At 65.5% G+C, this 57,671-nt stretch carries 44 protein-coding genes and 1 riboswitch (1 of these 45 running past the window's edge); of the genes, 19 read left to right on the forward strand and 25 right to left on the reverse strand.

Going from position 1 to position 57,671, the window contains the following annotated elements; translation table 11 throughout:
• Positions 1-129: 129 nt before the first annotated feature.
• Positions 130-759: a lipocalin family protein gene (locus AB0O58_RS19945; RefSeq protein WP_080729391.1), complete on the reverse strand. Its 630-nt coding sequence runs from the start codon at positions 757-759 to the stop codon at positions 130-132.
• Entirely contained in the window at positions 756-2,810 is a 2,055-nt protein-coding gene (locus tag AB0O58_RS19950; RefSeq protein WP_230073745.1) for an MMPL family transporter, read from the reverse strand. The genes AB0O58_RS19945 and AB0O58_RS19950 overlap by 4 nt, the downstream gene beginning before the upstream one ends.
• Before the next feature lie 147 nt (positions 2,811-2,957).
• Between AB0O58_RS19950 and AB0O58_RS19955 the strand changes: the two genes are divergently transcribed.
• Positions 2,958-3,437 (forward strand): MarR family winged helix-turn-helix transcriptional regulator, encoded by a 480-nt coding sequence (locus AB0O58_RS19955; protein ID WP_032371734.1) that lies wholly within the window; start codon positions 2,958-2,960, stop codon positions 3,435-3,437.
• A gap of 217 nt (positions 3,438-3,654) precedes the next feature.
• Positions 3,655-4,056 carry an STAS domain-containing protein gene (locus AB0O58_RS19960; RefSeq protein ID WP_051365044.1) on the forward strand — a complete coding sequence of 134 codons (402 nt, stop codon included), beginning with the start codon at positions 3,655-3,657 and terminating at the stop codon, positions 4,054-4,056.
• 143 nt (positions 4,057-4,199) lie between these two features.
• Here the strand turns inward: AB0O58_RS19960 and AB0O58_RS19965 are convergent, their stop codons facing one another.
• The 4 genes from AB0O58_RS19965 to pruA form a co-directional block, all read right to left on the reverse strand.
• Entirely contained in the window at positions 4,200-4,388 is a 189-nt protein-coding gene (locus AB0O58_RS19965) for a hypothetical protein (RefSeq protein ID WP_027495777.1), read from the reverse strand.
• Between the two features lie 232 nt (positions 4,389-4,620).
• Complete coding sequence (locus AB0O58_RS19970; protein WP_366238671.1) at positions 4,621-6,516, reverse strand: DUF222 domain-containing protein; 1,896 nt, start codon at positions 6,514-6,516, stop codon at positions 4,621-4,623.
• Between the two features lie 63 nt (positions 6,517-6,579).
• Positions 6,580-7,524 carry a proline dehydrogenase family protein gene (locus AB0O58_RS19975; RefSeq protein ID WP_032374212.1) on the reverse strand — a complete coding sequence of 315 codons (945 nt, stop codon included), beginning with the start codon at positions 7,522-7,524 and terminating at the stop codon, positions 6,580-6,582.
• Positions 7,521-9,170, reverse strand: coding sequence for an L-glutamate gamma-semialdehyde dehydrogenase (gene pruA, locus AB0O58_RS19980; RefSeq protein WP_283348582.1), 1,650 nt, complete (start codon positions 9,168-9,170; stop codon positions 7,521-7,523). The genes AB0O58_RS19975 and pruA overlap by 4 nt, the downstream gene beginning before the upstream one ends.
• 100 nt (positions 9,171-9,270) lie before the next feature.
• Between pruA and AB0O58_RS19985 the strand changes: the two genes are divergently transcribed.
• Positions 9,271-10,842 (forward strand): CdaR family transcriptional regulator, encoded by a 1,572-nt coding sequence (locus tag AB0O58_RS19985; protein ID WP_283348581.1) that lies wholly within the window; start codon positions 9,271-9,273, stop codon positions 10,840-10,842.
• Here AB0O58_RS19985 and AB0O58_RS19990 read toward each other — a convergent pair.
• The 8 genes from AB0O58_RS19990 to AB0O58_RS20025 all read right to left on the reverse strand — a co-directional run bounded on the left by AB0O58_RS19990 (position 10,827) and on the right by AB0O58_RS20025 (position 19,087).
• Positions 10,827-11,852 carry a LacI family DNA-binding transcriptional regulator gene (locus AB0O58_RS19990; RefSeq protein ID WP_222067280.1) on the reverse strand — a complete coding sequence of 342 codons (1,026 nt, stop codon included), beginning with the start codon at positions 11,850-11,852 and terminating at the stop codon, positions 10,827-10,829. The genes AB0O58_RS19985 and AB0O58_RS19990 overlap by 16 nt on opposite strands.
• A gap of 73 nt (positions 11,853-11,925) precedes the next feature.
• Complete coding sequence (mmsB, locus tag AB0O58_RS19995; RefSeq protein WP_027495782.1) at positions 11,926-13,254, reverse strand: multiple monosaccharide ABC transporter permease; 1,329 nt, start codon at positions 13,252-13,254, stop codon at positions 11,926-11,928.
• Entirely contained in the window at positions 13,251-14,789 is a 1,539-nt protein-coding gene (gene mmsA, locus AB0O58_RS20000; protein WP_057473943.1) for a multiple monosaccharide ABC transporter ATP-binding protein, read from the reverse strand. The genes mmsB and mmsA overlap by 4 nt, the downstream gene beginning before the upstream one ends.
• Positions 14,790-14,797: 8 nt before the next feature.
• The gene (chvE, locus tag AB0O58_RS20005) at positions 14,798-15,934 is read right to left on the reverse strand and encodes a multiple monosaccharide ABC transporter substrate-binding protein (RefSeq protein WP_032374214.1); all 1,137 of its coding nucleotides are present in this window, start codon (positions 15,932-15,934) and stop codon (positions 14,798-14,800) included.
• 198 nt (positions 15,935-16,132) lie between these two features.
• Positions 16,133-16,936: a hypothetical protein gene (locus tag AB0O58_RS20010; protein WP_027495785.1), complete on the reverse strand. Its 804-nt coding sequence runs from the start codon at positions 16,934-16,936 to the stop codon at positions 16,133-16,135.
• A 32-nt stretch (positions 16,937-16,968) separates the two neighbouring features.
• Positions 16,969-17,283 (reverse strand): multidrug efflux SMR transporter, encoded by a 315-nt coding sequence (locus AB0O58_RS20015; protein WP_027495786.1) that lies wholly within the window; start codon positions 17,281-17,283, stop codon positions 16,969-16,971.
• 13 nt (positions 17,284-17,296) lie between these two features.
• Positions 17,297-17,360: riboswitch (guanidine-III (ykkC-III) riboswitch) on the reverse strand.
• Between the two features lie 45 nt (positions 17,361-17,405).
• Complete coding sequence (locus AB0O58_RS20020) at positions 17,406-18,140, reverse strand: TIGR03943 family protein (RefSeq protein WP_032367519.1); 735 nt, start codon at positions 18,138-18,140, stop codon at positions 17,406-17,408.
• Positions 18,137-19,087, reverse strand: coding sequence for a permease (locus AB0O58_RS20025; RefSeq protein WP_230598169.1), 951 nt, complete (start codon positions 19,085-19,087; stop codon positions 18,137-18,139). Before AB0O58_RS20025 ends, AB0O58_RS20020 begins: the two co-directional genes overlap by 4 nt.
• 151 nt (positions 19,088-19,238) lie before the next feature.
• Here AB0O58_RS20025 and AB0O58_RS20030 point away from each other — a divergent pair, with 151 nt between their 5' ends.
• Complete coding sequence (locus AB0O58_RS20030; RefSeq protein WP_027495789.1) at positions 19,239-19,946, forward strand: response regulator transcription factor; 708 nt, start codon at positions 19,239-19,241, stop codon at positions 19,944-19,946.
• Positions 19,947-19,972: 26 nt separating this feature from the next.
• Positions 19,973-21,355, forward strand: coding sequence for a HAMP domain-containing sensor histidine kinase (locus tag AB0O58_RS20035; protein WP_082519284.1), 1,383 nt, complete (start codon positions 19,973-19,975; stop codon positions 21,353-21,355).
• Positions 21,356-21,360: 5 nt separating this feature from the next.
• Here the strand turns inward: AB0O58_RS20035 and AB0O58_RS20040 are convergent, their stop codons facing one another.
• From AB0O58_RS20040 to AB0O58_RS20050, 3 genes are read right to left on the reverse strand one after another with little or no spacing between them, the layout of a single operon-like run.
• Positions 21,361-22,464, reverse strand: a complete 1,104-nt coding sequence (locus AB0O58_RS20040; RefSeq protein WP_053068879.1) for an AbrB family transcriptional regulator — start codon at positions 22,462-22,464, stop codon at positions 21,361-21,363.
• Positions 22,461-22,871: a universal stress protein gene (locus AB0O58_RS20045; RefSeq protein ID WP_027495792.1), complete on the reverse strand. Its 411-nt coding sequence runs from the start codon at positions 22,869-22,871 to the stop codon at positions 22,461-22,463. The genes AB0O58_RS20040 and AB0O58_RS20045 overlap by 4 nt, the downstream gene beginning before the upstream one ends.
• Before the next feature lie 35 nt (positions 22,872-22,906).
• Complete coding sequence (locus AB0O58_RS20050) at positions 22,907-24,292, reverse strand: citrate:proton symporter (protein ID WP_057473649.1); 1,386 nt, start codon at positions 24,290-24,292, stop codon at positions 22,907-22,909.
• Positions 24,293-24,461: 169 nt separating this feature from the next.
• Here AB0O58_RS20050 and AB0O58_RS20055 point away from each other — a divergent pair, with 169 nt between their 5' ends.
• Together AB0O58_RS20055 and AB0O58_RS20060 are read left to right on the forward strand one after the other, a co-directional pair.
• Positions 24,462-26,126, forward strand: a complete 1,665-nt coding sequence (locus tag AB0O58_RS20055; protein WP_057473650.1) for a sensor histidine kinase — start codon at positions 24,462-24,464, stop codon at positions 26,124-26,126.
• Positions 26,123-26,779 (forward strand): response regulator, encoded by a 657-nt coding sequence (locus AB0O58_RS20060; protein WP_057473651.1) that lies wholly within the window; start codon positions 26,123-26,125, stop codon positions 26,777-26,779. Before AB0O58_RS20055 ends, AB0O58_RS20060 begins: the two co-directional genes overlap by 4 nt.
• Here AB0O58_RS20060 and AB0O58_RS20065 read toward each other — a convergent pair.
• Positions 26,762-28,144 (reverse strand): MFS transporter, encoded by a 1,383-nt coding sequence (locus AB0O58_RS20065; protein WP_057473652.1) that lies wholly within the window; start codon positions 28,142-28,144, stop codon positions 26,762-26,764. The two genes, AB0O58_RS20060 and AB0O58_RS20065, sit on opposite strands and share 18 nt — an antisense overlap.
• A 74-nt stretch (positions 28,145-28,218) precedes the next feature.
• Here AB0O58_RS20065 and AB0O58_RS20070 point away from each other — a divergent pair, with 74 nt between their 5' ends.
• Positions 28,219-28,743, forward strand: a complete 525-nt coding sequence (locus AB0O58_RS20070) for a helix-turn-helix domain-containing protein (protein ID WP_032386391.1) — start codon at positions 28,219-28,221, stop codon at positions 28,741-28,743.
• Positions 28,744-28,753: 10 nt separating this feature from the next.
• Here AB0O58_RS20070 and AB0O58_RS20075 read toward each other — a convergent pair whose 3' ends face one another.
• A complete protein-coding gene (locus tag AB0O58_RS20075) occupies positions 28,754-29,179 on the reverse strand; it encodes an HIT family protein (RefSeq protein ID WP_027495798.1) in 426 nt (141 codons plus the stop codon).
• 121 nt (positions 29,180-29,300) lie between these two features.
• Here AB0O58_RS20075 and AB0O58_RS20080 point away from each other — a divergent pair, with 121 nt between their 5' ends.
• The 3 genes from AB0O58_RS20080 to purD all read left to right on the forward strand — a co-directional run bounded on the left by AB0O58_RS20080 (position 29,301) and on the right by purD (position 33,893).
• Positions 29,301-30,572 carry a bifunctional glycosyltransferase family 2/GtrA family protein gene (locus AB0O58_RS20080; protein ID WP_057473653.1) on the forward strand — a complete coding sequence of 424 codons (1,272 nt, stop codon included), beginning with the start codon at positions 29,301-29,303 and terminating at the stop codon, positions 30,570-30,572.
• Entirely contained in the window at positions 30,569-32,566 is a 1,998-nt protein-coding gene (locus tag AB0O58_RS20085) for a glycosyltransferase family 39 protein (protein ID WP_366238672.1), read from the forward strand. The genes AB0O58_RS20080 and AB0O58_RS20085 overlap by 4 nt, the downstream gene beginning before the upstream one ends.
• Positions 32,567-32,642: 76 nt before the next feature.
• Positions 32,643-33,893, forward strand: coding sequence for a phosphoribosylamine--glycine ligase (purD, locus tag AB0O58_RS20090; RefSeq protein WP_094644419.1), 1,251 nt, complete (start codon positions 32,643-32,645; stop codon positions 33,891-33,893).
• A gap of 67 nt (positions 33,894-33,960) precedes the next feature.
• Here purD and AB0O58_RS20095 read toward each other — a convergent pair whose 3' ends face one another.
• Positions 33,961-34,797 (reverse strand): DUF559 domain-containing protein, encoded by an 837-nt coding sequence (locus tag AB0O58_RS20095; RefSeq protein ID WP_287454847.1) that lies wholly within the window; start codon positions 34,795-34,797, stop codon positions 33,961-33,963.
• A gap of 167 nt (positions 34,798-34,964) precedes the next feature.
• On the opposite strand from AB0O58_RS20095, the gene AB0O58_RS20100 reads away from it, so the two are divergent.
• Complete coding sequence (locus AB0O58_RS20100) at positions 34,965-36,113, forward strand: pyridoxal phosphate-dependent aminotransferase (RefSeq protein ID WP_206497850.1); 1,149 nt, start codon at positions 34,965-34,967, stop codon at positions 36,111-36,113.
• Between the two features lie 65 nt (positions 36,114-36,178).
• On the opposite strand, the gene AB0O58_RS20105 is transcribed toward AB0O58_RS20100, so the two are convergent.
• Complete coding sequence (locus AB0O58_RS20105) at positions 36,179-37,210, reverse strand: GntG family PLP-dependent aldolase (protein WP_206497849.1); 1,032 nt, start codon at positions 37,208-37,210, stop codon at positions 36,179-36,181.
• 40 nt (positions 37,211-37,250) lie between these two features.
• On the opposite strand from AB0O58_RS20105, the gene AB0O58_RS20110 reads away from it, so the two are divergent.
• Positions 37,251-37,898, forward strand: a complete 648-nt coding sequence (locus tag AB0O58_RS20110) for a TetR family transcriptional regulator C-terminal domain-containing protein (RefSeq protein WP_032367536.1) — start codon at positions 37,251-37,253, stop codon at positions 37,896-37,898.
• An 11-nt stretch (positions 37,899-37,909) separates the two neighbouring features.
• Here AB0O58_RS20110 and AB0O58_RS20115 read toward each other — a convergent pair whose 3' ends face one another.
• Together AB0O58_RS20115 and AB0O58_RS20120 are read right to left on the reverse strand one after the other, a co-directional pair.
• Positions 37,910-38,038: a hypothetical protein gene (locus tag AB0O58_RS20115; protein WP_366238673.1), complete on the reverse strand. Its 129-nt coding sequence runs from the start codon at positions 38,036-38,038 to the stop codon at positions 37,910-37,912.
• Entirely contained in the window at positions 38,035-38,685 is a 651-nt protein-coding gene (locus AB0O58_RS20120; protein ID WP_366238674.1) for a DsbA family oxidoreductase, read from the reverse strand. The genes AB0O58_RS20115 and AB0O58_RS20120 overlap by 4 nt, the downstream gene beginning before the upstream one ends.
• 116 nt (positions 38,686-38,801) lie before the next feature.
• Here AB0O58_RS20120 and purB point away from each other — a divergent pair, with 116 nt between their 5' ends.
• The gene (purB, locus tag AB0O58_RS20125) at positions 38,802-40,226 is read left to right on the forward strand and encodes an adenylosuccinate lyase (protein WP_032374311.1); all 1,425 of its coding nucleotides are present in this window, start codon (positions 38,802-38,804) and stop codon (positions 40,224-40,226) included.
• Positions 40,227-40,272: 46 nt separating this feature from the next.
• Here purB and AB0O58_RS20130 read toward each other — a convergent pair whose 3' ends face one another.
• Entirely contained in the window at positions 40,273-41,064 is a 792-nt protein-coding gene (locus tag AB0O58_RS20130; protein ID WP_135042887.1) for an HAD-IIA family hydrolase, read from the reverse strand.
• Positions 41,065-41,155: 91 nt separating this feature from the next.
• Here AB0O58_RS20130 and AB0O58_RS20135 point away from each other — a divergent pair, with 91 nt between their 5' ends.
• A complete protein-coding gene (locus tag AB0O58_RS20135) occupies positions 41,156-41,581 on the forward strand; it encodes an HIT domain-containing protein (protein ID WP_027495809.1) in 426 nt (141 codons plus the stop codon).
• Here the strand turns inward: AB0O58_RS20135 and AB0O58_RS20140 are convergent.
• Positions 41,568-42,779, reverse strand: coding sequence for an ABC transporter substrate-binding protein (locus tag AB0O58_RS20140; protein ID WP_206497848.1), 1,212 nt, complete (start codon positions 42,777-42,779; stop codon positions 41,568-41,570). The two genes, AB0O58_RS20135 and AB0O58_RS20140, sit on opposite strands and share 14 nt — an antisense overlap.
• Before the next feature lie 116 nt (positions 42,780-42,895).
• On the opposite strand from AB0O58_RS20140, the gene AB0O58_RS20145 reads away from it, so the two are divergent.
• The 4 genes in view from AB0O58_RS20145 to AB0O58_RS20160 are tightly spaced (at most 43 nt apart) and all read left to right on the forward strand, a layout consistent with a single transcriptional unit that may run on beyond the window.
• Complete coding sequence (locus AB0O58_RS20145; protein ID WP_366238675.1) at positions 42,896-46,387, forward strand: amino acid adenylation domain-containing protein; 3,492 nt, start codon at positions 42,896-42,898, stop codon at positions 46,385-46,387.
• A gap of 43 nt (positions 46,388-46,430) precedes the next feature.
• Complete coding sequence (locus AB0O58_RS20150) at positions 46,431-48,086, forward strand: AMP-binding protein (protein ID WP_366238676.1); 1,656 nt, start codon at positions 46,431-46,433, stop codon at positions 48,084-48,086.
• Complete coding sequence (locus AB0O58_RS20155; protein ID WP_366238677.1) at positions 48,083-51,472, forward strand: amino acid adenylation domain-containing protein; 3,390 nt, start codon at positions 48,083-48,085, stop codon at positions 51,470-51,472. The genes AB0O58_RS20150 and AB0O58_RS20155 overlap by 4 nt, the downstream gene beginning before the upstream one ends.
• A gap of 6 nt (positions 51,473-51,478) precedes the next feature.
• Positions 51,479-57,671 carry the 5' portion of an amino acid adenylation domain-containing protein gene (locus AB0O58_RS20160; protein ID WP_366238678.1) on the forward strand. The gene runs 1,445 nt beyond the window's last position, so 6,193 of the gene's 7,638 nt are visible here — the first part of the coding sequence; it begins with the start codon at positions 51,479-51,481; its stop codon lies off the right edge, out of view.

Genomic DNA, 57,671 nt, shown 5'->3' on the forward strand with positions numbered 1-57,671 from the left:
TAACCCTTCGCCACCAACACATTGTCCCGCACCACCGACAATGGGGTGCCTCGACACTCGAGACACCCCACCATCAAAATGCAACAGCCCCTCTGCGGCACATAACCACGCCACTGCGGCTCCGCCGCACTACACGGTCGAGAGCTGCTGAATCGTCGTCGCGCCGCCCGGGGTGGGCGTCGTGGTGATGAAGTTGGAGTCGTAACCCAGCGATTCGACGACGCTGCGGATCTCGCGGAACTGCTCGACGCTGACGTCGGGCGTGCGCTTGAGCACGAATCCGGACGTGCGGTTGGGGCTTCCGACGAAAGCCCATGAGTAGTCGTCTGCGATGTAGGCCACGATGTAGTTGGTCGGCCCCTCCTGGCTCTCCTGCGTGGGGACGCCCGGGAAGCTCACGTGCAGTTGGGCTTTGGTGACGGTGTCGTTGACCCGAGCATTGCCGACGATGCGGTTCTCGCCGCCGGTCCAGGTGGTGCAGGTGTTCTCGACGCGAATGTTGAATTCGTCGATCATCTGGTAGTTCGCCTGCGTGTCACGGGCGCAGATCAGGTTGAACGGCTGCGGCACCGCGGCAACCTGGTTCCAGGTGCCCAGGTACCGTTCGACATCGAGTGACGGGATCGGAGCCAGTGGATCGAGACCGACCGACCCCAAAGGGCCGACCGGTTGCGCTTGCGCCGGGGCCGCGCCGAGCAGGGCGCCTGCTGCGACTGCTCCTGCAATTGCGGTGCGGCTCAACATCGTACGTACCTTCATGAATTTCGCTCCTTGGTTGCGGTCGTCTCGTTGTCGATCGTGCTCGGCCACCAAATCCCCGGGCCGATGAGGGTGAACAGGGCGGGAATCACGACGGTGCGTACCACGAAGGTGTCGAGCAGAATGCCCAGGCCGACGATGATTCCCAACTGGGTGAGGGTGATCAGCGGGAGGACGCCGAGGACGCAGAACACTGCTGCCAGAACGATTCCCGCGCTGGTGATGACGCCGCCGGTGGCCGAGACCGCCCGCACGATCGCAGATCTGGTGCCGTGCCGAACCGTCTCCTCCCGGGTCCGGGTGACCAGAAAGATGGTGTAGTCGACACCGAGGGCGACGAGAAACAGGAACGCGAACAGGGGAGTGTTGTCGTCGAGCGCGGGAAAGCCGAAGACGTGCAGGCTCACCCAGCTACCGATACCGATGGCGGCCACGGCACTCAGGACCGTGGTGGCGACGAGAATCAGCGGTGCGACGACGGCGCGAAGCAGTATCAACAGCACGAGTAGAACGACCGCCAGGATCGCCGGGATCACCACGAGCCGATCGCGGGCGGCAGCGTCGGTGGTGTCGAGTGCTTTGGCGTCGCTGCCGCCGACTCGTGCGTCGTCGACACCCGCAAGGGTGGACCGAAGGTTCTCGACGACGGTGAACGATTCGTCGGAGGCGGGGGCAGCGTCGGTGACCACCGACAGCCGGGTCAGTCCGGTACCGGAATCAGCGACCCGATCCACCGAGACGACGCCGTCGACGTCCCGGACGGTGGCGACGACGCCGTCGATATCCGAGGTGGGTGCGAGAACCGTGATCGGGTCTGCGGATCCGGCCGGAAAGTGTTGCGAGAGAGTGTCGAATCCTTCGACGGATTCGGCGGTCACCCGGAATTGCTCGGTCTGCGACAGCCCGATCTGTGTGCCGACCAAGGCCGCGCAGCAGGCGAGCAATACGGCGATGGTGATGGAGGCGGTCGCCACCGGACGACGAGCGACACCGGCGGCCACCGAATGCCAGACGCCCTCGGTGGTGGTATCGCGATCGGACGGCTTGGGGACGAAGGGCCAGAACAACTTCGGGCCGCACAGTGCCAACAACGGAGGCAGTACGAACAGCACGAACACCGATGCGACGACGAGGCCGGCCGCGGCCAGCGCTCCCAAGCTGCGAGTGCTGGGGAGGATGGCCAGCAACAGAGTCAGCAGTGCGAGGACAACGGTGGCATTGCTGGCGAGGATGGCCGGTCCCGCGTTCCGGACGGCGTGGCGCAACGCGAGCCGGTGATCGGACTCGCGGCGGAGTTCCTCGCGGTAACGAGAGATCAGCAGCAGGGCGTAATTGGTGCCTGCGCCGAACACGAGCACGCTGGTGATCCCCGAGGTCGAGCCGTCGAACGACAGCCCGGTCGCCTCGGCGAGGGCCGTGCCGACGGTGGAGGCGAACCGATCGGCGAAACCGATGACGGCAAGCGGAACCAACCACAGAATGGGCGATCGATAAGTGGCGATGAGGAGCACTGCCACCACGAGTGCGGTGACGGCGAGCAACGTGAAATTGGCCCCGGAGAACGAGTTGGCGATGTCCGCTCCGAATGCCGGCCCGCCGGTGACCTGGGCGTTGAGATCGGACGGTAGGCCGACCGTCGCCGCGGATCGGAGGCTTGTGATCAGGTCGTTCAGGGTGAAGCCGGACAGTTCCGAGTTCACCTGAACGAACGCGATTGCGGCCTTCCCGTCCGGTGCGACGATCGGAGGGGGTCCAGGTTCGTCGGTCACCGACCGGTCGACGGTGAGCAGCCTGGCCTGCGCAGCAGCGGCTGCCTCGATATCGGCCGGGGTCAGGTCACCGCCATCGACGCGGCTCAGAACGAGGATCACCGGTGCGGTGTCGGAGTCCGGGAACTGGGAGAGCAGCTCGTCCACCTGGTACGACTCGGCGGATGTCGGCAAGGAGTTCGGCGACTGACCGGCAGAATCGTTGCTACCGACGAGCCCGATCACGGCAATCGAGAGAATAAGAATGGCGAGGGCGAGCGCCCACGATCGACGATGCGTCACGGCCGCGGCGATGCGGTCCCAGGCTGCGGTGGTCTCGGTACTGGTGCTGTCCACGAAGAAACAATCTCATTTACTTAGATATTAAGCAACTGAATCTCTTGCGGGCAGTAGTCTGACCATGACCGCAGCGAAGGAGTTACCACCGCCATGACCGACCGAAACCACCTCGAATCCGCGATATCGGCGGACCTTCGGGCGCTGTCATCGGTGTCGGAACAGATCGGTCAGGTATTCGGTGCGTTGCACAGCTTGCGGCCCAACGACTTTCGCGCTCTGCTGCATGTGATGGTCGCCGACGTCGAGGGCGCGCCCCTCACCGCGGGTGAGCTCGGCACGATGCTCGGACTGTCGTCCGCGGCGATGACGTATCTGGTGGAGCGGATGATCGCGTCCGGTCATATTCGACGCGAATCCGACGCGTCGGACCGACGTAAAGTCATACTTCGCTACGACGAGCACGGTATGGAGGTTGCTCGCGGGTTCTTCGGACCACTGGGAGCGCGCACCAGCGCTGCGCTCGAGGACCTACCGGATTCGGATCTCGACGCTGCCCACCGAGTGTTCGAAGCGCTCATCGGAGCCATGCGCGAGCATCACGCCGACCTGGGAAACAGCACCCGCACGTAGCCCGCGTTCGCATCGGGATGTTCGAACCGCTGGTGGGGGCCCGCATTGTGCCAATGCTGGACTCCGAGCGTGCCGGTGCCGTAGGGTTGGCCGTGGTTGAGCTAACAGCCGGTCACGGGGAAACGCAGCGAAGTGTGCGCCCGGGTCAGGCGAAGAATTCTGCTCCCGTTGCGTAGATCGGTTTCCCCTTCAGTTCGACCGATCGATGGGATCTGCCATGAGTGTTGAATCACGAGGCAACAAAGTTCGAACCACTTCGGTGAGCGTCGCGGAGAAGTCCGTGTCCGTTGCAGCAACCGGAGCCATCTTCACCGCGCACGACGGCACCGACGGTTCACTCGTCGTCGCCGTCCACGGCGACATCGACATGCTCAGCGCGCCGATGTTCTCCGATTTCGTCTGCAGTCGCGTGTCCAGCAAACGGCATCTGACTCTCGACCTGTCCAATGTCGAGTTCTTCGGCATCGCCGGACTCTCCGTCTTCGATGCAGTTCGTGAATACACGGCTGGCATCGGTGCTTCGTGGTCGATCGTGGCAAGCCGATCGGTGACCCGCCTGCTGCAGGTTGCCGACCTCGAGTCGACGATTCCGACCTCCCGACCGACGACCGACCAATAGAACTGGCGGCGACATCGCCGCGACAAGAGGTGGGCAGCTCCTGCACAGGGTCTGCCCACTGTCGTTTGCCGTCCCCCCGCACAACGATCGGGCGGTCCCGCGAATCACTGGGACCGCCCGATTGTCGTGTGAAAGCACAAGGTCTAGTCCTTGGTGCCTTCCGAGTCGCTGAAAAATGCCCAGTCGCCGTCGTGCTCGACTTCGAGGCGCCAGCCCAGCTCCTCGTTGTCGGCGCGGCTGTCCTTGAACCAGGCGTGCGCGTCCTCGGAACTGGTGATGTCCTTGGTGGCGACGACGGTTCCGTGCGGGTCGATAACTCTGTAATTTGCCATGCGGTGAGGGTGCCCCGATGTTGCGCAACCTAACCCAGCCGCATCACCGGCACCGGCCGCTAAGAGAAGCGGAAGCCAATGCCGCGCACTCCGGATAGAGCTGGGCAGAAGCCGGGGCTGGGTAGTAAGGCCGGGTTGTGTGGGAGGGCCGGGTTGTGTGGGGACGGCCGGGCTGTGTGGGAGGCGAGGCTGTGTTGAAGGCAGAGCTGTGCCGTGGTGGTGGTGTGGGTCGTCAGGCGGGTTGTCGTGGTTCTTCGTCGCCGGTGTCGCGGGTGTTGTCGTTGTGCTGGTCGGGTGGGTAGAGGACTTCTTCTGGGTGGTGTGCGTGGTTGATCAGCCCACGGCGTGTGGGGTCCATTCCGGTCGGTGGGTGCCACAGGGTTCTGCCCGGATAGCGATGTCCTGCTGTGGTTTTGGTGGTGGCCCACTTTCCGGGTCCGGTGCCGACGTGTGCGTGGTGCATGTCGCATCCGAAGGTGACGGAGTCGATGTCGGTGGGTCCGCCCTCGACCCAGTCGTCGAGGTGGTGGGCTTGGCACCAGGTCGCGGGGCGGGTGCAGGAGGGGAAGCTGCAGCCGCGGTCGCGGGCGATGAGGACGATGCGTTGGTCGGCGGAGGCGATGCGTTTGGATCGGCCGAGGTAGAGGGCTCTGCCGTTGTCGTCGAAGATGGTGAGGTAGTGGTGGGCGTGCGAGGCCATGCGGATGGCGTCGCGGATCGAGACGCGGGATCCGGTGGCGGTCATGGCGTAGCCGCAACCTGATTCGAGGTCTTTCGAACTCATGGTGACGATGGCGGTGACGGGCAGCCCGCGGTGGGTGCCGAGGGTGCCGGAGGCGAGGGTGTGCCGGAGCGCCATCTTCAGTGCATCATGACGGCGTTCGTTCTGGGTGCGTCGATCCCGCGCGGCGGCAGCGTCGCGAGCAGCGGTGTCCGATGCGTCGGCGTCGGTTTGGCCGCCGGGTTCAGCAGTGCTGTCGGAGCCGGCATCGTCGTTGGTGTCGTTGGTGTCGTTGGTGTCGGGCGTGCTGTGTGGCGTTGTGCCGCAACCACAATCGCTGCTGTCGGTGTATTCACCCTCACCGCGGTCTTCGCCACTGCGGTCGTCGCCACTGCGGTCGTCGTGACCGTAGAAGTTGGCACCGTTGTCGTCGGTCCCATCCCACAGGTATTCGTCATGCGATCGAGCATCGCTCGATCCTGCCTCGTCGGGCATCGGCCCGGGCTTTGGCGTAGCCGTACTGCCGTCCTCGCCGTCGTCCCTGTCCCCGCCGCCGTCCTCGTCGCCGGTGGTCTCATCCTCGTGGACGATCGATGTCGGGTCTGCAGGATTGTTCACTCCCGGTTTCGCGGCTTTCGAGAACAGGGCTTCGAGGTAGGCGCGTAGTTCGGAGTCGACGCAGAACGTCCCCTCGGACATCCCGTCGGAACCCTGCTCACCGAGGTAGAAGAACGCATCCCGTTTCCGTGGCCTCGGCTTCGCGTTCTTGTCCTCGTCTTCGTCTTCGTCCTCGTCGAAGTCGCCGTCGGGGTCGAGGATCGAGTCCAGGTGCGCCACCAGTGGCGCGAAGTCGTCGGGCCGCCTCGTCGAGGCGAGACCCACCAACTGCTGTTCGGCGCGATCGCGGGTCTGCGGATCGACACTCGACGGCAGATGCTTGAAGAATTCGCGGATCATCTGCACGTGCTGGGCACCGAGCAATCCTGCCCGCACCGCAGCAGCGGTGTGCGGCAACAAAGGCGGTAGCGGTTCGCCGGACAGTGCGGTGCGGTCACCCAACTCCGCGGCCAGACGTACTCGCGCCCCGGCCGCGCGTGGGGTGATCCGCAGCATCCATGCCACCGAACACGGCACCGACCCCGGATAGACATCGAGGCCGTGCTGCGCGATCAGCTCGTTGAGCCAGGTGTGCGAATACGCCGTCACAGACCGCGACACAGTGTCCATGCGTTGGATCACCGCACGCCGGTCGGCATTCGACCACGACACCGACGCCTGCCCCACCAACTCCGCGACCGCCGACTCCACCGCCTCGACCAACCCAGCCAAGACAGGGTCGGACACGACGGGGGCAGGCGGCACCGTCTCGATGCCGTCCACCCCTGATCCGCCGTCCCCCGAAAGCATGAACAGAATCTACCGCGACCCACCGACACACTTTCGAACACACGTTCATCGATCCGAGGGAAGTCAGTTGCGTGAGATCAGCGACCGCGCGAAGAACATCAGGTTGGCCGGCCGCTCTGCAAGTCTGCGCATGAAGTAGCCGTACCACTGCTCGCCGTAGGGCACGTAGACACGCAAGTGCTTTCCGGCGTCGACCAGTCGTCGTTGTTCCTGGTCGCGGATTCCGAACAGCATCTGAAACTCGAAGTCGGCTGCGGACCGTCCGGCGTTCGAGGCGAGTCGCTCCGCCGCCTCGATCATCTCGGGATCGTGGGAGGCGACCATGGGGTAGCCGCTGCCGTTCATCAGCACTTCCAGGCACCGTAGGTAGGAGTCCGACACATCCCGTGCACCCTGGAACGCCACCGACGCCGGCTCGTTGTACGCGCCCTTGCACAGGCGGATGCGAGATCTCGGTCCGGACAGCTCCCTGCAGTCGGCCTCGGTTCGTTTCAGGTACGCCTGCAGCACCGTGCCGAGATCGGGAAAGTCGTGCCGCAGTTCGCGCACGATGGACAGGGTCGAGTCGGTGGTGGTGTGGTCTTCGGCGTCGACGGTCACCCACACTCCCGCCGCTGCTGCGGCGGTACAGATCTCGCGCGCGTTCTCGAGCGCGAGCGTCCGGTCGATTCCCTGACCGAGGGCCGAGAGTTTGAGCGATACCTCGAGCGCGGTCTCGGCGGTACTACGCGTCGAAAAGCGTTGTATCAGTGACAGGTACGACTGCACGGTGGCCGTCGCCTGTGCGCGGTCGGTGGTGTCCTCGCCCAGATAGTCCACCGAGACGAATCGTCCCGACGCCAGCAGGGCATCGACGGCGGTGACCACGGCGGGCTCCGATTCACCAGCGACGAAGCGGTCGACGAGCGATCGGGTGGCACGCAGCCGCGTCACGGTGGCCTGCAATTTCGGTGAGCGTGCGGCCGCCAGCAGAGCCGGCCGCAGTGGGTTGCTCAGCACTGTGGTCATCGTGTGCCCTCGCCTTCCTGATGGGGGTAGCCGTGTGCGGTCGGCGGGACGAACGTTTCCTTGACCGTGCGTGCCGATGCCCAGCGCAACAGGTTCTGCGGTGAGCCGGCCTTGTCGTTGGTACCCGACGCACGCGCTCCGCCGAACGGTTGCTGACCCACGACCGCGCCGGTGGGCTTGTCGTTGACGTAGAAGTTTCCGGCGGCGAATCGCAGTGCCGAATGGGCCTGCTCGACGGCCGTGCGATCGGTGGCGATGACGGCACCGGTCAGTGCGTACTTCGATCCGGTGTCGACGGTGCGGAGTACGTCGGCATAGGCGTCGGGCCGGTTGTCGTCGTAGACGTGCACGGCCAGAATGGGGCCGAAGTACTCGGTGGTGAAGGCTTCGTCGGTGGGGTCGTCGCCGAGAAGAACTGTGGGAGAAACGAAGTATCCTTCCGTGTCGTCGCACGTTCCACCGGCGGCGATGGTCAGACCGGTCACGGATTTCGCGCGGTCGAGCGCAGCTGCGTTGCGGTCGAACGCTTTTCGGTCGATGACGGCACCGCCGTAGTTCGACAGGTCGGTGACGTCGCCGTACTTCAGGGCCGACACCTGCTCGATGAACCTCTCACCCATGCGAGCCCACAGCGACTTCGGTACGAATGCTCGCGAAGCGGCCGAACACTTCTGCCCCTGGAAGTCGAAGGCACCGCGAATCATGGCTGTGGTCAACACGTCCGGATCGGCCGAGCTGTGCGCGACGACGAAATCCTTGCCGCCGGTCTCGCCGACGAGCCGCGGGTAGGAGTGGTAGTTCGAGATGTTGTTGCCGACCTCGCGCCACAGCGTCTGGAAGGTCGCAGTGGATCCGGTGAAGTGGATGCCCGCCAGGCGTGGATCGGCCAGGGCTACTTCGGAGACCATCGGACCGTCGCCGAGGACGAGGTTGATCACTCCCGGCGGCAGACCTGCCGCCTCGAGCAACTGCAGCGTCAGGTACGCGGCGACTGCTTGGGTGGGCGACGGCTTCCACAACACCGTGTTGCCCATCAGTGCGGGCGCTGTGGGGAGGTTACCGGCGATGGCGGTGAAGTTGAACGGTGTGATCGCGTAGACGAAACCCTCGAGCGGGCGGTACTCGACGCGATTCCACACGCCCGGGGCCGACACCGGCTGATCGGCGAGGATCTGTCGTGCGAACGCGACATTGAACCGCCAGAAATCGATCAGCTCGCACGGTGCGTCGATCTCGGCCTGGTAGGCCGACTTGGACTGCCCGAGCATCGTTGCGGCAGCAATCCTTTCGCGCCACGGACCCGACAGCAGATCGGCCGCGCGCAGGAACACTGCAGCTCGCTCGTCGAACGGAAGATCGCGCCAGGCCGGTGCAGCTGCGGTCGCTGCGGAGATCGCGTCCTGCACGTCCCGGTGCGTTGCCTCGGCGAAGCTACCGATGACCGAGGCGTGCTTATGGGGTTCGACCACATCGGTATCGGTGCCGGCGGCGTCGCGGTGGACACCGCCGATCACCTGATGGATGCGGACGGGGTTCGCACGCAGTTCGTCCAAGCGGATGCGCAGCCTGGCGCGCTCGGCGCTTCCGGGGGCATAGGTGTTGACCGGCTCGTTGACCGGGGTGGGAACTGATGTGACCGCGTCCATGGTGGCTCCTCGCACTCGGGTGTGTGCTGCTCATTGAAGTCGCATCGACAGCCCGTTCAATCAGCTCATCGGCCAAAGAATTCGTGGTGTACTTGTCCGCATGGCCAACACCGTGACGCTGCGTTCTCTCCTGACGTCGCTGCACAGCGCAGTGGTCGAGCTCGTGGTCGCTCCGGTGGGAACCGAGATCACCGTCGAGTCCGTGGCCCTGCTCGACGGCGACGACCTTCGTCGACCACCGGGAACGGCTGCCGATCTGACCCTGCTGGTCGGCGTCACCGAGACCGATGCGCTGCGTTGGTTCGACGATCTGGCGTTGCGTCCGGTGGTCGACAGGCCCCTTGCGGTGCTGACCAAGGTGGCCGACTCGACCGCGTTGGCCCACGCTGCCCGAGAGACCGGAATCGCCTTGGTCGCGGTACACCACCAGACCCGCTGGGAACTGCTGCTGTCGACGATGCGCGGGGTCCTCGATCAGTCACGCTCACCGGCCTCGGACGACGGGCTGTTCGGAGCGGACACCGATCTGTACGAGCTGGCGCAGACGGTTGCGTCCTTGACCAAGGGCATGGTGAGCATCGAGGACGAGCGCTCGCACGTATTGGCGTACTCGGCATCGGACGACTCGGCCGACGAGTTGCGGACCCTGTCGATCCTGGGGCGAGAAGGACCGGCCGACTACCTTCGCCGTCTGCACGAGCGCGGGGTGTTCGACCGACTCCGCCGTACCGACGACGTCATCGACGTACCGGCCGATGCCGAACTCGGTATTCGTCGACGCCTTGCCGTCGGGATACGTCGAATACGCGGCGCAGCAACAACACTGGGAACGATCTGGGTTCAGGAAGGCGCGCGTCCGCTGTCGGTGGACGCCGATGCGGTGTTGCGCGGAGCGTCGGCGGTCGCCGCCCGGCTGATCACCCGCATCGCGAACGCCCCGACCAACGAGGCGCTGCAGATTCAGCGACTGCTCGGCGCGCGGGGTGGCGGCGTGGACATTCCGTCGCTGGCCGCGGCGCTGTCGATTCCGACCACGGGGACGGCCGCGGTCGTCGGATTCGCCGCCTGTGGTGAATTCGACATCACCGGTCTGGCTCCGTCGATCCGGTTGCACGCCAGCGCATTCAGGCGAGACTCGCTGGTGACCGTCATCGGCGAGAGAATCTACGTACTGTTCTCCGGAGCTGCGTCGGGGACGGCGATTCCGGTGTGGACCGCAGATGCCGTGTCGCGCATCGAGACTCGAACCGGACTGTGCTTGCGCGCTGCGGTGGCCGCGCCGATCGCCGATCTCGACGGGGTGGCCGCAGCCCGGTTCGAGGTCGACCGAGTATTGGACGCGACCACCGGCGACGTTCGCGTCACCACGCTCGCAGAGTCGAGAACGTCTGTGCTGCTGGGTGAGATCGTCGACATCATCTCGAATCACGAGCAGTTGCGGGACCCGCGCATCGCAGCGCTGGATCGGTACGACGCCACCCACGACGGCGCGATGCGCGAGAGCCTCGAGACGTATCTGGCGTGCTTCGGTGACGTGCGTGCGGCAGCGGAGAGGCTGCACATTCACCCGAACACGGTGCGCTACCGCATCCGGCGCGTCGAGCAGATTCTGGAGTTGGATCTGTCGGATCCGGACGCGCGATTGTTGGTGGAGATTCAGCTGCGGATGTGAGCGTCACGGGCCTCGGCAGTGCTGGACCGGATCACCAGGCTCGGCTCGATGCGCGAGCGACGGGTGCTGCGGTTGCCGGAATCGATTTGGGCCAACAGTATTTCGACACTGCGGATGCCGACCTCGCTGAATTCCTGACGGATCGTCGTCAGGGGAGGGGAAAAGAACTCCGCGTCGGGAACGTCGTCGAAACCGACCACGCTGACGTCCGTCGGAACTTTTCGGCCGTGCACTTCGAGGGCGCGCAACACCCCGAGCGCCATCGCGTCGTTTCCGGCGAACACCGCTGTGACATCCGGGTTCTCGGCCAATCGGCAGCCGGCCTCGAAGCCGGACTTCGCGGTCCAGTCGCCGGCGAGAACGAGTGGCGGTTCGACACCGGCCTGCTCGTGGGCCGAGCGCCACCCGATGACGCGGTCGGCCGCCTCGTACCAACCCGAGGGGCCTGCGACGTGCCAGACGGCGCGGTGACCGAGTGAGAGCAGATGTGTGGTGGCGGACTGCGCGCCGGCGACCTGATCGACCGAGACGACCGCCAGATCGCCGGCAGGCGATCCTTCGACGGCCACCAGTGGCAGTTCGGCGGCCAACTCGGCGATGTCGCCGCCGTCGGTGCTCAACGGCGCGATGACGACGACGCCGTCGACGCCCTGTTTCTGCAACCTGCGCACGCAGGTGCTGATCGCCACCTCGTCGAACGAGGTGGGGACGCCGACGACGACGGAGTATCCGGCCTGTCGTGCGGCCTGTTCGACGCTGTAGAGCGTCGACACCGGCCCGTACAGAGCGTTGCCGGTGCCGACGATCCCGATGGTGCTGCTGCGGCCGGTGACCAGAGCGCGAGCTGCGGTGTTCGGCCGGTAGCCGAGCTCAGCGATCGCCTGCTCGACCCTCGTTCTGGTCGCCTCGGTGACGTTGGGATGGCCGTTGATGACCCGAGAGACGGTCTGGTGGGACACGCCCGCGAGCCGAGCGACGTCGGTCATGGCCGGTCCGCGGGTCGGCGTCATCGCACGCATCCTCCTTCGGTGGTCGAACACCATCTCAGCATGCCCGGACCGGATCGGCGCGTCACCGCCCGGATCACGTCGTTTTCGTCATCGATGCAGAGGTCGGCGGTGCGGGCTTTCCGGGCTCGCCGGGGGAGAACATCTCGGCGGGTACCGGTACGCCCAGGTAACTGGTGGGGGACGCGGCTTTGTCTCCCTTGCCGCCCTTACCGCTCGCCGCACGACGCTTGGTCCAGATGTCGAACGCCACGGCGGCGAGCAGCACCAGACCCTTCACCAATTGCACTCTCTCGCTGGGTGATCCGATCAGCGACATGCCGCTGTTGATCACGGCGATGATGAGTCCACCGGTCAACGCGCCGACGATGCGGCCGACGCCGCCCTGTACGGCTGCGCCACCGATGAACGCCGCCGCGATGGCGTCGAGCTCGAAGCCGTTGCCCGCAGTAGGACCGGCCTGGTTGAGGCGTCCGGCGAAGATGATTCCGGCCAGAGCCGAGAGGACACCCATGTTGACGAAGATCCAGAACGTGACCGGCTTGACCTTGATACCGGACAGGGACGCGGCGTGAATGTTGCCGCCGATGGCGTACACGTGCCGACCGAATACGGTCTTGCCGGCCAACGTCGAGTAACCCATGACCAACACGGCGAGCAGGATCAGCACGTACGGCAGGTTCTTGAAGCGAGCCAACTGGACGGCGATCGCAAGCACGAGAGCGGCGGCGAACGCCATCTTGATCAGGAACAGCGGCATCGCGTCCACGGTCTGGCCGTACTTCTGCCGGCCCGTTCGAGAACGCCACTGGCTGAACACGATTCCGGCGACCGCGAGAATCGCGACGAGCAACGTGAAGATATCCGCCCCACCCAACGGCCCGAGTCCCACATTGCCCATGAAGCCGGGTAGGAAGCCGTTGGACAGTGTGCGTACCGGTCCGGGGAACGGCCCGATGCCCTGGTTGCCGAGGACGATGAGAGTCACTGCGCGGAAGACGAGCATTCCTGCGAGGGTGACGATGAACGCGGGAATGCCGAAGTACGCGACCCAATAACCCTGCCAGGCACCGATCAGGCCGCCGACGATCAACGTGATCAGCACCGCCAGTGGCCACGGTACGTTCTGTTGGACCATGAGGACACCGGCGATGGCTCCGGTGGCCGCCACCACCGATCCGACGGACAGGTCGATATGGCCGGCGATGATGATGACGACCATGCCGATGGCCAGAATGAGAATGTACGAGTTCTGCACCACCATGTTGCTGATGTTCTGCGGCACCAACAGCTGACCTCCGGTCAGCACGGTGAAGAGCACGATGATCAGCGCGAACGCGATGAAGATTCCGCTCTGTCGGAGGTTTCGCGTGAGCAGCCCCCGAACGGTCGACAGCTGGTTCATCGAAGTACTCCTGTTCCACGGGTCATGAGATGCATGAGAGATTCCTGGGTTGCGTCCTCGCGGTCGACCTCACCGGTGATCCGGCCGGCGGACAGCGCGTAGATCCGGTCGCACAGACCGAGAAGTTCCGGAAGTTCGGACGAGATCACCAGCACTGCCTTTCCGGCGTCGGCGAGTTGGTTGATGATCGAATAGATTTCGAATTTCGCGCCGACGTCGATTCCTCGCGTCGGTTCGTCGAGGATGAGCACGTCGGGATCGCTGAAGATCCATTTGCTCAGCACGACTTTCTGCTGATTGCCGCCGGAGAGTTTGCCGACCACGGCGGAGACGTTCGGTGCCTTGATGTTCATGCTCTTGCGGAAGCCCTCGGCGACCTTGTATTCCTGGTTGGCGTCGACGAAGCCTCCCGTCACCAACTTGTCCAGCGCCGCGGTGGAAATGTTGCGCTTGATGTCGTCGATCAGGTTCAGCCCGTACCGTTTCCGGTCCTCGGTGGCGTACGCGATGCCGTGATGGATGGCATCGTTGACGGATTTGACGTGAATTTCCTTGCCGTACTTGTAGAGCCGTCCCGAGATGTCGATCCCGTAGCTTCGGCCGAAGACGCTCATGGCCAACTCGGTACGGCCGGCACCCATCAACCCGGCGAGGCCGACGATCTCACCGCGCCGCAGCGTGAGGTTCGCCTTGTCGACGACGGTTCGGCCCTGCTGGGTCGGACTGTGCACGGTCCAGTCCTCGATGCGCAGAACTTCCTCTCCCACAGTCGATTCGTGGGGCGGAAACCGGTGCTCGAGATCGCGGCCGACCATCAGTGAGATGATGCGATCCTCGGTGACGTCCGGGTCTCGCATGTCCAGCGTCTTGATGGTCTTGCCGTCCCGAATGATCGTGGTCCGGTCGGCAATGGCCGCGATCTCGTTGAGCTTGTGCGAGATGATCACGCACGTGATGCCCTCGTCCCGTAGACCGCGCAACAGATCCAGCAGATGTGCGGAGTCGGAATCGTTGAGTGCCGCAGTGGGTTCGTCGAGAATCAGCAGGGTCACGTCCTTGGACAGTGCCTTGGCGATCTCGACGAGTTGCTGCTTGCCGACGCCGAGATCGCTCACGACGTTGACGGGATTCTCCCGCAGCCCTACCCGGTTCAGTAGGGCTGCGGCCTCGGAATTCGTTCGGTTCCAGTCGATGAACCCGCGCTTGGACCGCTCGTTGCCGAGAAAGATGTTCTCGGCAATGGAGAGATGCGGACTCAGTGCGAGTTCCTGATGGATGATGACGATGCCCTCGGCCTCGCTACTCCGGATGTCGGAGAACGAGCGCTCTCGACCGTCGAACACGATGTCGCCGTCGAATGTGTCGTGAGCGTACACACCCGACAACACCTTCATGAGCGTCGACTTGCCTGCTCCGTTCTCGCCGCAGATCGCGTGGATCTCGCCGCGATTCACCGAGAGAGTGACATCCTGTAGCGCCTTGACGCCGGGAAATGTTTTGGTGATGCCGCGCATCTCCAGAATCGGGCTCGTCATCGCCGAACTCACTTCAACTGATCCTCGGTGTAGTAGCCACCCTCGACGAGCAGCTTCTCGTAGTTGTCCTTGTAGACGATCTCGGGCTGCAGCAGGTACGCCGGAACGACCTTCTCGCCGTTGTCGTAATCGGTGGTGTTGTTGGTCTCGGGAGTTTGACCGTTGAGCATGGCCTGAGCCATCTGGATCGTGACCTCGGCCAGCTGGCGCGTGTCCTTGTAGATCGTGGAGTACTGCTCACCGGCGATGATCGACTTGACCGACGGCACCTCGGCGTCCTGTCCGGTGACGACCGGGTAGGGCTGACCGGCGGTTCCGTAGCCGTTGCTCTTGAGCGCGGACAGAATTCCGATCGACAGACCGTCGTACGGGGAGAGCACGCCCTGAACCTTCTGGCCCGAGGAGTACGTCTTGGTCAGCAGGTCTTCCATGCGCTTCTGTGCCGTCGCCGGATCCCAGCGCAGGGTGGCAGCGGTTCCGAAGTCGGACTCGCCACTACCGATCTTCAGAGTTCCCTTGTCCAGGTACGGCTTCAGGGTCTCCATGGCACCGTCGAAGAAGAAGGTGGCGTTGTTGTCGTCGGGCGAACCGGCGAAAACCTCGATGTTGAGCGGGCCGGCGGGCGCGTCGGCCTTGTCGGTGCCGTCCTCGTTCTTCAGCCCGAGGCCGACCAACAGTGAGGTGGCCTGGTCGACGCCGACCTTGTAGTTGTCGAACGTCGCGTAGTAGTCGACGTCCGGGGAGTTGCGGATGAGCCGGTCGTAGGCGATGACACCGATGCCGTTGTCCTTGGCTTCCTGCAGCTGGGTGGTGATGGCGGTGCCGTCCACCGAGGCCACGATCAGCAGCTTCGCGCCCTGGGTGATCTGGTTCTCGATCTGGTTGACCTGGGTGGGAATGTCGTTCTCCGCGTACTGCAGGTCGACCTTGTATCCCTGGCCCTCCAACGCGCTCTTGAGGTTGTCGCCGTCGGCGATCCAACGGGCGGAGGACTTCGTCGGCATGGTGACGCCGATCAACGCACCTGCGGTGCTGCCGCCCTCGGCCGGAGCCTCGTCTGCGGTCTTGGTACTCGATCCGCACGCACCGAGCGTGAGGGTGAGGGCCACCGCGGCCGTAGCCACGGATAGCTTTCGAAACTTCATCGTTTCTCCCTGTGTTGTGAGGTAGACCGTGAAGCGGAGGCCGTCGGGTGGTCCCGTGTGGTTCGCATCACATCAAAACGAAAGTGTGAGCGATAACATCGGCATTGTCAAAGTTTTCTTTTTGCACCCCACGTGAGCAGTGTGAGCGCTAACATTTGTCGCCTACGACTCTCGGCGAAGCGCCGAAGTTGCGGCCCGTCAGTGCAGCTCGTGCACCGACTGCTTACCGCTCTTGAGCCAGCGGCTCGGCAGCCGGCCGACCAGCTCGCCGAGTGGATGCACCGCCGCCGAGAGGATCTCCACGGAATCCTGCAGGATGTCGATCGAGATACTCATACGCTCGATGTTCGGAGCCACGGACGTCAGCGTCTCGGAAAGTTTGACCAACTGGTCCAGCGGCCCGCCCTTGGCCGTCAGACGCTCGACGGCACCGTCCTCGGCCAGCATCGTCTCGAGGATGCCGTTCTCCGCGATGGCCCGTTCGATCAGACCGTCCTGACGCGTCAACACCTCGAGCGGACCGTCCTTCGCCGTCAGGCGCTCGAGGGGGCCGTTGGTGGCGGTGATCCTGTCCAGTAGACCGCCCTCGGCGAGCAACCGTTCGAGCGGTCCGTCCTCGGCGAGCAGTCGGTCCAAGGGTCCGCCGGGAGCGAGAATGCGTTCGACCGGCCCACCCGGAGACAGCAGGCGCTCGAGCGTGCCGTCCTCGGACGTGAGTCGATCGACGACGCCGCCCTGGGCGAGCAGGCGGTCGAGTGGCCCGCCCTCCTTCAGGGCGTTGCCCAGCGCGCGATCGTCGGAGGTGAGCTGGCCGAGCTGGGTGAGCAGCTGCATCGTGCCGCCGCGCGGATTGGCGAGCGACGCCACTCCGGCCGTGCCGGACGCGCCGGTGGCCAACGCCATCCTGGTGGTCGCCAATGCGACCTCTGCGACGCCGATCGCCTGCTCGGCGATGGCCAAGCCGGCCCGTGCGGGCAGTGTGATCGCTGACACCCAGTTCATCGTTTTACTGTAACTGCTTGTAGCCGGGAAAATCAGTGAAGAACCTTCAGGCCCACAACGCAGCCGACGATGCCGACCAGAAGTACGACTTTGAGGAACGACGCTGCTTCGGCACCGGTGATCATCGCGTACGCCACGGTCAAGGTGGCACCGATTCCCACCCACACCGCATACGCGGTTCCGGTGGGCAACGACCGCATCGCGACCGCGAGACCGATCATGCTGAGCACCACCGCGACACCGAAAACTACCGATGGTCCGAGCTTGGAGAAGCCCTCGGACTTTCCGAGCGCAGTCGCCCAGATCGCTTCGAGAACGCCGGAAACGACGAGAATCAGCCATGCCATGAGAAATCACCTCTCGGCACCGTCTTGTCGCTGTTCGGGTACGGCGCGCCTCGTCCGATTGTCGGAAGTGACCTGTACGACGGTACCAATTTTTCTTCGGCGGGGACGCGAATTTTCCGGTGTCAGTACGCGTACGTGTTCGTCGGCGGGTCGATGCGCCGGGCCGTCGAGACCGTCATCGTGGGGGTGAAGGCGGTGGCTTCGGTCGCGGTCGATGCGTCGACGGTGCCGGTGAGCTGCAGCCAGGATCCGTCCGGAACATCCTCGAGGACAGTCGAATTGGAGTCCAGATGAATTCGGATGGATCGTGCGTCGGCCGCGCAGCAGATGATCAGGACACGGGCGAGGTCGAGGCCGTCGGTTGTGCCGTCGACGCGCGGCGACCCACCGTTCGCGGTCGCCACGGCGAATCCGGTGACACTGATCTCCCGGCCGTCGAGGCTGTCCTCCGAATCTCGGACGGCCCGCTGCACGACGTCGAGCAACGGGACGTCCGGTGCCTGCCCGTCGGGTAACGGCGGGAAGGGTGTCTTCTCGTGGGTCGAGACGGCGTCCACGGATCGGTCGCCGACCGCCGAGACACCGAGCGCGGGTGGGGCGACGAGGAGGATCACCGCAATCGGCACGAGCAACAGCCAGTATGGGCGCGCGTCGTGATCGTGACCGTCCGTCGGCCCACCGCGCCGGATGTCGGCGACGATCGAGGCTGCCGCGAGGACGACGATCAGCACGCCCGCGATCAGCAGATACGGATGCAGTGACGGTTTGACGTACCGGACGAAGCTGCCGTCGAGCGAGATCTTCACGATCGCTCCGCCGAAGAGGAACAGCAGGACGTTCTGCACCTCGCGTTTCATCGCGCGCCGATCAGGAATCCGCCGACGACCGAGGCGCACACGATCGCCACGACGAAGGTCAGTGGTGCGAAGCGGACGACGAAACCGCGCCCGAAGCTGCCTGCCTGCATCGCCATCAACTTCAGATCGACGGCCGGGCCGACCACCAGGAAGACCAGGCGCGGGAGCAGCGGCAGCATCGACATACTGGCCGCGACGAACGCGTCGGCCTCCGAACACAGCGCCAACAGAACCGCCAGTACGGCCATCACCACGATGGCCAGCAGCAGCTGACCGGCCAGGTGCTCGTACACCCGATCGGGAATCACCAGGTGCAGGGCCGCGGCCGCCGCGGCACCGAACACCAGAAACGCCCCGGCCTGCAGCAGGTCTGCACGAGCCGACTCGCGGAACGTCTCCCACTTCGAGCCGTCGTGATCGTGACCCCGATCCGCCAGCCGCGCGGTGATCCACTCGGCCTTACCGAATCGCGTCCACAGCCAGCCCATCACTACGGCGGTGGCGAGCGAGGCGAGGAACCGGGCGAGAACCATTGCCGGCTCACCAGGAAAGGCCACCGCAGTCGACACGAGAACGACGGGGTTGATCGCCGGTGCCGACAGCAGAAATGCCAGAGCCGCCGACGTCGGCATTCCCTGGTCCATCAACCGCCGGGAGACGGGAACAGCACCGCACTCGCACCCGGGCAATGCCATCCCGGCGAGTCCGCTCACACCGACGGCCGCGGGCTCGTTCTTCGGGACCACACGTCGAAGCACGGCCGGGGAGACGAACGCGGCGATGCCGCCGCTGACGAGCACACCCAGCACCAGGAACGGCGTCGCCTGCACGAAGATCCCGGTGAAGACGGTGGCTCCGGTTCGCAGGGCAGGGGAGGCGGCGACCCACTCGGCGAGGTACGGACCTGTCGCGATGCCCAACACGAGCAGAGTTGCGAATACGTGCATGGAAGTGACCGTCGGCCTGCGCCTCGGGCGGCGATCGGTGTTCGCAGGGAGCATCGCGCTCCATCATGCCCTCTCTTGGGGCCCCTCTCTGTCGGGGCTCACAGCAACCTCACAGCGAGAGTCCAGCGGACGAGCAGCAACGCGCGCGATGATGGACACCGTGAGCGAAACCCCCGAAGCGCGTGTACTGATCGTCGACGACGAACCGACCATCGTCGAGCTGTTGGCGGTCAGTCTCAAGTTCCAGGGATTCGAGGTCGCGACGGCGTCCTCCGGCCCCGAGGCCCTGGACAAGTCGCGTACCTTTCGGCCCGAGGCACTGATCCTCGACGTCATGATGCCGGGCATGGACGGCTTCGGTCTGCTGCGCAGGCTGCGTGCAGACGGAGTGGATGCTCCGGCGCTGTTCCTGACAGCGCGAGATTCCGTGGAAGACAAGGTGACCGGTCTGACGCTCGGCGCGGACGACTACGTCACCAAGCCGTTCAGCCTCGAGGAAGTGGTGGCTCGGCTCCGGGTGATTCTGCGCCGGTCCGGTCGGACCGAGGAGACCGAATCGTCCCGAGTCGCGTTCGCGGACATCGAACTCGACGACGACACCCACGAGGTGTGGAAGGCAGGCGAGCCGGTCTCGCTCTCGCCGACCGAGTTCACGCTGCTGCGGTACTTCATGGTCAATGCCGGAACGGTGCTGAGCAAGCCGCGCATTCTGGATCACGTGTGGCACTACGACTTCGGCGGTGAGGTGGGAGTGGTGGAGTCGTACGTGTCGTATCTGCGTCGTAAGGTCGACACGGGCGATACCCGATTGATCCACACGTTGCGGGGCGTCGGCTACGTCATGCGGCAGCCGCGGTGACCGGCCTCCGCTCACGGCTGGGGGACATCCCGCTGCGCTTCACTCTGGTTGCGGCCCTGCTGCTGTTGGTCGGGCTCGGACTGCTGGCATCGGGTGTCGCGGTGACGTCCTCGTTGGAGACGTCGTTGATGCGTCGCCTCGATCAGCAGTTGGTCGAGGCATCTCGGGGGTGGGCGCAACCGGACTCCCGCCCACTTCCACCTATAGGCGAGCCCAATCCTGGTCGCCCGCCGTCGAATTTCTACGTCCGGTCCGTGGCGAACGACGGCACCGTACGGGGACCCATCAACGATGTGGCAGAAAGTGTTCCGGATCTATCCGGTGTCACCGCCGATCGCCCGACGACGGTCGGCTCCGAGAGCGACCCAGGGAAACAGTGGCGCGTGTTGACGGTGACCAACAGTGACGGATCCACCACTGTGGGAATTCCGCTGGGTCCCAATCAGCAGACCGTCAGCCGACTGATGGTGCTCCAGTTGTACATCGGAGCAGCGGTATTGGTGGTGTTGGGTGTGGTGGCGTACTTCGTGGTGCGGCGCAGTCTGCGGCCGTTGCGTGAGGTGGAGACGACGGCAGCTGCGATTGCCGCAGGCGATCTGCACCGGCGGGTGCCCCACCGCAGCGAGAGAACGGAAGTCGGTCGACTGTCGGCGGCATTGAACGGAATGCTCTCGCAGATACAGCGGGCGTTCGCAGCGACCGCCGCCTCGGAAGAAGCGGCGCGGGCGTCCGAGGATCGGATGCGCCGGTTCGTCGCCGACGCCAGCCACGAACTGCGGACTCCGCTGACGACCATCCGGGGATTCGCCGAGCTGTACCGGCAGGGGGCGATGAGCGACATCGCATTGTTGATGACGCGGATCGAGGGCGAATCGGCGCGCATGGGACTGCTCGTCGAGGATCTGCTCATGCTCGCGCGACTCGATGCCCAGCGTCCCCTCGAGGTACGTCAGGTCGACGTGCTCACCATCGCCGCCGATGCCGTGCACGATGCGAAAGCCGTCTCGCCCGCACGCGACATCTCGTTGAAGGTATCGGCAGGACCGGGTATTCCGGAGGTCGCCGGCGACGATGCCCGGCTGCGTCAGGTGTTGGCCAACCTCGTGGGGAACGCAGTGCGGCACACGCCCGAGTCCGCGTCGATCACGGTGTGCGTGGGCACCACCGAGGAGTCGGTGGTGCTCGAGGTGCAGGACACCGGCCCCGGGCTGGGCGAGGAGGAGGCAGCTCACGTCTTCGAGCGGTTCTATCGCACCGACTCGTCCCGGACCCGTGAGAGCGGGGGCAGTGGGCTCGGCCTGTCCATAGTCGCAGCCCTGGTCGCCGCCCATAACGGGACCGTGGACGTGCGAAGTACTCCCGGCGCGGGTGCCACGTTCCGGGTCGAACTACCCAGGGCTGCAGACTGATCCGCTCACCCGGCCATGGACCGATCCTTCTTGCGTTCGGCGATCTTGGTGTACGCGGCAGCAGCGAGGGGCGCGGCCACGAGCATCGACACCAGCCGGATCACCTGAACGCAGGCGACGAACGTGACGTCCGATCCCGTCGTCGCGGACACGGCGAGCACTGCGGCCAGTCCGCCGGGCGTCGTCGCGAGATAACCGGTCAACATACTGACTCCGGTGACGGCGGACAGCGCCCAGCCCAGGAGTGCGCAGATCAGACCGATCGTGAGTACGAGCAGCGCGGCCCACGGGAAGATGCGTCCGATGGCCCGCAGGCTGGCGACGGTGAAGGCAAGTCCCGCTTGCCATCCGATGACGATGAACGCCAGCGGCAGCAGTACTTCCGGGACGGAGATGTCGACGGGCCAGCCGAGTAGCTCGCAGGCTCCGGCGACGATCAGCGGTCCGAGCGTGGCGGGGGCGGGGAGTCGGATCGTCTTCGCGAGCAGGATTCCGACGACGACGGCACCGATCAGAAAGGCCGTGCCGATGTACCACGGTGTCGTCGACGCCTCATCGGTACCGGACGTGCCACCGGTGTCGGTGTGAAAAGCGAAGGTGACGATCAACGGCATCGTGACGACCACCAACGCCACGCGGAGATACTGGACCACGGCGACGATGCGCTCGTCGCCGCCGAGCTCGCGGGCGACCGACACCAGACCTGTTGCGCCACCGGCAATCAGAGACAATGCTCCGGTCACCGGATCGACGTCGCGGTGCAGTGCCAGCAGAGCGCCGCAGCCGGCACTGACGATCAGGGTTGCCAACCCGACGGTGACCGCGGGAAGCCAGTTCTCTCCCAGCGCAGCGAGGGTGTCGGTGTCGAGCATGAGTCCGATCGTCACCGCCAGCGTGCCCTGCGCTGCCATGGACGCGGGACGGGGGACCGCGGCCGGACCCAACCCGGTCAATGCGAACACCACGGCGACGACGAGTGCGGCGAACAGCGACGGCGCGGTGAGGCCCAGACTCGCGAAAAGGGCCCAGCCCCCGACGGATACGGCCGCGAGGCCGATCCATCGGAGGCTGTGCCGCACTACGGTCGTCACCTTGTCGGCAACATTCACGCTCCGGACTTGACCAGTAGAACCGGAACCGGAATTTCGAGCAGCAGGCGCTGAATCGTCTGTCCCATCAGGAACTTGCCGACTGCCGAGCGGTGCCGGGAGCCGACGACGAGGATCTCGGACTTCTGCTCCTCCACCAGAGTCAGCAGAGTGTTCACGGCGTCGGGATCGGGGCGACCCACCGCCACGGTCCAGGCCACGGCCTCGGCGTTGTCGATGTCGGCCAAGGCGGTCTCTACTGAGGTGGAGACCGCAGCGGTTTCTCCTGCCTCGGCGGACGGCTCGGCCGATCCCGACAGTGCGTGCAGGACGACCAGATCGGTCTCTCTGATCCGAGCTTCTCGAACGGCGGCCGCGAGCGCTGCGCGGCCCTCGGGTGAATTGTTGTGCAGTACGCCAACAGTCATGACGGTGTCTCTTTCAGGAAGGTGGGGGTGAGGGATCAGCCGAACGGAATCTGACCGAGGACGATGCCGACCGCCAGCATTGCGAGGGAGACGACCACCGCTCGCCACAACACCTTCTTGTGGTGATCGGCCAGCGAGACTCCGGCCAGGGTCACCAGGAGCAGGATGGCCGGAACCAGCGGGCTCTGCAGGTGGACGGGCTGACCGGTGATCGAGGCACGGGCCATCTCGACCGGGTCGATGCCGTACTTGCTCGCGGTCTCGGTGAGCACCGGCAGGATGCCGAAGTAGAAGGCGTCGTTGGTCATGAAGAACGTCAGCGGGATGCTCAGGATGCCGGTGATGACGGCCAGGTACGGGCCCATTCCCGACGGGATGACGTTGAGCAGCCACTCGGCCATGGCTTCGACCATGCCGGTGCCCTGGAAGACGCCCGTCAGGATTGCTGCGGCGAGCACCATGGCGACGACGGAGACGATGGAGGACGAGTGCCGAGCTATCGCGTCGCCCTGCTCCTTGACCTTCGGGAAGTTGACCGTCAGCGCGATCGAGGCAGCGATCATGAACAGCACCGGAATGGGAAGAATGTCCATGACCAGGATGACGAGTAGAACGACCGTCAGAGCAGCGTTGAACCAGAGCAACTTCGGGCGCAGCGTGTCGCGATTGGGGTCGAGACCGTCGAAGAACTGACCCGATTCGCCGGAGCCGTCCGATCCGCCGGTTCCTGCTCCGCCGGTTCCCTTGCCGCCCTTGCGGATGCTTCCGCCACCGCCGGAGGCAACCAGCTCGGGTTCGTAGATCAGCTTGCCGATGCGTCGACGCTCCATGATGCCGAGGTGAACGGCGAAGAGCAGCACGATGATCAGGCCGACGATCATCGACGGAACCATCGGAACGAACACGTCGGACGGGGAGATTCCCAGAGCGGATGCAGCGCGAACCGTCGGGCCGCCCCACGGAATGATGTTCATCGTGCCGTTGGCGAGTCCGGCGACGACCGTCAGAATGACCGGGCTGACACCGAGTTTCAGGTAGAGCGGCAGCAGTGCGGACGTGACGATGATGAAGGTGGTCGAGCCGTCGCCGTCGAGCGAGACGACCATGGCCAGAATGGCCGTTCCGACAACAAGTTTCATCGGGTCGTTGCGTACGACACGAAGGATGCCGCGCACCAGTGGGTCGAACAGGCCTACGTCGATCATGATTCCGAAGAAGATGATGGCGAAGAACAGCAGGGCCGCGGTGGGGGCCAGGGACTTGATGCCGTCGGTGATCATGTCACCGATGCCGAGTCCCGCGCCGGCCAGCAGACCGAAGATGACGGGGACGAGGGTGAGTGCGACGACGGGCGTGGCTCTCTTGGTCAAGATCAAGAACATGAAGGCGGCTACCATGAGGAAGCCGAGTATCACCAACATCGTGCACTCCTTCTCGAAATGTGTGAGGTGGGTCCGGTTGGACTACGTGTTGTGACTGAAGTTACGTAACCGGCATCACATGTTCGCCGTTGTGCGCACTACCCGCGCAAGCAACGTAAAGCGCCTTTTGCGCATTGTGCTCGAGCAGCTCTCGCTCTAGCCTTGGCTGGTGCGATTGAGGACTCAAGTGCTGCTGCTGCAGGCCGCGTTGGTTGCGGTGGCGCTCGCAGTGGCGTTCGGAGTATTCGCGATCAGCAGTGGCGAACAGGCCAACGAGGAGTACGGCGAGCGGGCACTCGCGGTTGCGCGGACCGTGGCCACCGACCCCGAGGTGCGTTCGCTCGTGGGGCAGTTCTCGGCCGCGGACACCGCCGGAACCGATGCTGCGCCGGCGGGAGTGCTGGCAGGCGGTGCGCTGCAACGGACGGGCGAAAGCACCCGGGAGCGCACCGATGCACTGTTCGTCGTCATCACCGACGACCGGGGACTGCGCCTGGCACATCCGGATCCGACCGTCCTGGGGCAACGGGTGAGTACCGATCCGTCCGGCGCATTGGCGGGCAACGAGGTCGTCGAATCCCAACGCGGCACGCTGGGCGACTCCGTCCGTGCCAAAGTGCCCATCCTGGCTCCGGGCTCGGCAGACGTCGTGATCGGCGAAGTGAGCGTCGGAATCTCCACGACGGCAGTGCGAACCGAGCTGGTGAAGGATCTGATCAACGGCGCACTGGTCACCGGCGCAGTGCTGCTGTTGGGTGTGCTGGGCTCGATCCTGCTGGCGCGCAGGTGGAAGCGGCTGACCCTGGGCCTCGAACCCGAGGAACTCGCCGAGCTCGTGCGCGAGCAGGAGGCGGTGCTGCACGGCATCGGCGAAGGCGTGGTGGCCATCGATCCGGACGGCATCGTCACCGTCGTCAACGACGAGGCGCGCACCTTGCTCTCGATCGAGGGGAAGCCGGGAATGCGCGTGGAGGACATCGGTCTGACACCCAGATTGCTCGAGGTCATCGAGATCCCTACGGGCGAGCCGGTACTCGCGGCCGTCGACGAGGTCGTCGTCATCGCGGCGGCGCGAAAGGTGCTGCGTGACAATCGAGATCTGGGGACGGTACTCACCGTGCGAGATCGAACGGACGTGGAGGCACTGACGCGTCAACTCGACGCGGTGCAGTCGATGTCCGCGGTGCTGCGCGCCCAGCGACACGAGTTCGCCAACCGGATGCATCTGGTCAGTGGGCTGCTGCACGAGGGCCACCCCGATCGGGCGTCGGAGTACATCGACGAGATTCTCGGTGTCGGACCGAGATCGGAGGCGGTCGAGGGCATCGATGCGGTCTCCGACGCCTACCTACGTTCCTTTCTCACGGCCAAGGCGGCACACGCGCGCGAGAGTGGCGTGCGACTGGTGTTGGGGGAGAACACCTGGGTCGGTGGCGAACTGGTCGGACCGGTGGACGTCACCACCGTGCTGGGCAACCTGATCGACAACGCCATCGACGCAGCACGGCTCGGTGCACGTCGACCTGCCGAAGTGGAAGTCGAGCTGGTGCAGGAGGATTCGACCCTGCATATCGTCGTCGTCGATTCGGGTGACGGCGTTGCGTTGGCGCCCGAGCAGGTGTTCGTCGAGGGAGTCTCGACCAAGTCGACGGCGGATACGCCGGGTGGCCGAGGTGTGGGATTGGCACTGAGCCGACAGATCGCGCGAACCCGAGGCGGCGAAGTGACGTTGGCCGATGCCGGCGGGCAGATCACGGCCGACAACGACCGCGGGGGCGCAGTGTTCATCGCCTCGATTCCCGATGCCCTACTGATCGAAGAGGTGACGCAATGAGAGTTCTCGTCGTCGACGACGACTTCCGGGTCGCGGATCTGCATGCGGCACTGGTGAATTCACTCGACCAGTACGAGGTGGCCGCAGTGGCGACGAGTATCGCCCAGGCGCGAGAAATGCTGGCCACCCAGTCCTTCGACCTGGCTCTCGTGGACGTGTATCTGCCGGACGGGTCCGGTATCGATCTGGTGCGAGAGCTGCCGTGTGACGCGGTGGTGCTCTCCGCAGCTGCGGATCAGCACACGGTGCGCTCGGCGATGACCGCGGGCGCATGGACATACCTGATCAAGCCGTTTCCGCGCTCGGCGCTGGTCGATCGCCTCACCGGGTATCTCGCATACCGCGGCGCGCTCGACCGCACGGACGAACTGACTCAGGCGGACATCGACGGTGGGCTCGACGCCCTCCGCCCGCGCGCTGCGGCTCCGTTACCGGCCTCGCAGTCGGTCACCCGAGACCTGGTGCTCGACGCGGTGCGCGGAACGGCGGAGCCGATGTCGGCCGGAGAAGTTGCTGCGGCCATCGGCATTTCGCGAGCGACGGCCCAGCGGTATCTGGCCACCCTGGTGTCCAAGGGTCGGCTGCGGATGCAGCTGCGGTACGGATCGACCGGGCGTCCCGAGCAGGAGTACTCGCTACCGCCGGGTGCGTGACATCGCCACGACCGCAGCTCCGACGAGCGAAATGGCCGCGGTGAGCAGAGCCGCGGTGTTCCAGTTCGTGACCAGAGCGGCCGCGGCATGATCGCCGGCCGGCACGGCGACCACAGCGACGACGGTGACGCCGACAGCGGATCCGACGTAGCGCGCGGTGTTGTTGGCCCCGCTGCCCATTCCGCCGCGTCCGACCGGGACGCTGGCCACGGCCTCGCGTCCCAGCGCGGCGTTGAGGACGCCACTGGCGACGCCCGCCACGAGCAGTCCCGGCAGCAGCCGAGGCCAACCGGCGTCCGCGGCGAGGCCCGTCAGCATCACCATGCCGAGTGCCACACCGATCAGTCCGGCGGCGAGCTGGGTCCGGCCGCTGATGGCGGCCGGGATGCGCCGAGCCAGCAGGGCGGTGACGACCGAGGTCGCAGACCACGCGAACAGCAGAATCGCTGCCCCGAGGGCATCGATGCCGAGCGCGGTGCCCACGAACCCGGCCATGTACGACATCAGTGCGATGATCCCGCCGCCCGTGGCCAGGGCGGCGACCGTGGCGGCGAGAAACGGTGGATGCCGAAACAACATGAGATCGAGCATCGGGCTCGCACTGCGCAATTCGAGCGCGACGAAGGCCAGCAGCAGTAGCGCGGCGAGAACGAACAACACGATGGGAGTCACGGCGGTCCACCCCTGCCGACCCTCGACCAGCGCGGCCAGTAGTGCGCCGATGCCCGTGGCCAACAGCACCGCGCCGACCGGATCGAGGCCGCGCGGGGCGTCGGACATGGATTCTTCGACGCGCAGCTGCGCGACGACGGCGAGCACGAGAGTGGCGATCGCGAGGACCACGTACGCCTCACGCCAGCTGGCCCACCGGTCGAGAAGCGCGGCGAGCAGCGGGCCGAGCGCGATACCGGCCCCCACGCTGGCACCCCAGACTCCGCTGGCCTTGGCGCGCACCGGCCCGGCCGGGTGCGTGTGCGCGATGATGCCGAGGCTCGATGCGACGACCGCGGCACCGCCGAGGCCTTGCAGGATGCGGGCCAGCACGAAGATGAGGGTGTTGGGAGAGACGGCACAAACGATTGCGCCGACGGCCAGAACGACTGCTCCGAGTACGAAGGTGCGGCGACGGCCGAAGTCGTCTGCGACGGTGCCGGTGGTGAGCAACGCGGCGGCGAGGCCGATGCTCATCGAGCTCAGAATCCAGGTCCGTCCCGCCGCGTCCGACATCAGGTCCAGCGCGGTGCTGTTGATCGTGGCGAGCGGAGCGGTGAACGCCATCAGCGTCAACAAGGTGCCCGATGCGGCGACGGCCAGTGCGCGGGTGCCGTTCGTGGTGCCGGCGGGCGTGGGTGCAGTGTCGGTCATCGTCGTCTCTCTGGTCTGGTGATCGAACTGTAAACGGCCAACTTGGTTCGGTCAACAGACTGTACGATCGGCGCATGGCACTCGGAACCGACTACGCCCGCCAGGACTGCCCCTTGGCCCGCGCGCTCGAACTCGTCGGCGAGCGCTGGACCATGCTCATCGTGCGCGACAGCTTCTTCGGGGTCCGACGCTTCGGCGACTTCCAGGTCCACCTCGACATTTCCAAGGCAGTCCTGGCTCAACGGCTCGGCACCCTGGTCGATGCCGGATTGCTCGACCGGCAAGCCCGAGCCCACGGCGGCGGCCACGACGACTACGTCCCGACGCACGCCCTCGAAGGACTGTGGCCGGCCGTCTACGCTCTGAGCTACTGGGGCGAGAAACAGAACCCGAAGCCCACGGGCACACGTCGCCGGTTTCTGCATGCGACCTGCGGGACAGATCTGGGACCGCTCGGACTGTGCCCCGAGTGTGGCGTCGCGCCCGGCCCACGCGACATCGATACCGACATCGGACCGGGTTACGACCCGGACAACCGATCCGACGCGGTATCGACGCAGCTTCGAACGCGCCGACGGCTACTGGCACCTCTGCGCTGAGCGAGGCGCATCAGTTAGGGACGTGAGCCTCGTGCCCGAGGTGGCGTAGCGCTGCTCGAAGCTTGTCGGCAGCCTCGTCCTGTGACTCCGCGGACGGGTTCGGATCCGCACCGGAGATATCGAAATTGCCCATGTCGTACGCCGGAAACACGTGCAGATGCAGGTGCGGCACCTCGAGACCGGCGATCAACAGCCCGGCCCTGGGCGCGTCGAACGCCGTCCTGACAGCCTGACCGATGATCTGCGCGACGGCAGTGATCTTGGCGAACACGGCACCGTCGACGTCCTGCCACTGATCGATCTCCGCACGCGGAACCACCAACGTGTGTCCCTGAGTGACGGGGGCAATCGTCAGAAACGCCACGACGTCGTCGTCTTGCCAGACGAACCGTCCGGGAATCTCACCTGCGATGATCTTGCTGAAAATAGAAGCCATGGGGACAGAATGCCTTATGAGCTGTGCCTCTTGGTCACTCCGCAGGCTGCGCTCCTGTCCTCCCAGGTGATTGCCAGGTTCGTCGCAGCGTGGGTCCAGCTGCACACACGAGTGTTGCCTCATGACAACGAACTACCTCGCCCGAGCAGCAGGCCACCGGCCCGGCTCGAACGCAACGGCCACGCTCGAGGTGGTCATCCCGGTGTACAACGAAGAGGCGGATCTCGAGCAGTGCATTCGTCGACTGCACGAGCATCTCCAGGAAAGGATCCCGTTTCGGTCGCGGATCACCATCGCCGACAACGCAAGTACGGACTGCACCCTCGCGGTGGCGCATCGGCTAGCCGACGAGATCGACGGAGTTCGGGTTCATCACCTCGATGAGAAGGGACGCGGGCGGGCGCTCAAAGCGGTGTGGCTCGCGTCCGACGCCGACGTCGTTGCCTACATGGATGTCGATCTGTCCACCGACCTCAACGCCCTCATGCCGCTCGTCGCCCCACTGCTGTCGGGTCACTCGGACCTCGCCATCGGCTCTCGGCTGAACCGGTCGTCCCGGGTCGTTCGCGGAGTGAAACGTGAATTGATCTCGCGCAGTTACAATCTCATCCTGCGCACCTCGCTGCGCGCCCGCTTCTCCGACGCTCAGTGCGGGTTCAAGGCGATGCGCACCGATGTTGCTCGCCAGTTGCTTCCACTCGTCGAAGACACCGGATGGTTCTTCGACACCGAACTGCTGGTCATCGCCGAGAAGGTCGGCCTACGGATTCACGAGGTGCCGGTCGATTGGGTCGACGACCCCGACAGCAGCGTCCACCTCCTCGATACCGCCGTCAAGGATCTGCAGGGATGCTGGCGCGTCGGTCGGGCTCTTGCGACCGGAATGCTCCCCGTCGCCGAACTGCGTCGAAGCCTGGGACGGGAGCCGCTCGTGGCCGGTGTACCGCACGGAATGATCGGCCAGCTGGTGCGATTCGGCATCATCGGTGTCGCGAGCACCGTGGCCTACGCACTGCTGTATCTGGTGCTGCATCCCATGATCGGGGCACAGGCCGCGAACTTCGCCGGACTGCTCATCACCGCGGTACTGAACACAGCGGCCAACCGTGCCTTCACTTTCGGCGTCCGAGGGCCCGCGAGCGCGGGTAAGCACCAGCTGCAGGGTCTGGCGATCTTCGGTGTCGCGCTGCTGATGACCAGCGGCTCGCTCGCGGTACTGCACGCCTGGTCCCCGGACGTGTCGCGGCACGTCGAACTCGCCGTTCTCGTCGTCGCCAATCTCGTTGCCACCGTGTGCCGATTCGTCGCACTGCGGTGGGTCTTCCGTAGTCCGGAGTCCGATCTTTCGGTGTCCGATCTTTCGGTGTCCGATCCTTCGGGGGAGAACCGATGACCACGACGATCGAACGGCCGTCCGCGGCCGCGCCGACCGAGCCGGCGACCTCCCGGCGGTGGGAACTCCTGGGGTTGACCGCTCTGCTGATCGGCACGGGCGTGGCATACATCTGGGGACTCGGTGCCTCGGGTTGGGCCAACTCCTTCTATTCCGCAGCGATACAAGCAGGTTCGGTGTCGTGGAAGGCGTTCTTCTTCGGGTCCTCCGACGCGGCCAACTCCATCACCGTCGACAAGCCGCCGATGTCACTGTGGCTGATGTCGTTGTCGGTGCGGGTGTTCGGGCTGAACACCTGGGCGATGCTGGTGCCTCAGGCGCTCCTCGGAGTCGCCTCCGTTGCGCTGCTGCGAGCCGTCGTCGTGCGCCGATTCGGTGCGGCCGCCGGGCTGCTCGCGGGACTGGTGCTGGCGCTGACTCCCGTTGCCGCACTGATGTTTCGGTTCAACAATCCCGACGCGTTGCTGGTGCTGCTGATGATCGCCGCCGTCTGGGCCATGCTGCGAGGCGTCGAATCGGGAAAGACCAAGTGGCTGTTGATCACCGGTATGTTCGTCGGATTCGGCTTTCTCACCAAGCAGCTTCAGGTGATGCTCGTCGTACCGCCGCTGGCCTTGACGTATTTGATCGCTGGGCCGCCCAAACTCGGCACTCGAGTGCTGCAACTGTTCGCCGCGCTCGGAGCCATGATCGTCTCGGCCGGTTGGTGGTTGCTGATCGTCGAATTCTGGCCGGCATCCTCGCGGCCGTGGGTCGGTGGCTCGCAGAACAATTCGATTCTGGAACTGACTCTCGGCTACAACGGGTTGGGCCGACTCAGTGGCAACGAGACCGGCAGCGTCACCCCGGGCGGTGTCGGTGGCGGCGGCGGGTCGATGTGGGGCGAGACCGGCATCCTCCGCATGTTCGACGCCTCCCAGGGCGGCCAGATCGCCTGGCTCATCCCCGCCGCATTGTTGCTGCTGGTAACGGGACTTGTGTTGCGAGGCAGAGCCCCTCGCACCGATGCGCCACGCGCGTCGTTGATCGTGTGGGGCGCATGGCTGCTCGTCACCGGTCTGACGTTCAGCTTCATGGCCGGCATCTTCCACTCGTATTACACGGTCGCACTCTCGCCTGCCGCCGCTGCGCTCGTCGGTATCGGCAGTGTGATGCTGTGGCGCGAACGACAGCGGTTGTGGGTCCGGATCGCGATGGCGCTCGCGGCGGCGTCGACCGTCGCCCTGGCGTGGGTGCTGCTCGGCCGTAGCGCGAGCTTCGTGCCGTGGCTGAAGTGGGCGATCCTGGTCGTCGGTGTGGTGGCGGTGGTGGCTCTGCTGATTCCGGCCCTCACTCGCGGCAGGCTCGCCGCGGTCGCGATTCTCGCGGTGATGTTCGCCGGACTGGCCGGGCCGACGGCGTACGCGGTGGACACGATCGGCACCCCGCACACCGGATCGATCGTGTCCGCCGGGCCGAGCACCGGTATGCGCGGATTCGGCGGCATGGGTGAGGGCCAGCGCGGGCAGGGTGGTCTGCCGGGTGGAATGCAGCTGCCTCCCGGTGCACAGATGCCGGCCGGAATGCAGCCACCGGCGGGACTCCCGGGTCAGGCCGGCCAGCTGCCGGGCGGAGCCGAGATGGGCATGGGCGGCGGTATGGGTGGACTGCTCGAAGGCAGCACCCCGACCGCCGAGGTCACCGCAATGCTCGAACAGGACGCAGGTTCGTACACCTGGGTGGCGGCGGCCATCGGTGCCAACACCGCGGCGGGTTATCAACTGGCCACCGAGGATCCCGTCATGCCCGTGGGCGGCTTCAACGGAACCGACCCGTCGCCGACGCTGGCCGAGTTCCAGCAGTACGTGGCCGACGGCCGAATCCACTACTTCATCGGAGGCGGCGGTATGGGTGGCAGGGAGTCGGGTTCCTCGGCCGAAATCTCGGCATGGGTGACCGAGAACTTCACCGCGACCACCGTCGACAACGTCACGCTGTACGACCTGACACAGTAATCTCGCCATCCCCGACGGGCCCCGCATCACGACAGGTGCGGGGCCCGTCGGCGTCGAGCAGATAGTCTGATGCACTGTGCGCGTACTCGTCATAGGTTCCGGTGCTCGTGAGCACGCCCTTCTACTTGCGTTGAAGGCCGACCCGTCGGTCGACAAACTGTTCGTCGCTCCCGGCAATGCAGGCACAGCCACACTCGCCGAACAGCACGCCGTCGACGTGGCATCCGGTGAGGCGGTGACAGCACTGGCCACGAAGCTCGAGGTGGATCTCGTCGTCATCGGGCCCGAAGTGCCCCTGGTTCTCGGAGTGGCCGATTCTCTGCGCGAGGCCGGCATCGCCACGTTCGGCCCGTCGGCCGACGCCGCACGCATCGAAGGATCCAAGGCCTTCGCCAAAGACGTCATGGCACAGGCAGGCGTGCGAACCGCACACAGCGAAATAGTCGACTCGCCCGCACTGCTCGATGCCGCCCTCGACCGATTCGGCCCCAACTGGGTCGTCAAGGACGACGGACTCGCCGCAGGCAAAGGCGTCGTCGTCACCACCGACCGCCTCGTCGCCCGCGACCACGCCGCCGAACTCCTCGAAAACGGTCACCCGGTACTGCTCGAGTCGTTCCTCGACGGCCCCGAGGTGTCCCTGTTCTGCCTCGTCGACGGCGAGACCGTGGTTCCGCTGCTGCCCGCGCAGGACCACAAACGCGTCGGCGACGGAGATACCGGCCCCAACACCGGGGGCATGGGCGCGTACACCCCACTCCCATGGTTGCCCGAGGGCGCGGTCGACGAGATCGTCCGTGATGTGGTGAAACCCGTTGCGGCCGAGATGGTGAAGCGTGGTGTGCCGTTCTCGGGTCTGCTGTACGCCGGCCTCGCGATGGGTGCCGACGGGCCGGCCGTCGTCGAATTCAACTGTCGCTTCGGCGATCCCGAGACTCAGGCGGTGCTGGCCTTGCTGGAGTCACCGCTCGGCGAGGCGCTGAACGCGACGGCCACCGGCACGCTGGCGTCACTGCCGCCTCTGCGCTGGAAGGACGGCGCGGCGGTCACCGTCGTCATCGCCGCCGAGAACTACCCCGGTCGCCCCCGCACCGGTGACGAGATCCTCGGCTCCGAGGGCGAAGGCGTCCTGCATGCCGGCACCGCTGTGAAGGACGGCGCGGTCGTCTCCGCGGGTGGACGCGTGCTGAGCGTCGTCGGCACAGGATTCGACCTCACCGCCGCCCGAGATGACGCCTACTCCCGGATCGCCGGAATCCGATTGCCGGGCAGCCACTTCCGCACCGACATCGGCCTCGCTGCCGTGGAGGGTCGCATCTCGCTGTAGGTGACCTCAGCGCCCACTATTCGTGCTGAAACACCTTTTCCCGATTTTGGGAGCGAATTGTGGGCGCTCAGGTCAGTGCCTTCCGGCGTCGACGCACCGTATCGATGATCTGGTCCACCACGTAAGCGAGGTTGCTCATCACCATCGCTGCCGAATAACGCAGAACCAACCAACCGTCGAGTTGCAGAGAGTTCTGCCGAACTCGATCGCTGGTGAACACCTTGGACTCTACGTGGAACTCACGGCCGTCTATCTCCACGATCACCCGTGACCTCCGGTCCATCAGGTCGGCAAAGTACCGGCCCACCTCGGCGTTGATTTCCAAGTGGTAGCCCCGCGCCGTGAGTGCGCGCGCCACTATTCGCTCCGGCTCGGACAAGGTGCGTGGACAACACACGCGTAGTTGTTTTCTCACCGCTGCAATCCCGGCCATCCCCGCAGACTCCTCACACTGCAGCGCAACCGCCCGCCAGCTGACCTTGTGCGTGAGTGCGGCGTCGAAGAATTGCTCCAGTGCAGTCGTGGGCAACATGGCTGCAACGTCGATGATGCACTGTTCGATCGTGACAACGGGAAGCAGATCGACGTAGCTGGACTCGATCAGGGTTCGGCGGTATTGGCGAACCCACGGCGGGCCTGCCCGTTTTGTAGAGCGAGCGATCGTGAGGTGAACCTGCTCCGGTTCGTGGTCGAGCAGGGTCCACCACCACGCAGCCGTCAGGTGACTGAGCACGGCTTTCGGTTGCCACAACGTGACCGCGGCGCACCGGTCGCGGAAATCGGGCTCGCCGGTGCAGTAGATGCCAGGCAGTATCCGCGTCAACTTTCCGGTCTTGGTGCGGTAGGTGATAGCTCCTCTGGTCATTCCCGAATCGAGTAGTTGTTGTTGCGTGTACACCGTCATTCGCACAGCCTTGCGTCGAAATAGTCGTCGCGGGAGAGAGATTCGCGAATTGTGGATAGCCTTGATTCCTGTGGATAACTGACCTCAGGTCACACTTTGCGAGGGCTCCGACGGTATGCCGTGTGGTAGTGCGAATAGTGGGCGATGAGGTCAGTAGTGTCGATGGAATGCACAGTGAATCGCAGCGATCGAAGGTCGAGCCGTTCCACGTGATGGATGTGTTCGCCGCGGCGGCCGAGCGGGCGCGTACTCACGGTGATGTGCTGTCGCTTGCCGCAGGTCAGCCGTCGACCAGGGCACCCGAGCCGGTGTTGCGCGCCACCCGAGACGCTCTGGATTCGCATCTGCTCGGGTACACCGAGACGCTGGGCATTCTGCCGCTACGGCAAGCGATCGCGGAGTATCACAGCACGCGGTACGGCATCACCGTCGAGGCCGACGACGTGGTGATCACCACCGGGTCGTCGGGCGCATTCACGTTGCTGTTCCTCGCTGCGTTCGACGCGGGGGATACCGTCGTCATGGCCAGGCCCGGGTACCCGGCATATCGAAACACGTTGGCGGCGTTGGGCTGTCGCGTCGTCGAACTGGATTGTGTGGAGGAGACACGGTTCCAGCCCACCGTCGCGATGCTCGACGAACTACCGGAGCCGCCTGCCGGGCTCATCGTCGCCAGTCCGGCCAATCCCACCGGCACGATCATCGACCCCGACGAGCTGGCCGCCATCGCACGCTGGTGCGACGAGCACGGAACCTTGTTGGTCTCCGACGAGATCTATCACGGCATCTCCTACGGCGACGCGCACACGTCGAGCGCCTGGGAGGCGTCGAAGGAATCCGTGGCCATCGGGTCGGTGTCCAAGTACTTCTCGATGACGGGGTGGCGCATGGGCTGGATGCTGCTGCCGGCTCGATTGCGCAGGGCCGTCGAAAGATTGGCGTCGAACATGACGGTCTGCCCGCCGGCGATCTCGCAGGTGGCGGCTATTGCGGCGTTCACCGAAGAGTCGCGCCGCGAGCTGGATTCGCATGTCGAGCGGTACGCCGTCAACCGCAGGATCCTGCTCGACGGTTTGCCCGCGTTGGGTATCACCGATCTGGCTCCGGCCGACGGTGCCTTCTACGTCTACGCGGATATCGCGCATCTCACCGACGACTCGCGGAGTTGGTGCGCCCGAGTGCTGGCCGAGACCGGGGTCGCGTTGGCACCCGGCGTCGACTTCGACACCGTCCGTGGGAACCACACGGTGCGATTCTCGTTCGCGGGCACGACCGCCGATGTCGAAGAAGCCTTGGAGCGACTACGTCGCATGTGAGTGTTTCCTCGTAGCAGGCTACGAGGCAGGAGTGGAGCCTGCGGAACGACAGGAAAGCGCTGCGCTCACATGGGGCGCAGCCGCTCCAGCACCTCGGAGATATCGGCTGCATCGACGTCACGGTGGGTGACGAAGCGCACCTTGCCCGCGACGGTGACGGCAGCGATGCCCAGATCGGCCAGCTCGGTCACTGTCCGTACAGGATCGGCGACGGCGGCGAGCACGATGTTCGTCTGGGGTTCTGCGACCTCCCAGCCCCGTTCACGAAGGCCGCGTGCCAGCGTCGAGGCATTTGCGTGATCCTTGGCGAGATCGCCGATTCGATCCAGGGCGACGAGCCCCGCCGCAGCGAGCACGCCACCCTGACGCACGCCGCCGCCCAACATCTTTCGCACACGCCGGGCCTCATGGATTCGCGCCGCATCGGAGACGAGCATCGAGCCGACGGGTGCGCCGAGCCCCTTGCTCAGGCATACCTGCACCGTGTCTGCGCCGGTGGTCAACGACGCGATCGGAACATCGAGTGCCACAGCGGCATTCCACAGCCGAGCCCCGTCGAGGTGAATTCTCAATCCCGAGTCACGTCCGGCCGCAACGAGTTCCGCCCACTCGTCCGGTCTCAACACGGCACCGCCGGCGAAATTGTGTGTGTTCTCGAGCGAGAGCAATGTGGTCCGCAGGGCGAAGTACGGCCCGACGCCGCCGGCTGCCGCACGCACCGTCGACGCAAGGGGGCGTCCGGGGCCACCGTCGTGGGGAAGTGCCTCGGGCATTCCGCCCGCCAACCATGCTGCGGTGCCGAGCTCGGAGCCCAGGACGTGCGCGTGCTCGGGGGCCAGGAATCGATCGCCGCGCTGCAGATGGAGCATCAGCGCGATGATGTTGCCCATCGAACCGGACGGCACCCACAGCGCCGCCTCGAAGCCGAGCAGATCCGCCACTCTTTCCTCGAGCGCCGCCATCGTCGGATCGTGATCGAGGACGTCGTCGCCCACTTCGGCGTCGGCCATTGCTTGTCGCATGATCGAATCTGGTCGGGTGATGGTGTCGGAGCGAAGGTCGATAGGTCGATGAGCCACGAACACTGACAATTCCATAGCGCGAAAGCAGTCCGACGAACGGCTGCGAGCTGGCACGATGACTGGAATGTCCGCAGGTCCGACCGAGTCGCAGCACAAGGTGTCGGGTGCGACTCCGAAGGGAGTGCGCCGCCGCCACGCTCTGGCGTCGGCGGCTGCAGACCTGCTGGTCGAGGGTGGATTCGACGCGGTTCGGCACCGGTCGGTTGCCGCTCGCGCCGGACTGCCGTTGGCGTCGACCACCTACTATTTCGAGTCGCTCGGCGACTTGGTGGCCGCGGCGGTCGACGTCGTCGGGACCCGCGAGATCGATGTCATGCGCGGACGTATCGACGACGAGGGCAAGTGCTCGCAGAAGATGGAGTCGACCGTCGACCTCATCGTCGATCTGCTGATCGGGCCGCAGGGTGGCCATGAGCAACTGGTCGCGAGATACGAGCGGTTCATCGCGTCGGCTCGGCATCCCGAACTGCGCGAGGTGCAGCTGAGGCTGCGTGCCCAGATCGACGACCTGCTGACCGATGTGCTGCGTCGATCGGGGCGGACGGTGCAGGAAGAGCAGCTACGACGACTCGTGGCAGTGGTCGACGGTGCAGTGGTGGGCGCGCTCAGCGAGGTGGATCCTGATCCGCGCGAAATGGCGCGCAGCATGCTCTTGGCCGTCATCGACATCGTGGCACCGGCGGAACAGGTGTCGGCCGATTGACTCAGGCCCCCTCAGGCCGGCGTGTTCAGCCCGAAGTCGTTCTCGCCCCGGTCTGCGTCTCGGATCGGCGGCACCTCGCACACACCGTCCTCGCAGACGGGGCCGCGGTCGTCGCCGACCATTTCCAAAGGGCCGCTCATGCGCCGGCCGCGGCCTTCTGCAGGACGTCGGCGAACACCGACGGTTCCTGCGCGCCCGACACACCGAGGCGACCGTCGATCACGAAGAACGGCACACCACTGATTCCATAGGCGATGGCCTGCTCCTTGTCCGCGCGCACGGCGGGCAGGAACTCCCCGGACTTCAGCGCCTCGACCACCTCGTCACGATCGAGACCGATCTCCGCGGCCAGGTCGGCGAGGTCGTCGACGCGTCCGACGTGGCCGCCCTCCTCGAAGTAGGCCGCCAGCAGCCGTTCCTTCATCTCGACCTGCTTGCCCTTCGACTTGGCGAAGTGCAGGAGCTCGTGCGCCTTGACGGTGTTGGTGTGCTGCACGGCGTCGAAGTCGTACGCGAGCCCCTCGCCTGCGGCCAGCTCGGTCATCTGCCCCAACATCTGCGTGACCTGGGCGGCCGGCATGCCTTTGTGGGAGACGAGGAAGTCGACCTCGCTGCCGTCGAAGTCGACCGGCGTGTCGGGTGCCAGCTCGAACGAGTGGAACTCCACCTCGAGCGTCCCACCATCGGCGATGAACTCCGCAGCACCTGCCTCGAAACGGCGCTTACCGACGAAGCACCACGGGCACGCGATGTCGGACCAGATGTCGACCTTCACTGTTCGGCTCACGGCGGCTGCAACATCGGAATGCGGTGCGGTTATTCCACGCTGCGGCGATGCTCGGTCCGACGGCCGAATTCGAGTCCGACCTCATCCGAGACCGACAACTGGGCCACGTAAGCTGGATGCTCGTGAGCATCCCGAATGTCCTGGCCACCCGTTACGCAAGCCCCGAACTGGTGGAGCTGTGGTCTCCGGAATACAAGATCACGCTCGAACGGCAATTGTGGATTGCCGTGCTGCGCGCACAGTCCTCGCTCGGAGTCGACGTGCCCAACGCGGCCATCGCCGATTACGAAGCTGTCGCCGACCAGGTCGACCTGGCGTCGATCGCCGAGCGGGAACGCGTCACCAGGCACGACGTGAAGGCCCGCATCGAGGAGTTCAACGCCCTCGCCGGTCACGAGCACATCCACAAGGGACTCACCAGCCGCGACCTGACCGAGAACGTCGAGCAGCTGCAGATTCTGCGTTCGCTCGAACACGTCCACACGCACGGTGTCGCCGTGGCGAAGCGGTTGGCCGAACGCGCCGCCGAATACTCCTCCCTCGTCATGGCCGGCCGTAGCCACAACGTCGCCGCTCAGGCCACCACGCTGGGCAAACGCTTCGCGTCGGCCGCCGACGAGCTGCTGCTCGCGCTGTCCCGGCTGCAGGAACTGATCGCGCGTTACCCACTGCGCGGCATCAAGGGCCCGATGGGCACCTCGCAGGACATGCTCGACCTGTTCGGCGGAGACTCCGCGAAGCTCGTCGCACTCGAACGCATCGTCGCCGATCATCTCGGCTTCCGGCACACGCTCACCAGCGTCGGCCAGGTGTATCCCCGCTCGCTCGATCACGAGGTCGTGTCCGCGTTGGTCCAGGTGGGTGCCGGGCCGTCGTCGTTCGCGCACACTGTCCGCCTGATGGCGGGCCACGAGCTGGTCACCGAGGGCTTCCAGCCCGGCCAGGTCGGTTCTTCGGCGATGCCGCACAAGATGAACACCCGCTCGTGCGAACGCGTCAACGGCTTGCAGGTGGTGCTTCGCGGCTACGGATCGATGGCCGCCGAGCTCGCCGGAGCGCAGTGGAACGAGGGCGACGTCTTCTGTTCCGTCGTGCGTCGCGTCGCGCTGCCCGACGCGTTCTTCGCCATCGACGGTCTCATCGAGACCTTCCTGACCGTGCTCGACGAGTTCGGTGCGTACCCCGCCGTCATCGCCAAGGAACTGGACCGCTACCTGCCGTTCCTCGCGACGACGAAGGTGCTGATGGCGGCCGTGCGCGCAGGCGTCGGCCGCGAGACCGCGCACGAGGCGATCAAGGAACACGCCGTCGCCGTCGCGTTGGCCATGCGCGAGCAGGGACTCGAGCCCGACATGCTGGATCGGCTGGCTGCCGACGGCCGACTGCCGCTCGACCGCGCTGCACTCGATGCGGCGCTGGCCGACAAGACGGCCTTCGTCGGTGCAGCGGACGCACAGGTCAGTGCGGTCGTCTCGGCCGTGGAGCGGCTGATCGCGAAGTTCCCGGCCGGTGCGGCCTACATCCCGTCGCCGATTCTCTGAGTTCTCTGTTGTGAGTGGAAACTCGTAGTGGGCTACGAGTTTCCACTCACATCAGGACGTCCGGCAGGTCTGCGACGGAGTCGATCACGTGATCGGGTTCCATCGCGAATTCGTCGGTGATGCGTCGATCGAGCACGTCCTGACGGAACTTTCCGGTGCGCACCAGAACACCGGTCATGCCGACGACCTGGGCGGCGAGGACGTCGTTGTCGAGGTCGTCGCCGACCATGACGACGTCGTCCGGATCGACGCCCATCCGCTCGGACGCCGTGCGGAAGCCCAGGGGAGCGGGCTTGCCGATGGCTTTCGCGGCGTGTCCGGACGCTTGCTCCATCCCGGCGAGGTACATGCCGGTGTCGATGCGCAACCCGCCACCGGTACTCCACATCAACGATCGATGCATCGCGACGACGGGAATGCCGCGACACAGCCAGTCGTAGACGCGACTGAGACGCTCGTGCGTGAACTCCGGGCCGGCACCGCCGACGACCACGACATCCGGATCCCCGGAAGACTCCTCGACGAATTCGATGCCCGGCATATCGGCCGCGATCTCGCCGTTGTTGATCATGACCACCCGAGCATCCGGGTAGTTCTCGCGTAGATGATCCGCGGTGAGCGACGCGGCGGTGACGATCTCGTCGGAATGGACGTCGAGTCCGACGTCGCGCAATGCCGCCGCTATCTGCTCGCGCGTCTTCGAGGTCGTGTTGGTCAGGAACGCGCGTGCAATGTCGTTGTTGTCCAGGTACTTCAGCGTCGCGGCTGCCCCGGGTACCGCCTGCCACGACGTGACGAGTACGCCGTCGATGTCGAAGAGAACCCCGCCGATGCTCATCGGCAAACAGTAGTCGGGTCGAGTCAGTCGTGCAGTTTCAGCAGTCGCGGTGTCGTTCGTGCGGTCTGCGCTCACGCCTAGGCTCGATGCCGTGAACCCCTACACGATTTTCTCCGAGATCATTGCCGGGACCGCCGAGGCGTCGCGCGTCCACGAGGACGACACCGCGATCGCGTTCATGGACATCAGGCCTCTCACCACCGGGCACGTGCTCGTGGTGCCCAAGCAGCAGTATCGGACGCTGGCCGAGTTGCCGCCCGAGATCGGTGCGCATCTGTTCGTCGTCGGGCAGAAGGTGGCTGCCGCTGTGCGAGCGAGCAATCCGCGCGTCGCCGGGGTGAACCTGTTCCTCGCCGACGGCACGGTGGCAGGTCAGGAAATCTTCCACGTGCATCTGCACGTCATCCCGCGCATGATCGGCGACGGATTCGGTCTGCGGGCTCGGCCGTCGTCGCCGCATCGATCCGAACTCGACCGACTGGCGGCGGAGATCGCGGCCGCGCTTACTCGGCAGTGACCTTCTGCGCCTTGGACAGTGCATCGGCGTAGACGTCGATGGTGTTGGTGTAGCGGCTGTAGCTCTTGTTGGCGCCGTAGTCCCACAGCACCATCTGTTGCTTCTCGACGGCGGAGATGGTGTCGAAGCCGGGGTAACGGCTCGGGATGTCGGCAAGCTTCACGTCGGATGCGTTGGCAACGTCGTGGTAGACGAACGCGACATCGGCATCGACGCTCGACACATTCTCCCAGGACACCTTCTTCCAGTAACCGTCGTCGGTGCCGTCGGGGGTGTACATCTTCAGGCCCCAGCTTTCGTAGTCGCTGAAGTCGGGATCCGCCGACGGATCGAGTACGTAGGCGACGTCGAGGGGCCAGACTCCCACTCCGGTGAGGTCCTGACGTTCGGACGCAACCTTCTTGAAGTTGGTGACAGCAGCGTCGTAGTCGGACTTGATGTCTGCCAGTTGTGGGGTGTCGAGGTCGACGCCGAGCGACGACGCCAACCCGGCGTAGTTCTCGATGGTCTTCGCGGTCGACGTCGTGTCCAAGGTGACCCCCAGGGTGGGAGCGATCCGATCGATCGTGTCGGCCTTGGACGAATCGGCCGTCGTGGTCAACTTGCCGAACTGGCCGAATCTCGGGTTGAACTCACCGATGACGAGATCCGGGTCCAGGCTGGCGGCTTTCTCGAAATCGAAGGTGCCCCAGGTCTCGCCGACCGATTCGATGCCCGTCAGATCGGAGCAACTCAGAATCGGGCTGGTCCCCATCGGCGTCGTCGACCAGATGGCGATCGGCTTGATTCCGTACGACATCAGCGCAGCGGCGGATTCCTCGTCGGCGATGATTCTGGTCGGTTGTGCATCGAGGGAAACGGTCCGTCCGCGGCCGTCGGTGTACGTGAACGGTCCGGACGCTCGGTCGACCGAATCGACGCGGTCGTTCGCACTGCACGCGGCGGGGTTCGCGTTCAGGTCGACGGTCTGGGTGCCGGCGTCGTCGCTGCCGGTGGTGCCACTGCTGCACGCGGCAGCAGCGAGAAGCACGAGAACCGCTATGCCTCCGGTGAGGGCGCGGGGTGCGGAGCCGAATCTGCTCGAAGTCGGTGTCACGTGTCTGCTTTCGTCGAGGCCGAGATGGCCGATGTCGAGTGGAGCGCCGTACTTCCTGGTGTCGAGGTAGGGGCCGAGGGCACCCTCCTCGCGGTGGCCCACAGATGCTAGCCTCCTCAGGGTCGGCTAAGCGAGGGTAGCCTTTCCTTATGGACGGGCTCTGGATATCGCCTGGTCGCGCGCATACGCAACACAGTCGATCGAAGGGGACTCACCGGATGGATCAGCGGGGAATCGGACGGGACGAACTGCGGGCGGTGGTTGCAGAACTGATCGGTGCGGAACCCGGGGCTGTGGCGATGGACGCGGATCTGTTCGAGCTGGGTCTCGAATCGATCGTTCTGATGCGGTTGGTCGGGAGATTCCGCAAGCAGGGGTCGACGGTGACGTTTGCCGAGCTCGCTGCGCAGCCGAACATTTCTGCCTGGTCCGAACTGATCGGTGGTTCGGCCGAATCGAGTTCCCGAAACTCCGAGCGGCAATCGACGCTGGTCGAACCGGACACGTCGGAGTTCGATCTCGCACTGTTGCAGCACGCCTACTGGATCGGGCGCAGTGCCGAGCAGCGGTTCGGCGGGGTCGCACCGCATCTCTACACCGAATTCGACGGCGAGGCAGTGGATCCCGATCGACTACGTGCGGCGCTCGATGCCGTCGCGCAACGGCACGAGATGTTGCGGGCCCGGATTTCGGACAACGGACAGCAGCGCATCGAACCGACCTCGGGGTGGCGCGGGTTGACGGTCCACGACCTACGATCCGAGTCCGACCCGACCGACCGCCTCGAAGAAACGCGGCTCCGTCTGACCCACCAGATGCTCGATATCGAAGCGGGCGAGATGTTCTCGGCCGATCTGTCGCTCCTGCCGAACGGTCGCACGCGTCTGCACCTGGACATCGACATGATCGCCGGCGACGCAGTGAGTTTTCGTATTCTGGTTGCAGACCTGGCGCGGGCCTACGACGGCGATCCCCTCCGGGCAATCGAGTACAGCTATTCGCGGTACCTCGCCGATCGGCCGCTCGATCGACGCAGCGCCCGTGCTCAGGCCGAACGCTACTGGTCCGAGCGCCTCGACTCACTGCCCGGAGCGCCGACTCTTCCGTTGCTGGAACATGATTCGGGTGCCCCGGTAGCATTGCGTCGGGCATTTCATCTCGACTCCGCGGCATACGGTGATCTCCAGACGCACGCCAGAGCCCACGGAGTCACCCCGGCGGTGGCAGTGGCCACGGCGTTCGCCGAGGTGATCGGTGCCTGGTCTCGTGAACAACGGTTTCTGCTCAACGTGCCCATGTTCGATCGCGCTCCGACGCATCCCGACGTCGAGAATCTCATCGGTGACTTCTCGTCGTCGGTCATGCTGGAAGTCGATCTGAGCGAGCCGCTCTCGTTCGTCGAACGTTCCCGTCGGATCCGGTCCCGACTGCACGAAGACGCCTCGCACGCCGACTATTCCGGGGTCGAGGTGCTGCGCGACCTCGGTCGCCGTCGAGGAGAGCCGGTGCTGGCTCCCGTCGTCTTCACGAGCGCGCTCGGTTTGGGCGAGTTGTTCGACGCTCGCGCGCGGCAGGTCTTCGGTGATCCGGTGTGGATCATGTCGCAGGGGCCGCAGGTGGTTCTCGACGCGCAGATCACCGAACTCGACGGTGGCGTGTTGGTCAACTGGGACATACGCGAGAACGAGTTCCTCCCAGGAGTTCCCGACGCGATGTTCGACGCGTTCGAGACGCTGGTTCGCGCACTCGTGGTCGACGGTGACTCCGTGTGGGCGGAGCCTGTGGGTCAGCTGGTTCCACCGCGTCAGCTGATGTCGCGAACTCCGTCAGCCGATGTACCCCGAACGGACGCGTCGCAGTCGGCCGGGAACGAGACTCTGCACCGCGCCTTCTTCGATCGCGCGTCGCAGCATCCCGACGCGGTGGCGCTCGAGTGGGGCGAGAACGAGTCGATGACGTACGGCGATCTGTGTGACCGGGCACTGAGAGTTGCTGGGGCACTGAGGGACCGAGATATGACAGTGGGCGACACGGTGGGGGTGACGCTGCCGAAGGGTCCCGATCAAGTGGTCGCAGTTCTCGGTGTGCTCGCCGCGGGCGGGGTGTACGTACCGATCGGCGTCGACCAACCGTCGAGCCGTGCTGCGCTGATCGCCCGAAAAGCGGGGTTCACGGTGACGATCGGCGGATCGGGCGACGACGGTCTCGCGGTGTCCCACGCGATCCTGAGTGAGCCTCGGCCCGCCCCGCACCTCGGCCCCGACACCGCGCCCGCGTACATGATCTTCACCTCCGGCTCCACGGGTGAACCGAAAGGTGTTGTGGTCTCGCATCGCGCCGCGATGAACACGATCATGGATCTGGTCGAACGTTTCGACCTGAACGAGGGCTACCGTCCATTGTGCCTGTCCGAGTTGGACTTCGACCTGTGCACGTTCGACCTGTTCTCGGTGTTCGCGGCCGGCGGTACGGCCGTGCTAATCCAGGAACACGAGCGCAAGGATCCGCAGCGCTGGGCCGCTCTGATTCGTGCGCACCGCGTCACGGTGATCAGCTGCGTGCCCCCGCTGCTGGACATGATCCTGTCCACCGGTGACGATGTGGGCGGTTCGCTCGAGGTCGTCATGCTCGGCGGCGACAAGGTGAGTATCGACCTTTACCGGCGGCTGACGGCGGCGGTTCCCGGATGTCGGTTCGCCGGACTCGGTGGCGCTACGGAAACCGCGATCCACAACAGCATCTGTGAGGTCGTGGACGTCGATCCGAACTGGCGCACGGTCCCGTTCGGGGTGCCGCTCGCGTCGATGGCGCTTCGGGTGGTCGATGCGCGTGGGAACCAGGTGCCGGACTGGGTGCCCGGTGAGTTGTGGGTCGCGGGCGTCGGTCTCGCCGACGGCTATCTGGGCGATCCCGAGCGTACGAACGAGCGCTTCGTCGAGGCCGACCGCTACCGCTGGTACCGCACCGGAGACCTGGTTCGGTACTGCCCCGGCTCGATGGCCGAGACCGGCTCCATGGTCGAATTCGTGGGCCGTGTGGACAACCAGATCAAGATCAACGGATTTCGGATCGAACTCGGAGAGATCGAAGCGGCACTCACCGCGGATCACGAGGTGGCCAGTGCCGCAGCCGTTGTCGACCGCACCGCAGCTCCGATCCTGCTGTCCGCCGTGGTGCCGACCGATCGAGACGCGGATCCCCGTGAGACGGTAGCGGCCGTGAGGGCCAGGGCCGCCGAGCGTCTCCCAGCGCACATGGTGCCGGAGCAGATCGTGACGGTCTCCGCGCTGCCGCTGACCGTCAACGGCAAGATCGACTCCGCTGCCGTCGTCCGGCTGTGTCGCGCAGCGGGAGAAAGCGAACGGGTCGATGCCCGGATTGCGCCCAGAACTCACCTCGAAAGCGCCCTCGCCCTGATCTGGCAGAAGGTACTCGGGGTCGACGGCATCGGTGTGACGGACACGCTCTTCGCGCTCGGCGGCGATTCCGTCCTGGCGACGACCATCGTCGCCCGCATTCGCGAGTCCTTCGACATCACGTCGGTCACCGTGCGCATGATGTTCGCGGCACCCACCGTGGCCGGGCTCGCGGACCGGATGATCGACGCAGAAGGTGACGCAGAATTCCTCGAAGCCACCGCCGAGATCTTCCTGTCGGTCGAAGCGATGTCGGAGGACGAACTGTCGGCCGCGCTCGAACACCATTCCTGACCCGCTTCGCATTCCCGGAGGACGAGAATCCATGGTGCAGAACATGACCGAACTTGCCGAGCCGGACGCCGACGTCGACGCTTTCGTACCGTTCGGCGACGAGCGTGCCCGCAGGTACCTCGACGCCGGGTTGTGGCGAGGTGAAACCCTTCCAGAGGTGTTCGCAACGTGGGCGACGCAGTTCGGCACTTCGAGGGCGGTCGTCGACGATCGCACGGAGCTGAGGTACGACGAGCTGCTTCGACGAGTGCGGAGCGTCGCAGCCGGATTCGCCGATCGCGGCATCGAACCGGGCGACCGGGTGGTCGTGCAATTGCCGAACTCCGTGAACTTTGCGGTCGTGCTGTTCGCTTTGCTCGAATGCGGAGCGATCCCGGTGCTGACGCTGCCTGCACATCGCCGACGTGAGATCACCCATCTCGCCGCCACCGCATCGGCGGTGGCGTACGTGATCTCCGATCGGGCCGGCGACTTCGACTATTGCGAACTCGCCGATGAGGTTCTCGCGTCGGTGACGAGTGTTCGGCACGTCTTCGTCGACAGTTCCGGACCCGAATCGAACGGCGGCGGGTCCCATACCTCTCTGTCCGCGGTGGCCGGGGTGCCCCGACAGTTTCCGCGCGCCCGGCCGACCGATCCTGCCTTACTGCTGGTCTCCGGTGGCACGACGGGATTGCCCAAGCTGATTGCCCGTACGCACAACGATTACGAATACAACGCCAGGGCCAGTGCGGAGGTCTGCGATCTCGGGCCCGAGGACGTGTATCTCGCCGTTCTCCCTGCCGCACACAACTTTCCGCTCGCATGCCCCGGGCTGCTCGGTGCCCTCGGGGTAGGGGCAACGGTGGTGTTCTCCGGCAGTGCCAGCCCAGACCACGCGTTCGCGCTGATCGAGAGGTATCGCGTGACGATCACGGCGCTGGTTCCGACGTTGACTCATCTGTGGTGCGAGGCAACGGAATGGGAGGATGCAGACCTGTCCAGCTTGCGGTTGCTGCAGGTCGGGGGAGCGAAGCTGGCACCTGAGGTCGCCAAGCTGGTCGAGCCCGCGCTCGGATGCCGGCTGCAGCAGGTGTTCGGCATGGCCGAAGGGCTACTGAACTACACCCGAGCCGAGGACAGCGCGGAACTGGTGATCGGAACGCAAGGCAGGCCGTTGTCCCATCTGGACGAGGTGCGCGTCGTCGGTGCGGACGGAAACGATGTATCGCCCGGGGAAGTCGGTGAATTGCTGACGCGGGGCCCCTACACCATCAATGGCTATTATTCTGCGGCAGAACATAATACGACTGCCATCACCCCTGATGGGTTCTATCGCAGTGGGGATCAGGTGCGCGAGCTCGAGTCCGGCCATCTCGTCGTCACCGGTCGCATCAAGGACGTGATCACCCGAAACGGCGAGAACGTCGCGGCCGACGAGCTCGAAGACCTGCTGCTCACCCATCCTGCAGTAGCGCGGGTCGCGGTGATCGGGGTGCCCGATGCCGCTGTGGGCGAAAGTGTCTGCGCAGTCGTGGTGCCGAACGGAAGTGGTCCGACCGTCGCCGACGTGCGGGCCTTCCTGACGGCGGCCGGCTGCGCCGGATTCAAACTGCCCGATCGCGTGGTGACACGAACATCGCTGCCCGTCACCGCCATCGGCAAAGTGGACAAGTCCTTGCTCGTCACACAGTGCACGCAACAGCAGCCGACTCGATGAAGGAACCCATGGATCTCGACGACGTCAGACGTAGGTTGGTGCAGGAGCGGTTGCGGCGTGCCCGAGGCGACGAGGCCGCACCCGAGGCGAGCCGCGGCCCACTCGCAGACGTCGAGTCCACCGAATTCGATTCGTTGAGGGAGCAATTCGGATCGATCGACGACGTCTGGCCACTGTCACCACTGCAGCTCGGGCTCGTCTTCCAGGTAGGTGTCGACGCCGATGCCACCGAGCTGTACACCGTCCGCACCGTCGTCGAGGTCGACCGCGTCCTCGACGACGACAGGATCAGGCGAGCTCTGCAATCGGTCGTCGATACCACCGCGGCGATGCGGACGGCCTTCGTGACGCCGGACGACATCGCGCCGGCCCAGGTCGTACTCTCTGCGGTGCAGGCACCGTTGACGGTGGTGGATCTCCGTGCGTGCCCGGCGAGCGAGGTGGACGATCGATGGAGCCGGATTCTCGCGGACGACCGGGCGCTCTCGTTCGACATCGCTGCGCCGCCACTGTTTCGGGTCACCCTGGTGCACCTTCCCGGAGGGGTCGACCGACTGTTGACCACCTACTGGTTCGGGTGCTTCGACGGCGGATCCTCGGCACTGCTCGTGGCTCGAGTCCTGGAGCAGCACGACGAGAACGGCACGCCCGTTACTACGGACCACGGCTACCGTGAGTATCTGCGTTGGCTGGCTTCTCGCGACCGTGCCGAGTCCGAGCAGGCGTGGCAGCGGTACTTCGGCGATATCGACAGCCCGACCTCGGTGGCCGCGGAGGCCACCCGCGGGGACGGTTCACCCCGCAGGATCGAACGCAGAGTGACGGCAGCGGTGTCCGGCGCGCTGGATCTGCACGCACGTCGATCCGGTTCGACTCTGTTCACGGTTCTCGCAGCGGCCTGGGCGAGTGTGTTGATGCGTGTGGTGGGGCGGTCCGATGTGGTGTTCGGTACCGCCGTCGCCGGTCGGCCCATGGATGTGGCCGGTTCCGACACCGCGATCGGCGCGTTCATCAGCACGGTGCCGATCCGGGTGACGGCAGGTGGATTCGATTCGGCCACCGATGTGGCTGCGCGCGTGCAGGATCAGCGTCTCGACCTGATGCCGCACGACACCCTCGGTCTCGGTGGAATTCAGCAGGCCATCGGTGCGGGGGCTCTGTTCGACACCCTGCTCGTCCTGCGTAACGCTGCCGGGCCTGCAGGACGACAAGAATCGACGTCGGCAGGGAACGAGCGCCGCGTGCGACACATCTCGACCGTCGATGGGTCCGAGTTCCCGGTGTCCATCGCAGTGGATCCCGGCAATGAACTGAACCTGTCGGTGACGTATCTACCCGATTCTGTGGACGACGAGCGTGCCCGATCGCTGCTCGACTCGTTCGCATCGGCACTCGATACCGTTGCAGCGCAGCCCGATCTGCCGATATCGCGCTGGCCGTCTGCCCCGGGCGACATGCCGAGTGTCGTCGAGAACGAGTTCGACGGCCGATCGGAACGACTGCAGGACAACACGATCGCCGAATTGCTCGCCGCACGCGCCGCGGCCGTTCCCGACGACATCGCGTTGGTGTTCGGAGACCGGCGGCTGACCTTCGGCGACCTCGACCGGCGGGTGAACGCCTGCGCACTGGCGCTGCTTCGCCGGGGTGCCGCTCCCGAACGCATCGTGGCCCTCGCTCTGCCGAGATCGGTGGAGATGGTGGTGGCCCTGTTCGCGGTGCTGCGTACCGGTGCCGCGTACCTGCCCCTCGAACTCGACTATCCGACAGAGCGTCTCGACGTCATGTTGGCCGACGCGCAACCGGCCGTTCTGGTGACGACGGTGGACACGGAGAGCCGGGGATTGGCCACCACCGCCACACGGATGGTCGTCGACTCCCCTGAGGTCGTAACAGAGTTGGCGTACGACATCGACGCGTCGGAAGTCGAGGCGGCCACAGCGTCGGTCGGTTTTGCGTCCGGCACCGTCGGCCGACTCGAGCACCCCGCCTACGTCATCTACACCTCCGGCTCGACCGGAACACCGAAGGGCGTCGTCACTCCGTATCGCGGTCTGACGAACATGCAGATCAATCACCGGAACGAGATCTTCGCTCCCACCGTCGCCGTGGCAGGAGACCGCACCCTGCGGATCGCACACACGGTGTCGTTCTCCTTCGACATGTCGTGGGAGGAGTTGCTGTGGCTCGTCGAAGGTCACGAGGTACACATCTGCGACGAGGAATTACGCCGCGACGGTGAGGCATTGGCTCACTACTGCGAGCAGAACAGAATCGACGTGGTCAACGTGACGCCCACGTATGCCGGACATCTGCTCGATCTCGGACTGTTGGACGAACGCGACGGACATCGAATTCCCCTGGTCTTGCTGGGTGGTGAGGCGGTACCGGATGCACTGTGGAGTCGGCTCGACGGCATCGGCTACAACCTGTACGGGCCTACCGAGTACACGATCAACGCGCTCGGTACCGGAACAAGGGACAGCGTCGGGCCGTCCATCGGTTCGCCGATCCTGGGCACACGTGCGTCCGTCCTGGACCAGTGGCTACGGCCGGTCCCGATCGGTTCGGTGGGGGAGTTGTACCTCTCCGGTGTCGGTCTTGCGCGGGGCTATGTGAACCGATTCGGCGACACGGCAACGAGATTCGTGGCCGACCCCTTGACTCCGGGCGCACGGATGTACCGCACCGGTGATCTGGTTCGCATTCGAGCCGACGGTCTGTTCGACTACCTCGGTCGCGCGGACGACCAGGTGAAGATTCGCGGCTATCGAGTGGAGACCGCAGAGGTCGAACGCGCCGTGGCCGCATGCGAGGGTGTGGTGGGCGCGGTGGTGCGTACGGTGCAGATCGGGAGTGGTACTCGCGCCCTGGCCGCATACATCGTTCCTCGCGACGGCGGTACGACCGACACGTCCGTGCTGTTCGGTTCCATTCGAGACCGGCTGGCAGCGACGTTGCCCGAGTACATGGTGCCGACGTTGTTCGCTGCCCTGGAACGCATTCCGATGACGATCAACGGCAAGCTCGATGTGCGGGCTCTTCCGACCGTCGACGCCGTGGGCGGAGGCACGTTCGTACCGGCCCGAACGCCGGTGGAAACGATGTTGTGCGAGATCGTCGCGGCGGTTCTGGGTGTCGGACGCGTGGGGATCGACGACGACTTCTTCGCGCTCGGCGGCGACAGCATCACCTGCCTGGCCGTGGCATCGCGGGCGCGAAAGGCCTCGATTCCGCTGGCACCGCGTGAGGTGATGCGCAAGCGGACGGTGCGAATGTTCGGGGCGGAGCTCACACCGGACGCCGACGCACGCCCCGCTGTCCACGCCGCCGCCACGGTGGAACTGTCCCAGGACGAGCTCGACGAATTCGAAAGCAGTATGTGAGCAGACATGACGACCGATACCGCGGCCACGTCGCAGTCCAAGATCGCCGCCGTACTCCCACTCACCGCACTGCAGGTCGGGATGTACCTGCAATCGACGCTCGCCGAGCGAGCGCAGGATCCGTACCTGTCACAGACGGTGCTCGACCTGTCCGCCGCGGTGGATCGCGGCCGGCTCGATCGTGCCCTCGAACTGCTGTTGGATCGCTACCCGAACATCAGAGCGCTGCTGCGGCAACGCCGTAACGGTGATCTGGTCTGGGTGGTACCGCGCGCGTCGACGCCGGTCGTGACGGCCGTCGACGACGAGTGGGATGATCATCTCCGACGAGACCGCTCGGCCGGGTTCGCGTTCTTCGAGCAGCCGCTCATTCGCTTCTCCTACTCCACTTCTGCGCGCGCCCCGCGAGTTCTGATCACCTACCATCACGCGCTGATGGACGGGTGGTCCGAGGCCATCTTCGTCAGGGAGCTGATCGCTCTCTACGAATCGGGCGAGGGGGCGCGGTTGCCGCCTGCACCCGACTTCGGCGATTATCTCGCGTGGACAGCGTTGCAGGACAACGTCACTGCGCGTCAGCGGTGGGCCGACTACCTCGACGGGTTCGAGTCCGCGACTCTCGTTGCCGGGGACCGAGCGAATGGGTCCAGCGCGAGCACGCGCTCGCGCCTGGACGTCGATATCGACGATGCGTTGGCCCAGCGGGTGTCCGAATACGCGCGTCGTACCGGCGTGACCACGAACGTCGTCGTGCAGACAGCCTGGGCGGCGATGCTGTCGGCGAGAACCGGTTCCGACGATGTGGCCTTCGGGATGGCGACGTCGCTGCGGCCGTTCGATCTCGATGGTGCCGAGGCGATGGTGGGTTTGCTGCTCAACACCGTGCCGGTCCGCCTGCGGTGGAACTCGGCTGCAACGGCGACCGAGATGCTCGCACGCGTGCAGGCAGACCACCTCGACCTGGACGAGTATCGGTTCCTCGGGCTGTCCGACATCGCCGGAACAGTCGGCGGCGGAGAGCTGTTCGACACCATAGTCGTGTACCAGAACTATCCCGCACCGATACCCGAGACGAGCGGGACCGTCGACGAGATCACGGTGCTGGGTGCGCACATGAGCTTCCCGATGGCGTTGATCGTGGGCCCCGATCCTGCTCTGTGGGCGTTCGTACTGCACGACGAGGCCGCTGTCGGCCGGCGGCAGGCCGCCATGTACGCCGAGACGTTCGTCGAGATGCTCGATCGGATGACGACAGTGTCGGACATCGACGTCACTCGACTGGTGGCCGCCCCACATGGCCAGGGGCGCAGCGTCGGACCGGACCGAACCGTGGTGCCGATCGAGACCGCTCTGGCAGCGCGCTTCGAGCAGTCCCGCGACGACGTGGCACTGCTGATCGGCGGCGAGCACATCACGTTCGGGCAGTTGTCCACGCGGGTCGGACAGGTGTCCGCACTGCTGCGTGTGCACCACATCGGTGTCGAAAGCCGCGTCGCTGTTGCGGTGAGCAGAGGTCTCGACATGGTGGCGGCGCTGTTGGCGACCATCGACGTCGGCGCAGCGTTCGTACCCGTCGACATTCGCTACCCGCGTGAGCGGATCGAACTGATCCTGTCCGATTCCGGGCACGACCTGCTGTTGATCGACGATGCGACCCCCGCGGCACTGACGGATATGGAGACTGCGGTCCGTGTCGATACCGCTGTACGACAACAGGACTGGACGCCGCCGTTCGGTCGCAGCGTCCCGGGTGAGTGCGCGGCCTATCTCGTGTACACGTCGGGTTCGACCGGAACGCCCAAGGGTGTGGTCGGCACCAGGAACGCGTTGGCCAACCGGCTGCAGTGGGCGGTGACGCGGTGGGGCAGACCGGGCAGCCGAGTTGCCAAGAGTTCGCTGGCGTTCATCGACGGCGCGACGGAGTTGCTCACCGGCATTCTCGCGGGCCAACGTGTGGTACTCGCACAGGATCACCAGTACGGCGATTCGGGTGCCGTGGCCTCGCTCATCGGACGGTCCGGTGCCGAACAGGTCACCGCCATCGGTTCTCTGGCTGCCGCGTTGGCCGCTACGGCACCGTCGGACTGCGCTTCGGTGACCGGTTGGATACTCAGCGGAGAACCGTTGACCGACCACATGATCGACGTGATCCGAGCGGTGACGCCGGACGCCACGATCGACAATTCCTACGGATCCTCCGAAGTCGCAGGCGACGTCGCCGTCCAGCGGGTCGACGGCGACCCTGCGGTCATCGGAACCTCGGTGGACAACACCACACTGCGGCTGCTCGACTCTCGGCTACGCCCGGTTCGGAACGCCGTTCCTGGCGACCTGTACGTGTCGGGCGTGCAGCTCGCCCGCGGATACTCCGGGAAACCGGCCGAGACCGCGACTCGCTTCGTCGCAGATCCCGGCGGCGATGGCGCGCGAATGTACCGCACCGGGGACCGTGCCCGTCTCGTCGACGGCGTCCTGGTATTTCTGGGTCGAGACGATCGTCAGGTCAAGATCAGAGGCCATCGCGTCGAACTGGGGGAGGTCGAAAGTTGGACGGCCAGTGACCCTTCGGTCGACGAGTGCGCCGTGGTCGCTGTGTCCGACGGTGACGGCGTCGGTGTGCTGGTGGCCTACGTGACTCCCGACTCGGTCGACACCGCGTCGGTGCGGGAGGCGCTTCGTCGCCGGGTTCCCGACTATCTGGTGCCCGCATTCTGGGTGGCCGTCGACAGTATTCCCAGAACCCCCAATGGCAAGGCCGATCGAAAAGTTCTGCAGGAGCGCGGAATACCCGACGGTGGTCCCAGCCGATCGCGACCGGCTGCATCCGAGGACGAGCGAGCACTCGCGGCGCTGTTCGCAGACACCACCCGTGCGGAGACCGCCCAGTCCATCGGCGTCGACGACGACTTCTTCTCGCTCGGCGGCGACAGCATCACCGCCATCACCCTCGTCCATCACGCGCGCACCGCCGGACTTCCGATCACCACCGCAGACGTCTTCGAGTGTCGAACGGTCGCAGGGCTGGTGGAGCGGGGCCGAAGCGCCCGGGCCGTTGCGATCGTCGACCGGCCCGACAGTTCGGCAGCGCTGCTGACCGATGCCGATGTAGCCGAATTGCGCTCTCATGGAATCGATCCAGAGGCAGCTCGCCCGGCCACTCCGCTGCAGCGGGGCTTGGCATTCCAGTCCGTAGCCTCGGGCGACGGAGTGGAGGAAATCTACGTCATCGCCACCGAATTCGAGGTGCACGGGCTGCTGGATCCGCGACGTCTCGGGGGCGCACTCGACGCGCTCCTCGACCGTCATCCAGCGCTGCGCTCGCGCTTTCTGACGTTGAGCACCGGGACGACCGTCGCGATCCGCGATACGGGTCGAGTCGTACTCCGCCGTCATGTCGTCGACGATCCGACATCGCCTACCGCCCGTGACCTGATCGACCAGGACAGGCGTGCGTTCGACATAGAGCAGGACTCGCTCGTCCGAATTCTGCTGCTGGACTGCGGGAACGATCGTCACCGGGTGGTGCTGACCGTCCACCATCTTCTCGTGGACGGGTGGTCCATGGGCACTGTGGGTACCGAGCTGTTCAAGCTCTACCGAGGCCTGGCACTGCCGGAACCTGCGCGGTTCGACGACTACCTGCGGTGGCTCGCGGGCCGCGACGACTCGTCCGTCGACGCGTGGCGTCGCGCGCTCGGCGCGGACGTGGCACCGACGATGGTGGCAGCGTCGGCATCGGCATCGTCGTCGGTACGTTCCGAGGCGCACGAGATCGACCTCGAGTGGAGTGCGCAGGACACCGCTCGGCTCATCGAGTCGGCGCGTCGTCGATCGTCGACGCTGAGCGAACTGGTCGATGCAGCATGGGCCGTGGTGCTCTCGGCATTCACGGATTCTCCGTCGGTCGTGTTCGGCTCGACGGTCTCGGGGCGTCCCACCGACCTCGATCGTGTCGCAGACATGGTCGGACTGTTCATCAACACCGTTCCCGTCCGTGTCGACGTCGGACCCGATGCACGTCTGTCGACCGTGCTCGCTGGTCTGCGGGACTTCTCGATCGCCGTGGCTCCGCATCATCACGTGGGCCTGGCAGACATTCAGAAGGCCGTCGGGCGGGGAACGCTGTTCGACACACTCGTGGTGTTCGAGAACTTCGCTGCTGCAGACACTTCGGGTGTCGATGCCGAGAACTTCTCGGTGTCGGTCGCCGAATTCCACACAGTGACGCACTACCCGCTCGTGTTGACGGTCCATCCGGGCGAACGGATGCGGCTGGTGGTCGAATACCGCAGCGACTCGGTGCCCGTGGCTCGCGCCCGCGCAGTGGCGTCCGCACTGACCTCGGTGTTGGGTGCGTTCGCCGACGAAGGCGACCCGCCGATCGCCGCACTGTCTCTCGTCGACGAGACGACGACTCGGATTCTCCGCACCGAGTACGCCGGCTCGCAGCGTCGGTATCCGGACGGGACGATGGTGGACCTGTTCGCCGACCGCGTCGCGTTGCAACCGGACACCGTTGCTGTTGCAGACGCCGCCACGGCTCTGACGTTCGCCGAGCTCGATCGCGTCTCCAATCGAATTGCGCGATGGCTCCTCGGTTTCGGTGTCGGCGCGGAAGATATCGTGGCCGTCGAGGCCCCACGAACCGTGACGACGATGGCGACGATCCTCGGGGTCATGAAGTCCGGGGCCGCCTACCTCCCGATCGACCCGAACTGGCCCACCGAACGCGCGCGGCAGATTCTCGACGATGCGCAGCCGGTGATCACGGTGACGGCATCGGCGGTCGAGGCCCTGACGCCGTCGTCGATGGACAGGATTGCCGTCACCGATTCCGAGCGTCGGTCCGCATTGCATCCCGACCACCCGGTGTACTTCATCTACACCTCCGGTACGACCGGTGTGCCCAAGGGAGTCTCGGTACCGCACCGAGGACTGGCGAATCTCTATCACTCCCATCGCGAGAGCGTGCATCTGCCGACGGCGGCGCGCGCGGGCACGGACACTCTGAACGTGGCGCATGCCTGGTCGATGGCCTTCGACGCATCCTGGCAACCGCAGTTGTGGATGTTCGGCGGGCACACAGTACATCTCATCGATCCCGAGGTCGTTCTCGATCCGAGAGAACTCACCGAGCGACTGCGAACGCTGTCGGTGCATTTCATCGAGGTCGTGCCGTCGTTGCTCGAACAGATGATGCGGTCGGGATCGATCGACACACTGACGTCAGTCGGGGTCGGCGGCGAGGCGGTATCGGTCGAGTTGTGGAACAGGTTGCGCGCGAATGAGTTTGTTGTCGCGTACAACTTCTACGGACCCACCGAGGCCACCGTCGATGCGGTGTTCACATCGACGGATCTGTCGCCCGAGCCCGTGATCGGTAGGCCGGTGACCAACCTGAAGGCATACGTGTTGGACGCCTGTCTTCGGCTCGCGCCTCCCGGGGCGCTCGGCGAGCTCTATTTGGCCGGTCCGGGCGTGGTGCGCGGGTATCGCAACGCGCCGGGGCGCACCGCGCACCGCTTCGTTGCCGATCCCTTCGCCGCGGACGGTACTCGGCTCTATCGGACCGGGGATCTCGTGTCGTGGACCGAATCCGGCACATTGAGATATGCCGGTCGCGCGGACGACCAGGTCAAGATCCGCGGGCATCGCGTCGAAGTGGGGGAAGTCGAAAGTCGATTGCGAGAGATCGATGCCGTCGCAGACGCGCGGGTGCTGGTGCATACGTCGGGTATCGCCACCGGGCAGGCGACCCTCGCTGGATACGTCGTTGCTGCGCCGGGACGGACGATCGACGTGAGCGCCGTGCGCGCGGGTCTGGGCGAACTCCTTCCGTCGTACATGGTTCCATCGTCGGTGACCGTGCTCGATGCGTTCCCTGCGCTGCCGAACGGAAAGCTCGATGCGGCCGCGTTACCCGACCCCGTCCTGACTCTCGGTTCCGGGCGCGCGCCGCGCACCGACGTCGAGCGGGAGATATGCCGCGCAGTAGCCGCTGTGCTGCATGTGCCGGAGGTCTCCGCGGACGACGACTTCTTCGATCTCGGGGGCGACAGCATCATGGCCATGGAGTTGTCGGCGCGGCTGCGGACGGTGGGCATGGCGGTCTCGCCCCGTCACATCGTCGCTCGGCGCACGCCGGAAGCACTTGCTCAGCAAGCGGAGTCGGCGCAACCGATGGCCTCCGGCGTCGAGG

Source organism: Rhodococcus sp. NPDC080181 (genome assembly GCF_040702225.1).
GTDB classification, from domain to species: domain Bacteria; phylum Actinomycetota; class Actinomycetes; order Mycobacteriales; family Mycobacteriaceae; genus Rhodococcoides; species Rhodococcoides fascians.

Bases quoted from the DNA above. Each gene is read 5' to 3' on its own strand.
- AB0O58_RS20085 (WP_366238672.1), top strand. From the start codon at position 30,569: ATGACCACGACGATCGAACGGCCGTCCGCGGCCGCGCCGACCGAGCCG.
- AB0O58_RS20010 (WP_027495785.1), bottom strand. From the start codon at position 16,936: ATGAACTGGGTGTCAGCGATCACACTGCCCGCACGGGCCGGCTTGGCC.
- AB0O58_RS20080 (WP_057473653.1), top strand. From the start codon at position 29,301: ATGACAACGAACTACCTCGCCCGAGCAGCAGGCCACCGGCCCGGCTCG.
- AB0O58_RS19960 (WP_051365044.1), top strand. From the start codon at position 3,655: ATGAGTGTTGAATCACGAGGCAACAAAGTTCGAACCACTTCGGTGAGC.
- AB0O58_RS20030 (WP_027495789.1), top strand. From the start codon at position 19,239: ATGGACACCGTGAGCGAAACCCCCGAAGCGCGTGTACTGATCGTCGAC.
- AB0O58_RS19945 (WP_080729391.1), bottom strand. From the start codon at position 759: ATGAAGGTACGTACGATGTTGAGCCGCACCGCAATTGCAGGAGCAGTC.
- AB0O58_RS20100 (WP_206497850.1), top strand. From the start codon at position 34,965: ATGCACAGTGAATCGCAGCGATCGAAGGTCGAGCCGTTCCACGTGATG.
- AB0O58_RS20110 (WP_032367536.1), top strand. From the start codon at position 37,251: ATGACTGGAATGTCCGCAGGTCCGACCGAGTCGCAGCACAAGGTGTCG.
- mmsB (WP_027495782.1), bottom strand. From the start codon at position 13,254: ATGAACCAGCTGTCGACCGTTCGGGGGCTGCTCACGCGAAACCTCCGA.
- chvE (WP_032374214.1), bottom strand. From the start codon at position 15,934: ATGAAGTTTCGAAAGCTATCCGTGGCTACGGCCGCGGTGGCCCTCACC.
- AB0O58_RS20050 (WP_057473649.1), bottom strand. From the start codon at position 24,292: ATGTTGGTGATACTCGGCTTCCTCATGGTAGCCGCCTTCATGTTCTTG.
- AB0O58_RS20150 (WP_366238676.1), top strand. From the start codon at position 46,431: ATGACCGAACTTGCCGAGCCGGACGCCGACGTCGACGCTTTCGTACCG.
- AB0O58_RS19965 (WP_027495777.1), bottom strand. From the start codon at position 4,388: ATGGCAAATTACAGAGTTATCGACCCGCACGGAACCGTCGTCGCCACC.
- AB0O58_RS20065 (WP_057473652.1), bottom strand. From the start codon at position 28,144: ATGACCGACACTGCACCCACGCCCGCCGGCACCACGAACGGCACCCGC.
- AB0O58_RS19990 (WP_222067280.1), bottom strand. From the start codon at position 11,852: ATGACGCCGACCCGCGGACCGGCCATGACCGACGTCGCTCGGCTCGCG.
- AB0O58_RS20020 (WP_032367519.1), bottom strand. From the start codon at position 18,140: ATGAAACGCGAGGTGCAGAACGTCCTGCTGTTCCTCTTCGGCGGAGCG.
- AB0O58_RS20025 (WP_230598169.1), bottom strand. From the start codon at position 19,087: ATGCACGTATTCGCAACTCTGCTCGTGTTGGGCATCGCGACAGGTCCG.
- AB0O58_RS20155 (WP_366238677.1), top strand. From the start codon at position 48,083: ATGAAGGAACCCATGGATCTCGACGACGTCAGACGTAGGTTGGTGCAG.
- AB0O58_RS20015 (WP_027495786.1), bottom strand. From the start codon at position 17,283: ATGGCATGGCTGATTCTCGTCGTTTCCGGCGTTCTCGAAGCGATCTGG.
- AB0O58_RS20075 (WP_027495798.1), bottom strand. From the start codon at position 29,179: ATGGCTTCTATTTTCAGCAAGATCATCGCAGGTGAGATTCCCGGACGG.
- AB0O58_RS20145 (WP_366238675.1), top strand. From the start codon at position 42,896: ATGGATCAGCGGGGAATCGGACGGGACGAACTGCGGGCGGTGGTTGCA.
- mmsA (WP_057473943.1), bottom strand. From the start codon at position 14,789: ATGACGAGCCCGATTCTGGAGATGCGCGGCATCACCAAAACATTTCCC.
- AB0O58_RS20095 (WP_287454847.1), bottom strand. From the start codon at position 34,797: ATGACGGTGTACACGCAACAACAACTACTCGATTCGGGAATGACCAGA.
- AB0O58_RS19955 (WP_032371734.1), top strand. From the start codon at position 2,958: ATGACCGACCGAAACCACCTCGAATCCGCGATATCGGCGGACCTTCGG.
- AB0O58_RS20105 (WP_206497849.1), bottom strand. From the start codon at position 37,210: ATGGAATTGTCAGTGTTCGTGGCTCATCGACCTATCGACCTTCGCTCC.
- purB (WP_032374311.1), top strand. From the start codon at position 38,802: ATGCTCGTGAGCATCCCGAATGTCCTGGCCACCCGTTACGCAAGCCCC.
- AB0O58_RS20130 (WP_135042887.1), bottom strand. From the start codon at position 41,064: ATGAGCATCGGCGGGGTTCTCTTCGACATCGACGGCGTACTCGTCACG.
- AB0O58_RS20060 (WP_057473651.1), top strand. From the start codon at position 26,123: ATGAGAGTTCTCGTCGTCGACGACGACTTCCGGGTCGCGGATCTGCAT.
- AB0O58_RS19975 (WP_032374212.1), bottom strand. From the start codon at position 7,524: ATGACCACAGTGCTGAGCAACCCACTGCGGCCGGCTCTGCTGGCGGCC.
- pruA (WP_283348582.1), bottom strand. From the start codon at position 9,170: ATGGACGCGGTCACATCAGTTCCCACCCCGGTCAACGAGCCGGTCAAC.
- AB0O58_RS20070 (WP_032386391.1), top strand. From the start codon at position 28,219: ATGGCACTCGGAACCGACTACGCCCGCCAGGACTGCCCCTTGGCCCGC.
- AB0O58_RS19970 (WP_366238671.1), bottom strand. From the start codon at position 6,516: ATGCTTTCGGGGGACGGCGGATCAGGGGTGGACGGCATCGAGACGGTG.
- AB0O58_RS20115 (WP_366238673.1), bottom strand. From the start codon at position 38,038: ATGAGCGGCCCTTTGGAAATGGTCGGCGACGACCGCGGCCCCGTCTGC.
- AB0O58_RS19985 (WP_283348581.1), top strand. From the start codon at position 9,271: ATGGCCAACACCGTGACGCTGCGTTCTCTCCTGACGTCGCTGCACAGC.
- AB0O58_RS20045 (WP_027495792.1), bottom strand. From the start codon at position 22,871: ATGACTGTTGGCGTACTGCACAACAATTCACCCGAGGGCCGCGCAGCG.